47 protein-coding genes (2 of these 47 cut by a window edge) are annotated in these 57,671 nt (G+C 61.3%); 25 read left to right on the top strand and 22 right to left on the bottom strand.

Annotation, left to right across the window (positions count from 1 at the left end):
- Positions 1-1,216, bottom strand: the 5' portion of a protein-coding gene (locus A9995_RS07015; RefSeq protein ID WP_168157347.1) for a MobA/MobL family protein. Its footprint begins 164 nt before the window's first position; 1,216 of the gene's 1,380 nt are visible here — the first part of the coding sequence; the start codon lies at positions 1,214-1,216; the stop codon falls past the left edge of the window.
- Positions 1,217-1,597: 381 nt separating this feature from the next.
- Between A9995_RS07015 and A9995_RS07010 the strand changes: the two genes are divergently transcribed.
- From A9995_RS07010 to A9995_RS06980, 7 genes are all read left to right on the top strand, one after another.
- Positions 1,598-1,963, top strand: a complete 366-nt coding sequence (locus A9995_RS07010) for a hypothetical protein (protein WP_168157346.1) — start codon at positions 1,598-1,600, stop codon at positions 1,961-1,963.
- A gap of 48 nt (positions 1,964-2,011) precedes the next feature.
- Entirely contained in the window at positions 2,012-3,229 is a 1,218-nt protein-coding gene (locus A9995_RS07005; protein WP_145916843.1) for a TolC family protein, read from the top strand.
- Entirely contained in the window at positions 3,226-3,408 is a 183-nt protein-coding gene (locus A9995_RS07000) for a hypothetical protein (protein WP_067610736.1), read from the top strand. The genes A9995_RS07005 and A9995_RS07000 overlap by 4 nt, the downstream gene beginning before the upstream one ends.
- A gap of 25 nt (positions 3,409-3,433) precedes the next feature.
- Entirely contained in the window at positions 3,434-4,963 is a 1,530-nt protein-coding gene (locus tag A9995_RS06995; protein ID WP_082992544.1) for an efflux RND transporter periplasmic adaptor subunit, read from the top strand.
- Between the two features lie 13 nt (positions 4,964-4,976).
- Positions 4,977-8,132: an efflux RND transporter permease subunit gene (locus tag A9995_RS06990; protein WP_082992543.1), complete on the top strand. Its 3,156-nt coding sequence runs from the start codon at positions 4,977-4,979 to the stop codon at positions 8,130-8,132.
- 15 nt (positions 8,133-8,147) lie between these two features.
- Positions 8,148-8,498, top strand: coding sequence for a DUF3147 family protein (locus A9995_RS06985; protein WP_067610732.1), 351 nt, complete (start codon positions 8,148-8,150; stop codon positions 8,496-8,498).
- 367 nt (positions 8,499-8,865) lie between these two features.
- Positions 8,866-10,149: a hypothetical protein gene (locus A9995_RS06980; protein WP_067610730.1), complete on the top strand. Its 1,284-nt coding sequence runs from the start codon at positions 8,866-8,868 to the stop codon at positions 10,147-10,149.
- A gap of 102 nt (positions 10,150-10,251) precedes the next feature.
- On the opposite strand, the gene A9995_RS06975 is transcribed toward A9995_RS06980, so the two are convergent.
- From A9995_RS06975 to A9995_RS06940, 8 genes are all read right to left on the bottom strand, one after another.
- Positions 10,252-10,707 carry a hypothetical protein gene (locus A9995_RS06975; RefSeq protein ID WP_067610728.1) on the bottom strand — a complete coding sequence of 152 codons (456 nt, stop codon included), beginning with the start codon at positions 10,705-10,707 and terminating at the stop codon, positions 10,252-10,254.
- Between the two features lie 55 nt (positions 10,708-10,762).
- Positions 10,763-12,112 (bottom strand): APC family permease, encoded by a 1,350-nt coding sequence (locus A9995_RS06970; protein WP_067610726.1) that lies wholly within the window; start codon positions 12,110-12,112, stop codon positions 10,763-10,765.
- The gene (locus tag A9995_RS06965; protein WP_199797226.1) at positions 12,109-14,421 is read right to left on the bottom strand and encodes a copper-translocating P-type ATPase; all 2,313 of its coding nucleotides are present in this window, start codon (positions 14,419-14,421) and stop codon (positions 12,109-12,111) included. The genes A9995_RS06970 and A9995_RS06965 overlap by 4 nt, the downstream gene beginning before the upstream one ends.
- Positions 14,418-14,693, bottom strand: a complete 276-nt coding sequence (locus A9995_RS15980; RefSeq protein ID WP_082992541.1) for a DUF5676 family membrane protein — start codon at positions 14,691-14,693, stop codon at positions 14,418-14,420. The genes A9995_RS06965 and A9995_RS15980 overlap by 4 nt, the downstream gene beginning before the upstream one ends.
- An 80-nt stretch (positions 14,694-14,773) precedes the next feature.
- The gene (locus A9995_RS06955; protein ID WP_199797225.1) at positions 14,774-15,154 is read right to left on the bottom strand and encodes a hypothetical protein; all 381 of its coding nucleotides are present in this window, start codon (positions 15,152-15,154) and stop codon (positions 14,774-14,776) included.
- Positions 15,154-15,663 (bottom strand): DUF305 domain-containing protein, encoded by a 510-nt coding sequence (locus A9995_RS06950; protein WP_067610721.1) that lies wholly within the window; start codon positions 15,661-15,663, stop codon positions 15,154-15,156. Before A9995_RS06950 ends, A9995_RS06955 begins: the two co-directional genes overlap by 1 nt.
- Positions 15,660-16,415: a MauE/DoxX family redox-associated membrane protein gene (locus A9995_RS06945; protein ID WP_067610719.1), complete on the bottom strand. Its 756-nt coding sequence runs from the start codon at positions 16,413-16,415 to the stop codon at positions 15,660-15,662. Before A9995_RS06945 ends, A9995_RS06950 begins: the two co-directional genes overlap by 4 nt.
- A complete protein-coding gene (locus A9995_RS06940; protein ID WP_067610717.1) occupies positions 16,412-16,684 on the bottom strand; it encodes a metal-sensitive transcriptional regulator in 273 nt (90 codons plus the stop codon). Before A9995_RS06940 ends, A9995_RS06945 begins: the two co-directional genes overlap by 4 nt.
- Positions 16,685-16,754: 70 nt before the next feature.
- Here A9995_RS06940 and A9995_RS06935 point away from each other — a divergent pair, with 70 nt between their 5' ends.
- Genes A9995_RS06935 through copD form a run of 4 tightly spaced genes read left to right on the top strand, consistent with a single transcriptional unit; the run spans position 16,755 to position 21,025 of the window.
- On the top strand, positions 16,755-18,629 hold the full coding sequence (locus tag A9995_RS06935) for a copper resistance system multicopper oxidase (protein ID WP_067611040.1): 1,875 nt from the start codon (positions 16,755-16,757) through the stop codon (positions 18,627-18,629).
- A gap of 14 nt (positions 18,630-18,643) precedes the next feature.
- Positions 18,644-19,687: a copper resistance protein B gene (locus A9995_RS06930; RefSeq protein ID WP_082992540.1), complete on the top strand. Its 1,044-nt coding sequence runs from the start codon at positions 18,644-18,646 to the stop codon at positions 19,685-19,687.
- A 17-nt stretch (positions 19,688-19,704) separates the two neighbouring features.
- A complete protein-coding gene (gene copC, locus A9995_RS06925; RefSeq protein WP_067610715.1) occupies positions 19,705-20,094 on the top strand; it encodes a copper homeostasis periplasmic binding protein CopC in 390 nt (129 codons plus the stop codon).
- Between the two features lie 10 nt (positions 20,095-20,104).
- Complete coding sequence (copD, locus tag A9995_RS06920) at positions 20,105-21,025, top strand: copper homeostasis membrane protein CopD (protein WP_067610713.1); 921 nt, start codon at positions 20,105-20,107, stop codon at positions 21,023-21,025.
- A gap of 195 nt (positions 21,026-21,220) precedes the next feature.
- Here the strand turns inward: copD and A9995_RS06915 are convergent, their stop codons facing one another.
- The 3 genes from A9995_RS06915 to A9995_RS06905 form a co-directional block, all read right to left on the bottom strand.
- Positions 21,221-21,751 (bottom strand): AAA family ATPase, encoded by a 531-nt coding sequence (locus A9995_RS06915; protein WP_067610711.1) that lies wholly within the window; start codon positions 21,749-21,751, stop codon positions 21,221-21,223.
- 176 nt (positions 21,752-21,927) lie between these two features.
- Positions 21,928-22,161: a hypothetical protein gene (locus A9995_RS16575; RefSeq protein WP_145916842.1), complete on the bottom strand. Its 234-nt coding sequence runs from the start codon at positions 22,159-22,161 to the stop codon at positions 21,928-21,930.
- A 413-nt stretch (positions 22,162-22,574) separates the two neighbouring features.
- Positions 22,575-23,243: a PEPxxWA-CTERM sorting domain-containing protein gene (locus A9995_RS06905; protein WP_067610707.1), complete on the bottom strand. Its 669-nt coding sequence runs from the start codon at positions 23,241-23,243 to the stop codon at positions 22,575-22,577.
- A gap of 1,282 nt (positions 23,244-24,525) precedes the next feature.
- On the opposite strand from A9995_RS06905, the gene A9995_RS17355 reads away from it, so the two are divergent.
- From A9995_RS17355 to A9995_RS06875, 7 genes are all read left to right on the top strand, one after another.
- Entirely contained in the window at positions 24,526-24,945 is a 420-nt protein-coding gene (locus tag A9995_RS17355) for a PEPxxWA-CTERM sorting domain-containing protein (RefSeq protein ID WP_233998123.1), read from the top strand.
- 1,461 nt (positions 24,946-26,406) lie between these two features.
- Complete coding sequence (locus A9995_RS06900) at positions 26,407-27,702, top strand: acyl-CoA dehydrogenase family protein (protein ID WP_067610705.1); 1,296 nt, start codon at positions 26,407-26,409, stop codon at positions 27,700-27,702.
- 6 nt (positions 27,703-27,708) lie between these two features.
- Positions 27,709-29,184 (top strand): MFS transporter, encoded by a 1,476-nt coding sequence (locus tag A9995_RS06895; RefSeq protein ID WP_067610703.1) that lies wholly within the window; start codon positions 27,709-27,711, stop codon positions 29,182-29,184.
- A gap of 52 nt (positions 29,185-29,236) precedes the next feature.
- Entirely contained in the window at positions 29,237-30,667 is a 1,431-nt protein-coding gene (locus tag A9995_RS06890; RefSeq protein ID WP_233998122.1) for an MFS transporter, read from the top strand.
- 23 nt (positions 30,668-30,690) lie between these two features.
- The gene (locus tag A9995_RS06885) at positions 30,691-31,887 is read left to right on the top strand and encodes an acyl-CoA dehydrogenase family protein (protein ID WP_067610699.1); all 1,197 of its coding nucleotides are present in this window, start codon (positions 30,691-30,693) and stop codon (positions 31,885-31,887) included.
- A gap of 21 nt (positions 31,888-31,908) precedes the next feature.
- A complete protein-coding gene (locus tag A9995_RS06880) occupies positions 31,909-32,979 on the top strand; it encodes an acyl-CoA dehydrogenase family protein (protein WP_067610697.1) in 1,071 nt (356 codons plus the stop codon).
- Positions 32,980-33,010: 31 nt separating this feature from the next.
- Positions 33,011-34,297 carry an MFS transporter gene (locus A9995_RS06875; RefSeq protein WP_067610695.1) on the top strand — a complete coding sequence of 429 codons (1,287 nt, stop codon included), beginning with the start codon at positions 33,011-33,013 and terminating at the stop codon, positions 34,295-34,297.
- A 10-nt stretch (positions 34,298-34,307) separates the two neighbouring features.
- Here the strand turns inward: A9995_RS06875 and A9995_RS06870 are convergent, their stop codons facing one another.
- The 3 genes from A9995_RS06870 to A9995_RS06860 all read right to left on the bottom strand — a co-directional run bounded on the left by A9995_RS06870 (position 34,308) and on the right by A9995_RS06860 (position 38,562).
- Positions 34,308-35,543 carry a TetR/AcrR family transcriptional regulator gene (locus A9995_RS06870; RefSeq protein ID WP_067610693.1) on the bottom strand — a complete coding sequence of 412 codons (1,236 nt, stop codon included), beginning with the start codon at positions 35,541-35,543 and terminating at the stop codon, positions 34,308-34,310.
- An 89-nt stretch (positions 35,544-35,632) separates the two neighbouring features.
- Positions 35,633-37,384: a class I adenylate-forming enzyme family protein gene (locus A9995_RS06865; RefSeq protein WP_067611036.1), complete on the bottom strand. Its 1,752-nt coding sequence runs from the start codon at positions 37,382-37,384 to the stop codon at positions 35,633-35,635.
- Complete coding sequence (locus A9995_RS06860) at positions 37,384-38,562, bottom strand: acetyl-CoA C-acyltransferase (RefSeq protein WP_067610691.1); 1,179 nt, start codon at positions 38,560-38,562, stop codon at positions 37,384-37,386. The genes A9995_RS06865 and A9995_RS06860 overlap by 1 nt, the downstream gene beginning before the upstream one ends.
- Positions 38,563-38,824: 262 nt before the next feature.
- Between A9995_RS06860 and A9995_RS06855 the strand changes: the two genes are divergently transcribed.
- Entirely contained in the window at positions 38,825-40,861 is a 2,037-nt protein-coding gene (locus tag A9995_RS06855) for a 3-hydroxyacyl-CoA dehydrogenase NAD-binding domain-containing protein (RefSeq protein ID WP_067610689.1), read from the top strand.
- Positions 40,862-40,931: 70 nt separating this feature from the next.
- Here the strand turns inward: A9995_RS06855 and A9995_RS06850 are convergent, their stop codons facing one another.
- The 3 genes from A9995_RS06850 to A9995_RS06840 form a co-directional block, all read right to left on the bottom strand.
- Positions 40,932-42,539, bottom strand: coding sequence for a carboxylesterase/lipase family protein (locus A9995_RS06850; RefSeq protein ID WP_082992537.1), 1,608 nt, complete (start codon positions 42,537-42,539; stop codon positions 40,932-40,934).
- 91 nt (positions 42,540-42,630) lie between these two features.
- Positions 42,631-45,639 (bottom strand): TonB-dependent receptor domain-containing protein, encoded by a 3,009-nt coding sequence (locus A9995_RS06845; protein ID WP_067610685.1) that lies wholly within the window; start codon positions 45,637-45,639, stop codon positions 42,631-42,633.
- Between the two features lie 37 nt (positions 45,640-45,676).
- A complete protein-coding gene (locus A9995_RS06840) occupies positions 45,677-47,089 on the bottom strand; it encodes a carboxylesterase/lipase family protein (protein WP_233998121.1) in 1,413 nt (470 codons plus the stop codon).
- Positions 47,090-47,241: 152 nt separating this feature from the next.
- Here A9995_RS06840 and A9995_RS06835 point away from each other — a divergent pair, with 152 nt between their 5' ends.
- On the top strand, positions 47,242-48,093 hold the full coding sequence (locus A9995_RS06835; protein WP_067610683.1) for a TetR/AcrR family transcriptional regulator: 852 nt from the start codon (positions 47,242-47,244) through the stop codon (positions 48,091-48,093).
- Here the strand turns inward: A9995_RS06835 and A9995_RS06830 are convergent.
- A complete protein-coding gene (locus tag A9995_RS06830) occupies positions 48,090-48,680 on the bottom strand; it encodes a TetR/AcrR family transcriptional regulator (RefSeq protein ID WP_067610681.1) in 591 nt (196 codons plus the stop codon). The two genes, A9995_RS06835 and A9995_RS06830, sit on opposite strands and share 4 nt — an antisense overlap.
- A 165-nt stretch (positions 48,681-48,845) precedes the next feature.
- Here A9995_RS06830 and A9995_RS06825 point away from each other — a divergent pair, with 165 nt between their 5' ends.
- Positions 48,846-50,336 (top strand): MmgE/PrpD family protein, encoded by a 1,491-nt coding sequence (locus A9995_RS06825; RefSeq protein ID WP_233998120.1) that lies wholly within the window; start codon positions 48,846-48,848, stop codon positions 50,334-50,336.
- A gap of 56 nt (positions 50,337-50,392) precedes the next feature.
- Here A9995_RS06825 and A9995_RS06820 read toward each other — a convergent pair whose 3' ends face one another.
- Positions 50,393-51,571 carry an amidohydrolase family protein gene (locus tag A9995_RS06820; protein WP_067611032.1) on the bottom strand — a complete coding sequence of 393 codons (1,179 nt, stop codon included), beginning with the start codon at positions 51,569-51,571 and terminating at the stop codon, positions 50,393-50,395.
- A 213-nt stretch (positions 51,572-51,784) separates the two neighbouring features.
- Between A9995_RS06820 and A9995_RS06815 the strand changes: the two genes are divergently transcribed.
- The 3 genes from A9995_RS06815 to A9995_RS06805 all read left to right on the top strand — a co-directional run bounded on the left by A9995_RS06815 (position 51,785) and on the right by A9995_RS06805 (position 54,423).
- On the top strand, positions 51,785-52,627 hold the full coding sequence (locus A9995_RS06815; RefSeq protein ID WP_233998119.1) for an acyl-CoA thioesterase II: 843 nt from the start codon (positions 51,785-51,787) through the stop codon (positions 52,625-52,627).
- On the top strand, positions 52,624-53,661 hold the full coding sequence (locus A9995_RS06810) for a phosphotransferase family protein (protein WP_067610675.1): 1,038 nt from the start codon (positions 52,624-52,626) through the stop codon (positions 53,659-53,661). The genes A9995_RS06815 and A9995_RS06810 overlap by 4 nt, the downstream gene beginning before the upstream one ends.
- A 327-nt stretch (positions 53,662-53,988) precedes the next feature.
- The gene (locus A9995_RS06805; RefSeq protein WP_233998118.1) at positions 53,989-54,423 is read left to right on the top strand and encodes a VOC family protein; all 435 of its coding nucleotides are present in this window, start codon (positions 53,989-53,991) and stop codon (positions 54,421-54,423) included.
- 88 nt (positions 54,424-54,511) lie between these two features.
- Here A9995_RS06805 and A9995_RS06800 read toward each other — a convergent pair whose 3' ends face one another.
- Positions 54,512-56,143 carry a carboxylesterase/lipase family protein gene (locus tag A9995_RS06800; RefSeq protein WP_067611028.1) on the bottom strand — a complete coding sequence of 544 codons (1,632 nt, stop codon included), beginning with the start codon at positions 56,141-56,143 and terminating at the stop codon, positions 54,512-54,514.
- A gap of 17 nt (positions 56,144-56,160) precedes the next feature.
- A complete protein-coding gene (locus tag A9995_RS06795) occupies positions 56,161-57,306 on the bottom strand; it encodes a dihydrodipicolinate synthase family protein (RefSeq protein ID WP_067610673.1) in 1,146 nt (381 codons plus the stop codon).
- A gap of 227 nt (positions 57,307-57,533) precedes the next feature.
- On the opposite strand from A9995_RS06795, the gene A9995_RS06790 reads away from it, so the two are divergent.
- Positions 57,534-57,671: the 5' portion of a carboxylesterase/lipase family protein gene (locus A9995_RS06790; protein WP_067610671.1), read on the top strand. The gene runs 1,446 nt beyond the window's last position; 138 of the gene's 1,584 nt are visible here — the first part of the coding sequence; the start codon lies at positions 57,534-57,536; the stop codon falls past the right edge of the window.

Here is a 57,671-nt window from a genome sequence, read left to right as displayed (position 1 = left end):
AAATTATCGCCGATTGCCCCGGGTAGCGGACCTTCCTCTGGCGCAGGGGATAGGTGTTCTTGCCGTTCTTGCGGACGCAGTGCTCGAAGTCCCAGCAGTCGTGTTCTTCCAGCCATTGGGCTGGCCTGTCGTACGCATCGACGTGTATATGGAAATTGCGTTTGTCATTGGTCCTATCGGGCTGGTGGATCGCAGCGGCGACCATCATCCCATCTGCAGCAAGAGTCCCGCAGAACATTGTAAGGATTTGGTGGCGTTCGCTGGGTGAGAGACCCTGCGGTAATTCGCCGACAAACCTGATTTGTGAGCGCCCCGCCCGCCCCTGTTCCCATTCGACCTCGGCTTTAAGGTCCGGATACGCCTCGAGGTCGGAAAGCCAATCGTAAACCTGTTCAGCCGACCCGCTAGCGATCTGCGCGTGATAATCCCACTGCTCTTTTCTGCAGTTCCTCGCGGTCTCATCGGCGTCTTGCTTTGCCTTCCGCAATTGCTCCAGCATTGGAAAAAACCAATCGGGAGCATCCCGCTGGACAGCAAGCTGCTTAAGGTAAGCAAGCTTCGCAGTGGAAGCCTTGAGATAGAAGGTCTTCGGTTTGGCGTCAATCCTCTCGGCTGCTTCGAAAAGTGAGCGCTGCCGGGCTACGTCGCCTGGAATGTTCGTAAAATATGCCAGCGCGTTCTGCTCGGCGCGCACGACCTGTTCGTCCAACATATCGACATCGAGAGATTGTCCCGGGCTCTCGCAATCGTGTTGGCGTCGCAAATAATCCAAGTGCGAAGAGATGGTGAGATAAGCACCGCTACGCACATAATTGAAATGTTCGCTTCCGGTCATGCTGCCCTGCTTCGACCCGTGCTGCGTTCGGCCCGCCTTGCTGGGTTGTTCCTGAGCAGTTATCGTTTTGATGTCGAAGTGTGGAATGCGCTTGGCGCTGCTCTGGCGATCGCGCTTAATTAGCGGGCTCGGGATGCAGAGATCGAAGCCGGCGCGAGGTGTGGAGATAGGCTTACCTTTGCGCGAGGTGGACCCGCTTACGTCCGACTTCTGCAAACTGCGAAGTCCGCATCGGTGGAACGCGCCGATCGCTTCCTGATCGAGGAAGCGCCGGCGCGCGAGAATAGCCTCCAGCTGATGCTGGTAGAGAGGTAGGTCTCCATCGGTTTCTCTTTTCTGGACCATGAAACATATGGTGAACGTGCCGAAGCCGTAGCGCAAGATAGCTTTGTTCGATTCTTCGCCTTCCGGAAGCCTACTGGCTGGAGGACAATCCCGCCCAGATCGCCCCAAGCGATCGAAGGTAACGCACAGCAAATCGGCGGGACCGCCGCCGATTTGCGCTGTTGCGCCTCAGAATGGCCCGGAACCAGCCATTCATCTTTCCTCCTAGCTGGGCAAAGGAATCGCCAAAGCCCGACCATCACTCCACATTCTACATGCCGACCATCGACCGTGCAGATATCAACCATCGAACGCTCGCATGTGGGTCGGCTTTGCGCCCAATTCCAGACCTAACGACGGGCTCGCCTGCTCCCCAAAAGCGGCCACGCAACGATTGTCTTCCCGCGCACATGTGGTAACCACGTCGCTGTGCTCCGCTTGCTTTTCATCGCTCTCGTTTTCTCGCTGGTCATCCCGCGAGTGGCTTGGGGTGCGCATATCAGCGGGCATGAAGAGACGATCGCGACGGCAGAGTCACATGTTCATCATGGCGACCATTCGCACGAAGTGATCGATGACAAAATCGCCGAGCACGCGCACGACAGCTCCACTTCCGATGAGACCGAAGGTTTCGCGCACAATCACCTGCCGCTCGACGTGCTGTCGGTGATGGCGGATGTCGATGGTCCCGGATTCAGCATATCCGCTCCGTTTCCCGCGAGTTCGCACTCGCTTGACAGACGAGGCGAGGACCCTCCGACGAAAGCGCCCGGTTCCCTCTTGAGACCTCCACGCACCGCCTGACGTTCCTGCCGGGCTGTGGCCCGGTTGTCATGCTGTGTGGAGGATTTCATGCCCAAATTTCGGGTGCATCGCGCACCCTTTACGTCGAGCGTCGCGCTGTGCGCGTGCGTGTTTTTTGTTTCCATGCCGGTTACGGCACAGGATACCCCGCTGTCCGAAGATGTCGCGGTCGAGGGCGCCCTTGCCCGTGAAGGCTTAGCCGCGCGTGAGGACGCCGAGATCGCAGCATCCCTGGCCGAGATCGACAGGATCGGTCCGCGTGAAAACCCCACCGTCCAGCTTTCGCGCGAGAGCATGGGCGGCGATAGCGAGTGGGAACTGGGCATCGTCCAGCCGATCGACCTCAATGGCCGGCGGGGCACTCTGCGCGAAGCCGCGCGCGCGGAAGCGCGGGCGGTGGACGCTGACATCGAGCGCCGCCGCCAGCTTCTTGTTGGCGAAGTCCGGTCTGCTTATGTCCGTTGTGCCGCCTCGCGAGCCAGTCTCGATATCCAGCAGAGATATGTCACCGAACTGGAGGAGGCTGGACGGGTCTCGACAGCAAGAGCGCAGGCCGGTGACACTGCAGTTTACGATGTGCGCCGCGTCCGTGTCGAACAGCGCTCCGCTGACGCAAGGCTCGCCATGGCGCGAGGCGAAGTCGCCGGCGATTGCGCCGCGCTTTCCTCGCTCACCGGTATCGACGATCCCCAGCTCTCGATCGAAGCCATCACCAGCGTGGTGAGCGGCGGGGGAGAGGCTGACCGGGCGGATCTTGTCGCGCAGGAGCGCCGACTGACCGCCGCCACCCAGCTTGTCGAGGCGGCCAGACAGGCCCAACTGCCACAGATTGGTGTCGGAGCCGGTGTGAAGCGCGTCGATGACGGACTGGGGGTCTCGTATGGGCCGGTGGTCTCACTCGGCGTCAGCCTGCCGATCTGGAACGGCGGCGGCGCCGAGGTGCGCCGTTCCGAGGCTTTGCGCAACGCAAGAGAATCCGAGCTCCTGATAGCAAGACGCCGCGCCGAGGCGGAGCGAGCCGCTGCGGCGGCCCGCGCATCGGCAGCGCGCGAGGCCGCCGTGATGGCGGTTCAGGCCCGCGCGGATGCAGGTCGGCTCGGAACCATTGCGGACACCGCCTACCAATCCGGCGAAATCGGCGTCGTCGAGCTCCTCGACGCCTACCAAGCCGCGCGCGATGCCGATCTGTCGATTGTCGCGCTCGCACTCGATGCGGCCCTCGCGGCTGTGGCCTACGACCTAGCAAATGGAAGGACCTACCAATGAAGAAGATCATGCTTGCCGCCATTACCGCCACTCTGGCCCTCGCCGCCTGCGGCGAGACCGCCACCGAAGCACCGGAAGCGGCGGTGATGGAAGACGATAATGATGCTCCCGAACCGGTTGCGGAAGAAGCTCACGACGATGCCGAGCCGCACGACGAATCCGTTCCGCACGAACATTGATCGCGACAAGGCAGAGTAACCTTAGATGACCCGATTCCGTGTCCTCCCGGCCGCAATGGCCGCCGCCCTGTTACCCCTGACGCTCGCCGCTTGCGGTGACACCCCTGCTCCTGCCGAAGAAGCGCATGGGCATGGTGGAGGCGGAATCATCGTCACCGACCATACCGACACGACGGAGCTGTTCGTCGAGTTTCGACCGTTGGTGACCGGTGTCAGACGGCGGTTCGATGCGCATCTCACCTGGCTCGACAGCTATGAGCCGGTTACCGAAGGCACCCTGACCGCCGAACTGTCCTGGCCGGATGGCAGCGTCGATCGCGCCCCAGCCGAGCCGAGCGATGTCGAGGGAATATTCCGACCCCTGCTGACTGCGTCGAAGAGCGGTAACGCGCGTCTGCGTCTGGTGCTGTCGACGCCGCGAGGGGTGTCGGCGCATGATCTTGGGGAGGTGACCGTTCATGCAACCAGCGATGAAGGCGCCAAGGCCGTTCCTCCCCATACCGAAATTGCCGATGCGATCGCCTTCTCCAAGGAGGTTCAATGGCGAATTCCCTTCATGACGCAGGAGGCGGTCATGACTGAGCTGGCCGAAACCGTGCCGGTGATGATCGATGTGCAGATGCAGCCGCAGGCCGAGGCAATCGTTTCGGCGCCGGTAGACGGAATCGTCCGCGCCGCGCGAATCTACCCTTCGGGCAGCAACGTGAGCCGGGGCCAGACGCTCGCGAGCATTTCGTCTACGCTGGGCGGCGGCGAGGATGTGGCGACGCTCGACCTTGCGATCAGCGAAGCTTCCATCGCCCGCGACGCAGCGGCGCGCGAAGTTGCCCGCATGAACCAGCTGGTCGAGGGCGAAGCGGTGCCCGCTCGCCGGCTCGACGAGGCGCGAACTGGGCAAAGGCTGGCCGAAGCGCAGCTGCGCTCCGCACGCCAGCGCCGCAGTTCGGTCGCCGGGGGCGGAGCTGGCGTGCCCGTTGTCGCACCGATTTCGGGCGAGGTTATCGAAAGCACGCTCGTCCAGGGCCAAGGTGTTACGGGCGGCCAACAGCTTATGCGCCTTGGCAATCCAGCAGCGCTGTGGCTTGTCGCGCGCGTGCCTGAGAGCCTAGCGTCGCAGGTCGGCAATCCCTCGGGCATCGACCTTAGCCTGCCCGACCAGATCATCTCGCTGGGTCGCGGCGATGTGTCGCTTGTCCAGCGCGGCGCGGCGATCGACGCGCAGACCCGCACCCTTCCGGTGATCTTTGCCTGGAACAGCCGCGCGGTTCGCCCGGGGCAGCGACTGCAGGGTCAGCTGCGGACCGGCAATGCAACCGAGCGCCTTACCATTCCCGCCAGCGCCATCCTCAACGAAGGCGGGCAGGACGTCGTCTACGTCCAGATCGCCGGTGAGACCTTCCAGCGGCGGCCGGTGACGGTTCTGTCGCGCAGCGGCGATCTCGTGGCGATCGAGGGCCAACTTGAGGCCGGCGAACGCGTGGTGACACGCGGCGCCGCAGCGGTCCGGGCGGCGGCGGCAACGCCCGGTGCCTTCGGCCACGGTCACGCACATTGATGGATCCGCGATAATGTTAGAACGCCTCATTCGCTGGAGCCTCGACAACCGGGTAGTGATCTATGCAATCGCGATCCTGCTGACCGCATTCGGGGCCTGGATCGCGGCGCGCACGCCGGTCGACGTGCTTCCCGACCTTACAGCCCCGACCGTGACGGTGGTGGTCGATGCAAGCGGTTACACGCCGACCGAGGTCGAGCAGCGCATCACCATTCCGCTCGAAACCGCGCTCAACGGCGCGCCGGGCCTCAGACGAATCCGCTCCAACAGCACCACCGGGCTTTCGGTTGTGACGATGGAATACGACTGGGCGACCGATCCCGACCAGGCGCGGCTGGTCACCAACGAGCGGCTCCAGGTCGCGAGCGACGAACTTCCCGACGACGTCCCTCCGCCGCATATGACCCCGGCAAGCTCGGTCATGGGCGAGATCATGTTCGTCGCTCTGCGCTCCGATACGGCGGAGCCGATGGAGCTGAAGTCGATCGCGGATTGGGTGGTGCGACGACGGTTGATGTCGGTCCCCGGCATTGCCGAGGTCATGACCATCGGTGGCGACGAACGTCAGGTGCAGTTGCTAGTCGATCCGGCCCGCCTGTCGGCGCGTGGCATCGGTATGAACCAGGTCATCGAGGCCATGAGCCGCGCGAGCGCCAACCAGAGCGCCGGCGTGGTGGTGGAAAATGGCCAGGAGTTCCTGATCGAGAGCGTGGGTCGCGCCAGCGAGGCGGACGAGTTTGGCTCTGTGGTAGTCGGTCAAGCCGGCGGACTGCCGGTGCTCGCCCGCGAAATCGGCGAAATCCGTATAGGCGAAGGGCTCAAGCGCGGCACCGGGGCCTTCAACGGTAAGCCGGCGGTGATCCTGGCGATCCAGAAGCAACCTGGAGCCAACACTCTCGATCTCACGGATCGGCTGGACGACGTCTTTGTCGATCTCCAGCGCACCCTGCCCGATCGTATGGAGCTGGAGACGCAGGTTTTCCGCCAGGCGGATTTTATCGAGCGTTCGGTCAACAATGTAACCACGGCCCTGATCGAGGGCCTGGTGCTCGTCGCCGTCATCGTATTCATCTTCCTGATCAGCTGGCGCGCAACTGCGGTGGCATTGGCCGCAATCCCGGTATCGGTGGTCAGCGCGATCATCGTCATCAACTCGGGCGGCGGGTCGATCAACACGATGACGCTGGGCGGGCTGGCAATCGCCCTGGGCATGCTGGTCGACGATGCGATCATTGTGGTCGAGAACGTGGTGCGCCGATTGCGGCTCGAGCGGGAGAAGCCGGTTGAGGAGCAGCAGTCGGACATCGCCGTGGTCGCCTCGGCTACAAGCGAGGTGCAGGGCGCGATTATCTTCGCAACGCTGATCATTCTGCTTGTCTTCCTGCCCATCTTCGGCCTGACGGGTATCGAAGGGCGTCTGCTGCAACCGCTTGCCCTAGCCTATGGCGTGTCGCTGCTCGCCAGTCTGGCGGTTGCCCTGACGCTGACCCCCGCACTCAGCTATGATCTGTTGAGCCGCAAACCCGAAGCCGTCGGCAATGAACCCAAATGGGTCATCCGGATGAAGGGCTGGTATGGCGGCGTTCTCGACCGGTGGCTCATTCGCTGGAAGTCGCTGGCGATCGGCTCGGTGCTGCTGGTCGTTGTCGCCGGCATCGGTCTCGCGCTGGCAGGCCGCGCGTTCCTTCCAGAGTTTAACGAAGGGTCGCTGACCGTCAATGTCACGACCTTGCCGGGCACCAGCCTAGAGGACAGCGATCGTGCTGCCAGCGAGGTCGAGGCGGCGCTGCTGTCTCAGCCCGAGGTCGAGACCACCGCACGTCGGACCGGTCGCGCACCCGGCGACCCGCACGCCCAAGAGGTTTTCGCCTCGGAGATCGAGGCTACGCTCAGTGAGGATGCCCGCGACCGAGACGAACTGCTGACTGCCTTGCGCGAAGCGGTGGGCACAGTCCCCGGCGTCCAGGCGATCTTTGGCCAGCCGATCGGGCACCGGATCGACCACATCCTGTCTGGCGCTCGGGCGAATATCGCGATCAAGGTTTTCGCGCCCGACTCTGACACGCTCCAGCGCCTTTCGACCCAAGTCGAAAGCGCGGTGACGGCAATTCCGGGTGCGGTGGATGTCCAGAAGGACACCCAGAGCATGGTGCCCTACCTGCGGGTGCGGGTGCGGCGCGCGGATCTCGCCAACTACGGGCTGGCTGTCGAGGATGTCACCGGTGCGATCCAGGCGGCTATCGCCGGTGCCGAGGTCGGCCAGTTGGTCGAACAGCCGGTGATCACCGATGTCGTGGTGCGATACGACCCGTCGCAATACAACGATGCCGGGCAGATCGAGAACATGCTGCTCGCGGCACCGGGGGGGCAGCTGCTGCCGCTTGCAGCGGTGGCCGATGTCGTGCGCGATCAGGGACCCAACGCAATCACTCGTGAAAGTGTCGAGCGGGTCCAGCTGGTGATGGCCAATGTTCAGGGCCGCGATCTGGGCGCAGTGGTGACCGATATCGAATCCGCGCTCGATACCATCGATCTGCCGCAAGGCGCCCGGATAGAACTCGGCGGGCAGTTCGAGAGCGCCGCCAGCGCCACCCGAACCCTTCTGGCGTTGGGATTGATCGTGCTGGTGGGTATGTTCCTGCTGCTGCGCCAGGCTTTCCGTTCATCGAACGACGCCGCCTTGGTGATGGTCAACCTGCCGCTTGCGCTGGTGGGCGGGGTCGTCGGTCTCTGGCTGACCGGAGGAATTCTCTCCGTCGCCACGATCGTCGGCTTTATCACCCTGTTCGGTATTGCCACCCGCAACGGGGTAATGATGGTGACGCATATCAAGCATCTTCAGGTTCACGAGGGTGTAACCGATCTTGCGGAGGCGGTGCAACGCGGCGCCGAGGAACGGCTTGTGCCGATCCTGATGACCGCGATTTCGGCCGGTCTCGCCCTTGTGCCGCTCGCTATTGCAATGGGTGAGCCTGGCAGTGAGATTCAAGCGCCGATGGCGATCGTGATCCTGTGCGGCCTTACGAGCTCGACAGTGCTCAACATGCTGGTGCTGCCGGCGATCTACCTGAAGGTGACCCGCGACGGCTGGGGCGTGAACAATTTGCGCATAGCAGCCATGCGCAATCGCCGCGGACCGGACGAACGGTTGTCCGACGAACCGGCCTGACAGGAGGATGGTCTCATGGGTTATCTGCTGCTGAAAGCCGCGCTCTCGGGCCTGATCATTGCCATAGTCAGCGAGGTCGCTCGCTGTGCACCCGGTCTGGGTGCCCTCATCGCGTCGCTTCCCCTTATTTCGGTTCTGGGCATGATCTGGCTATGGCGCGACACCCAGGACACGACGCGCCTGGCTGAGCATTCGGCCGCCACGTTCTGGTTCGTGATCCCGAGCCTACCAATGTTTCTCGCGATCCCGTTGCTATTGAATCGAGGCGTCGCGTTCTGGCCCGCGCTTGCCATCGGCTGTGGCATGACCCTCGCTCTCTACATCGGGATGGTCTGGACGCTCGGTCAATTCGGCGTAAAGCTTTGAAGCTGAGGCTTCGATGGGCCCGACGGCAATTCGTTCATCAAAGTTCCGGTGTCACGCTTTGCTCGTCATATGTGGACTGTCCGCATACGGCCCACAATCGGCTGAAAAGCTCGGGCTGAGTAATCGGCAGGTTTCGGTAAGCAAGAGGGTGCCTCGCCATGGCCGCTGTTGGGTCGTTTCGCGACAGGCAGGTTTTCGTGAAAATCCTGCGATAGCAGCCTGATCGGTTTCGGGGTCATGACGAGCTACCAGGAACGGCGCTAAATGGGGTGGGAAGCTTCCGGTCCGCTATTAGGAGGCTAGAACGGGAAAGTGGAAGCAGGGCTGATCAGCCTGCTCAGCAGCGATCTCCGCAAAGGAATTGGACATGAGAAACAGATTAGAGACGGGCGATGCAGCGCTGCGAGCAAACGCAGAGTGTTTTTGCTTCACGCTCGATCGGGAATTGCTGGCACGAAAGCTCGAGACCGAAACCGGTTCAGAAGGTTTCGGCATCCGCCTCGCAGGCTCTCATCCTTACCTATTCGCAAACTCACCAGTCTTTCTGGCACCCGACAGCATGAACGCGATGAAAGCGGTCGTTGCGGCAGTTGAAATGGCTACCGCGCTGCCGCCGTTCCGGGCGGCAGTGCTCGAGTGGGCGCCTCAAATAGCTGCCGATGATTTTGGACCGGTCGGCGCATTGATGGGCTACGACTTCCACCTGACCGAAGCCGGGCCTGTTCTGATCGAGGTCAATACCAACGCAGGTGGCGCGTTCCTAAACGCCGCGCTCGCCCGCGCGCAGCGCGCTTGCTGTTTCGAGACGGCCAAGGCTGTTCGTCCAGATGAAACCGTGCTGGCTTTTGAGGAGCGCATCGGCTCCATGTTCGCAAGTGAGTGGAAACGTCAGGGGCGCAGCGGAAAACCGTCAGTTGTTGCGATTGTCGACGACGAGCCTGATGCGCAATTTCTTCATCCCGAATTTCTGCTCGCTAAAACGGCGCTCGAGCGCCAGGGCATTCAAGCACTGATTTTGGACCCTAGGGCACTGACAAGGTCAGCTTCCGGACTGTCGTTCGATGGGCTTCATATCGATTTGGTTTATAACCGGCTCGTCGACTTCGCGTTTAAGCACCCCGATCATGCAAGCCTGCGAAGCGCCTATCTGAAGGGGCTGGTCGTAGTCACACCAAACCCGCATGTGCACGCGCTATATGCCGACAAACGTAATTTGTCGCTTTTGTCTGACAGCCTGCTTCTTACCCAATGGGAACTTCCCTTAGACGCGGTAAACGTCCTTGATGCTGCTGTTCCACAAACAACAATCGTCACAGCCGAGAATGCAGAAACGCTCTGGGCGGATCGCCGCAATCTCTTTTTCAAGCCCGCCGGGGGCTACGGCAGCAAGGCTACCTACAGCGGCGCCAAGCTCACGCGGAAAGTTTGGACGCACGTCACTGCAGGGGGTTACATCGCGCAAACCTATGCGCCTCCGAGCATCCGCCGTGTAGAGCGCGATGGAGAGGTGCTGGAAATGAAGGTGGACGTCAGGCTCTACACCTACGATGGAACGGTTCTTTTGACAGCAGCAAGGCTGTATCGGGGACAGACAACCAATATGCGCACGCCGGGTGGCGGGTTTGCCCCCGTGCTCGAAATCGCACGCTGAAAGCAGGAGTTATACGAGATTGGATAGTCCATGCTCGTGAAAACCGCTCGCAAGGGCATCTTTGCCTGTCAACGAATTGCATCCGGACCTCGCTCGCTGCGATCATCGATCCTCGGCCGTAAGTTTCGAGCCGAACAACGATCGTTTTGCCAGCACCAACGTGAGGACCGGAACGATCAACCACATAAATATGGGCACCAGTCCGATGGTCGCTATCGTCGGCATCGTCTCGGAATAGGTCCAGCCCCAATTGCTCCTCAAAGCGAAATGTTCGACGACGACCGTTATGGCCATTCCGACGCTGAGGTAGATCGCCAGCGGACGAATGCGCCACTGTCGCAACCAGAGGCTATTGGGCGCAAACCTTGTCGCTACCCAATAGGCAAATACCATGATTCCTGCGTCTCCGAACGTGGCTAAAGCGCAGTTCCTGGTCGCCTGAGAAGTCGAGAGGCCGCCCATTTCGTAGAAGGGCATCTGCAGCATTTCCCACAAGAACGCCAAGAGGAAGCCATTTATGGCGATCCAGGCTTCCGGCTTCTCGAGACAGTTCCGCATATACCCCCCTGCTCAATCTAGGGCCCTGCCCACCCAAAGGCCAAAGCTGCGAAATTCACTCTCGCCCCTCGCGGGATTGCCGCGAAAGAAATATCCATTCGGCAGCGAATACCAGCAAGATCCCTCCGAAGGCGTAAGCGACAATCACCGGATCCGAACGAAGCTTGATCATGGTGAAAGCGGCGAGGATCACTCCATCGGCAGCCAAGGCTGACAGAAGGACCGTCGCCTTCGCGCCGATTTCGTGGCGCAGGTGACGAAAGACGCCCCAGTGGACCAGCATATCCATGACCAGGTAGAAAAATACACCCAGCGAAGCGGTCCGTGACAGGTCGAACAGAACGGCGAGCGCCCCTGCGACCACGACCGTATAGACCAGCATGTGGCTGCGGATGCTGCCGCTCATACCGAAATGGCTGTGCGGGATCATCTTCATCTTGGTCAGCATCGCGAGCATGCGCGACACGGCAAAAACACTTGCGATGACGCCGGAGGTTGTCGCCGCAAGGGCGATGATGACCGTGAAATAGAAACCAACCTGGCCAAGCGCCGGTCTGGCCGCCGCAGCCAGCGAGTAATCCCGTGCTTCCACGATCTGGCCAATAGTCAGGCTCGAACCGACGGCCAGAGCGACAAGCAGATAGGTAGCGATACAAATGATGATCGAATAGATTATCGTCCGACCGACGTTACGGTGTGGGTCGACAATTTCACCGCCGCTGTTGGTGATTGTGGTGAACCCTTTGAAGGCAAGGATGGAAAAGGCAACTGACGCCAGGAATGATCCTCCACTCGCCATCGACGCATCTTGGGTGAACGCGCCCGAGAACAGGCCGCTCGCCCAGATGGCGGTCACGGCGAAAATGGCGATGCCACCGATTTTGATTGCCGACATGACCAGCGAAAATCCGCTGACCGAGCGATTGCCCGCTGCGTTCACCAGATAGGCGAACACAATTAGAGCCAAGGCCAGCGTGGACAGAAGCAAGCTGTTCTGTTCCATGCCGAATGGACGCAGCGCGTATGTGGCAAAGGTTCGCGCGACCAGGCTCTCGTTGATGACCATCGAGAGCGCCATGAGGAGCGATGCGGAAGCTGCCACCACCCCTGGACCATAAGCCTTTTGCAGTATCATCGCGATCCCGCCGGAGGACGGCCAAGCGTTGGACATTTTTATGTAGCTGTATGCGGCTAGAGCCGTAACCAGCGCGCCGGCCACGAACGACAGGGGGAACAGGGGACCTGCAAGTTCGGCGATTTGTCCGGTCAGCGCGAAGATGCCCGCGCCGATCATCACGCCGGTGCCCATAGCGATGCCACCGTAAAGGCTTATCGTCCCCTTGCTCTCTTGATTATTATCGTGATCACCTCCTGCCGCATGACCCTCGTGCCCGGTCTCGGTCATACCTTGGTGCTCCGCAACCGCAGCGAGTTCAGCACCACCGAGATGGAGGATGCGCTCATTGCAAAGGCGGCGAACATCGGGCTGATGAGAATGCCGAAGAAGGGATACAGCACGCCTGCTGCGATCGGCACACCGGCCGTATTGTAGATTAGCGCGAAGAACAGGTTCTGCCGGATATTGCGCATGGTGGCACGGGCAAGTCGCCGCGCGCGCACGATGCCGTCGAGGTTTCCTTTGACCAAGGTAATCCCGGCGCTTTCGATGGCAACATCGGCTCCGGTGCCCATAGCGATACCGACATCGGCCTGGGCCAGTGCCGGGGCATCATTGACCCCGTCACCCGCCATTGCGACCTTGGCGCCCTTGGCCTGCAGCTCGCGAATAATTCGCGCCTTGTCCTCGGGGAGAACATCGGCACGGATCTCATCGATGCCGAGGCGCGCGGCTACGGCCTTGGCCGTTCGTTCATTGTCGCCGGTGGCCATGATGATCCGCAGGCCGAGCGCATGCAGTTCCTTGAGCGCAACAGGGGTGGTTTCCTTGACCAGATCGGCGACGCTGACCAGACCCGCAACCTTGCCGCCGACCATCACAAACATGACAGTCTCGCCTTCGTCACGCCGGGCATTTGCCTTACCCGTCAGCGCCCCTGCCTCTAGACCCAAATCGCGCACCATAGCGATATTGCCCAGCGCTACAGCCTGGCCCCCGACTGTGCCTTTGACGCCCTTGCCGGTGATAGCCTCGAACTCACTGGCTTCGTCTATCGCCACGCCGCGCTCTTCCGCACCGCGCACGATGGCTTCGGCCAGAGGATGCTCCGATCCACGTTCGAGCGATGCGGCCAGTCGCAGGACTTCGACTTCGTCAAAGCCCTCCTCGGGCATTACCGCGACCAGCCGCGGCTTGCCTTCGGTCAAGGTGCCGGTCTTGTCGACGATCAGCGTGTCGATGGTCTCGAACCGCTCGAGCGCCTCGGCATTCTTGATCAGAACGCCGACTTGCGCGCCGCGACCGGTCGCGGTCATGATCGACATCGGCGTCGCCAGGCCGAGCGCGCAGGGGCAAGCGATGATGAGCACCGCAACCGCGGCGATCAACGCATAGGAGAGCGCCGGTGCCGGGCCCCAGATTGCCCAGCCGATAAAGGCGAGAACAGCGATACCGATGACGGCAGGAACAAACAGGCCGGCCACCTTGTCGGCATATTTCTGGATCGGCGCGCGCGATCGCTGGGCCGCCGCCACCATGCCGACAATCTGCGCCAGCATGGTTTCCGACCCAACTCGGGTCGCTTCGATAATCAGGGTGCCAGTGCCGTTGATGGTCGCTCCGGTGACATCATCGCCGGCGACCTTTTCCACCGGAACCGGCTCGCCGCTGATCATGCTCTCGTCGACCGAAGAGCGTCCGTCGTGCACAAGGCCGTCGACGGGCACCTTGTCCCCGGGACGGACGCGCAGCCGATCTCCTACGGCAACATCCTCGAGCGCAACCTCTTCCTCGGTCCCATCGGCCCGGATGATCCGCGCGCTCTTTGCCGCAAGGTCAAGCAAGGCGCGGATAGCCTTGCCCGTGCCTTCGCGAGCACGCAGTTCCATGACTTGGCCAAGCAGGACCAGGGTCACGATCACCGCTGCCGCCTCGAAGTAGACGCCCACATTGCCTTCGGCATCGCGGAAACCGGATGGGAAGATACCGGGCGCAATAATTGCCACGACACTGAACAGCCAGGCGGCCATCACACCCATGCCGATCAGCGAAAACATGTTGAGGTTCATCGTCCGGAAGGAATTCCAACCGCGCAAAAGGAACGGCCAGCCGCACCAAAGGACCACGGGCGTGCCCAGAGCAAATTCGATCCAAAGCGTGGTGCGTTCGCCAATCGTATCGCGAATGCCAAGGCCGAGAAACGGCCCCATGGTGAGAATCAACAGCGGGATCGTAAGCACGGTCCCCACCCAGAACCGTCGGTTAAAATCGACCAGCTCGGGATTAAGGCCATCTTCGGCCATTCCAGCTGATTCCAGTTCCAAGCCCATTCCACAGATTGGGCACGATCCCATTTTGGTTTGGCGCATTTGTGGGTGCATCGGACACGTATAGACCGTGCCGGTGAATCCCTCTGGCACCTGATCGTAGAGGCCATCGCTCTGTTGGTGGTCCTTCTGGACATGCGAAGCGTGACCTTCGGTAGGCGCGCCGCTTTGATGGCCGCCGTCCGATACGAGATGCATTCCGCATTCCGGGCAATCGCCCGGCTCGTCCCGCCGGACTTCAGTATGCATAGGACAAATATAGCCGCTCATGACGGCCGTCCACGCCCGAAGAAGCGATAGAGCGGCACGATCAATACCGCGATATACCAGCCATACAGAAAGCTACCGACTGCGCCTGCGATGAAGCCGGACCAAGTCAGCCATTCAAACCCCGGCAGCAGCGGAGCCCACGCCTCATGCATATGGAATCGGCCGGGCAGCAGCAGGCCGAACGCAACACAAACAAGAAAGCTGAGGAGAATGAAGACGCTGAGCGTCCATCCCCAGTGGACAATTTGGCGGCCAAGTGTAGGATTTTGCATGTCTAACTCCCTTGGTGCAGCTGGTGTCTGGGTGCGACCACAGGGCTGCTCCTGCGGGGATGAGCACAGTCTCTGCGGCGTCAGTCCGTGCGAAACCGATCTGCGCGTTCAACCAGATCAGTTATGTGATCGGCGGCATGAATAGTCAGCTCATGCTGGGTGTATCCCGGTCGAGGTGTAATGAGAGCGGCCATCTCGCGTGCCATCCGGCGCTGCTGCTCTGACCCCTCTGCCAGAACAGCGATCATAAGATTTTCAAGCGCGATGACCCGGATACGCAGATGAACCAGTTCGGTGTTGGTCATATCAGGGACAGCACTGGCAGCAATCTGAGCCATAGAGGCGTTCGCACCCCCCTCATTGTCCCATCTCGCCAGCGCACGTTGGCGAATTTCGGATAATTCTTCGGGCGTATTCCGGTGTCGCCCATCCCCCTCTTGGCTTTTGATGCCGTTTGCCATCAATTCCCCGTTTCTGTGATTTGCACTGGCACCGCCTGCAAGATGGGGGCACCCGACGTAACTGGCTGTGCCTCGAGATCAGCGATCAGTCGTTTCATTTCCGAAATTTCCCTGACCTGCGCTTCGATGATGTCATCCGCCAAAGCACGAACGCGTGGATCGCGGATTTTCGCTCGCTCGCTGGTCATGATCGCGATCGAGTGATGCGGGATCATCGCGCGCATGTAGCTGACGTCATCGACAGTCTCTTGGCTACGCACGAGGTAGAGCGAGCCAGCAAAAACGAGGATCGATGCGCCGACAATTGTCAGCTTCGCGGACGTTCCGTCATACATCTTCCACATGAAGGCGAGCATGATAATCGCCATGACTGCGCCCATATAGACAGCCATCCAGGCGCGCGTCTGACTGTAGAAGATATGGTCGAGTGCGTAGGTATTGAGATACATCAGGCCGAACATCACGACAGTCGAAGTCGCTATCATCGCCAGAAAGCGGGTGTAGGTCATGGCATCTCTCCCATAGGTTCCAACAGCATCCACAGGGCCATGGCCACCATCATCACATTTTCCGTCAAAGAAATAACGCCCAGGGGAACCCGGCTGTCCCCACCGACGCAGGCGCACTTGATCTCGCGTTTCTGCACATAGACCGCGTAGAACACGGACGCCGCGCCGATACCGCCGATAAATAGCGCGACTGGAATCGACAGCCAATCGAGCGCGCGTGCCAGCATGAGCACGCCCGCCAGCCCTTCGGCAAAAGGGTAGATATAGGCATAGGGGAGCCAGCGCCGCGCGAGTAGATCATAGCCGAGGAACATCGTGGCGAAGGATTCGACGTCCTGCAGTTTTTGGATCGCTAAAACGCACATTGAAATCGCGATGAACCACTCGCCGCTGCGCACGGTAAGCAGCGCGCCTGTCGTCGCCCAACTTCCGGCCAACGCCATCAGCGCCGCTATGGCAAAGATTGCGATCACCGGGCGGTAGCTTACAGCGTCGGGATTGCGCACCGGTTTGCCAAGATGGCGGCGAAGATCGTCGTGACCACCGATGCGTTTGCCATCGATGAAGGTCTGCGGGGTCGTCTCTACACCATGCTCGGCCTTGAACGTGTCGGTCGCTTCACGCGTTGTCAGCCAGCGATCGTCAACAGCGTAGCCCGAGCTTTCAAGCAGGTATTTGCTTTTTAGCCCATAAGGACAGACATGCTTGTCCATCACCATGCGGTATAGGGTCGCCGTCCTGCTTGCGGTCATCGTTTGACCTTTTCAAACAGGTCGATCAGCTCATTAAATTTAACACGCTGTTCGAAAGCATCGCCCGATGCGATCGCTTCGGACACGCAGCACGCCGCGTGATCCTTCAGGATCTCGCTTTCCACCTTTAAGAGCGCAGCTTTTACCGCCTGCACCTGATGCAGGATGTCAATGCAGTAACGCTCGTCGGCGACCATTTGGCCCACGCCTCGAACCTGGCCTTCGATGCGCTTCAGCCGGTTGAGAATGGCAGTCTTGTCTTTTGTCATCGGCTCCCTCTTACCCCTTGCAATACCATAGGGGGGTATAGTATCACCTCGCCAAAGGATGAGCAAGACAATGACGAATCTAGTTTCGCGAAGGACTCTTCTGGGCGGTTTGGGTGTCGGTGCGTCCATGCTGGCGATCCCCGCATGGGCGCAGGGCCATAGCGTCCACGGCAGCAGTCACGGACGCGGGGGCCCATTGATCCCGGCAGGATTTGGCGAGCTTAGCGGCGACGTTATCGACCTGACTGTTGGCAGCGGCCACCGCATTGTCGAGGGTCGGCGAGGTCCCGGCATTGCCGTGAATGGCAGCGTTCCGGGTCCGCTCATCCGGCTGCGTGAGGGTCAGAATGTCCGCTTGAACGTCACCAACCATCTCGACGCGGACACCTCAATCCACTGGCATGGCCTGCTCTTGCCGTTCCACATGGATGGTGTGCCGGGGATCAGCTTCCCAGGCATCAAACCACACGAGACATTCGTGTATGAGTTTCCAGTCCGGCAGGCAGGCACCTATTGGTATCACAGCCATTCGGGGCTCCAGGAGCAGTCGGGTCATTATGGACCCATGATCATCGATCCAGCGGGCGCGGAGCCGGTCGCTTATGACCGCGACTACATCCTTCTTCTGAGCGACTTCACCACACTCGATCCGCATTTCATCATGAGCCGGTTGCGCACCGGAGAGGGCTACTTCAATCGGCAGCAGACGAGCTGGACTGACGATTATCCGCTGTCGGGCGAGGAGCGCCGGATGTGGGCCGAGATGCGTATGCCCGCGACCGACATCATGGACATCGGCGCACCAACCTATACCTTTCTTGCGAATGGCCGCGGCCCCGAGGAAGGCCTCGAATACCTGTTTCGTTCCGGCGAACGAGTGCGCCTGCGCATTATCAACGGTTCGGCGCAAAGCTTCTTTAACGTCCGAATCCCTGGCTTGCCGATGACCATCATTGCTGCAGACGGGCAAAACGTTCAGCCGGTCGAAGTCGATGAGTTTCAGATTGGCACCGCCGAGACATATGATGTCATCGTCGAGCCGGGCAAGGCTGAAGCGTATGCCATCGTGGGTGAGTCTATGGACCGGTCGGGCATGGCGCTGGCGATGCTGGCGAGCCGTCCCGGTGCTCGAGCTGCCGTGCCAGCCCTGCGCGATCCGCCACTGCTGACGATGGCCGACATGGGTATGAACCATGGCTCGAGCGATATGGACCATGGCGCGATGAACCACACGGCTGCGAACGAAGGCGCGATGACTGGTGTCGCGGCCGAGACCGGTTCAGACGCCATGGATCACACGGCCATGGGTCATGTGCCTCCGGCGGAGCCGAGTGTCGGTGCGATGGCTGGTATGGCAATGGGTGGTCACAGCATGGACGCCATGAGCATGCGGGACACCTCACTCTTGCCCCCAGACGTCAAGGTAGGGCCAGGCGTCGACATGGTGTCGATGTCGCCTGTCGATAAAACGGGTGATCCAGGCATCGGCTTGAGCGAGGTTCCACACCGGGTGCTCAACTACCGGATGCTTGCCGCCCTTGAACCAAACCGTGACACGCGGGAGCCCTCTCGCTTGCTGGAAATTCACCTGACCGGCAACATGGAACGCTATATGTGGTCGTTCGACGGCCAGATGTATTCGGCGATCAGTGACGTGCCAATCCGCTTCGCATGGAATGAGCGGGTGCGGGTGAAACTCGTCAACAATACAATGATGGGACACCCCATTCACTTGCACGGTATGTTCTTCGAGGTTGTGAACGGCCAAGCTCCAGCGCAACAGCCGCGCAAGAACGTGCTCGTTGTGCAGCCCGGAGCCAGCGCAACCTTCGACCTGACTGCCAACGAACCAGGTGATTGGGCTTTCCACTGCCACCTCCTATACCACATGCATGCCGGCATGATGCAGACGGTCACTGTGGTTGGGCCGGAGGGCGCAGCATGAGATCGCATGCTCTAATGCTGCCCTTGCTCGGCAGCGCCTTGCTCGCGACACCGACACTGGCGCAGGACCACGGCACCATAGATCATGGGCAGCATGCGGGTCACGCCACGCCCGAGCAGTCCGAAACAGCGGAACCCGAAGCAACCACCACGGATCCGCACGCCGGTCACGCCTCTTCAGCGACTGGTTCGGCCGAACTTCCGAACTCCATGGACCACAGCCCGATCGACCACAGCACGATGGACCATCGCACCATGGACCACAGCGCTATGAACCACGGACAGATGGAGACATCAATCTCTCCCGGACCGGAGTTTGAGACCCCACCTCCACCAGAGGCGGGTAGCGGGCCACCTCGCGCTGCAGATGCGATTTGGGGTGCCGACGCTATGAGGGACTCCCGGCGCGATTTGCGCGAAACGCATGGCGATTTCTCCGTGTTCTGGTTTCAGGGAGACCGGCTTGAAGTGCAAATGCGGGAGGGCGACGACGGTTATCTTTGGGATCTACAAGGCTACTATGGTGGCCCGACCAGCCGGTTCTGGTTCAAAAGCGAAGGCGAAGGCCCTTTTGGCGAGCGGGTGGAGGACGCCGAGGTGCAGGCGCTTTACTCGCGTGCCGTCGCGCCTTTCTGGGACATCCAGGCTGGGTTGCGGCAGGACGTGGCGGGGCCAGACACCACTTATGCGGTGCTCGGAATCCAGGGTCTCGCTCCCTATCTTTTCGAGGTCGACGCAGCGCTGTTCGTCTCTCATCGCGGCGATGTAACCGCCCGGATCGAGGCCGAGGTCGATCAACGGATCACCCAGCGGCTCATCCTGCAACCGCGCGCCGAAGTAAGCCTGTCAGCACAGGACGTCCCGATGCTGGGCATCGGTTCAGGCATCGACAAGGTCGAGGCTGGTCTAAGGCTACGCTACGAAATCACCCGCGAGTTCGCCCCCTATATCGGTGTTGAGCAAAGCTGGCGGGTGGGTGGCAGCGCTGATTACGCGCGCGGTGCCGGAGAAGACCCGAGCGTTACAAGTTACGTCGCCGGCATCCGGTTTTGGTTTTGACGAGAAGGATTACACCCATGCGTTTTCAAGCACTCATTGGCGGCGTCGCCTTAGCCGCCGCGGCCCTCGCCGCTCCTTCAATTGCTCTGGCTCACGCCAAGGTGGTGGCTTCCAGTCCGGCGCAGGGATCCACCGTCGCCAGACCGCGCTCAGTAACACTAACCTTCAGCGAAGCGCTGCTTCCGCCCACGGCTGCAGCCAGCGTCGTCATGACGGCGATGCCTGGCGTCAAAAACCATGGGGAGATGGCAATCCGCAACTTCACAACCGGCTGGTCCAACGACAACAAGACGATGACTGTGAAGCTGCGCCAGCCGCTGCGTCCGGGAACATACGACGTGCGCTGGCAGGCTGCGGGTGCGGACGGTCATCGGATGAAGGGTTCGGTTACCTTTACCGTAGGCTGAGCGCGGCGCGATGGATGATTGGCTGCACCCGCTACTGCGGTTTGCGCATTATGCCCTGCTACTTGGCCTGTTCGGACTGTTAGCCTTCCGCGAACTGTGTCTCGGGAGGCTTGCTGCGACCGGAAGCCTGCCGGAGTTGCGTGGCATCGTCTTCACAGGCGCCATCGTTGCGCCGGTGATCTCCGCTGCGTTAATCCTCGTGGCGATTGCCGAAATGATGGGGCAGCAGGTCGCGGCGCTGGAGTGGGCGACAATCGAGGTCATGGTCGCGTCGACCAACTTGGGCTGGGCTTTCGCTGCGCGGCTTGCGCTGCTGATCGCCGCAATCGGTGCGCTGGCGTTGCCGCCGAAACCCTGGAGCCGGGCAGCAGCCGCTATACTCCTAGGCTTGGCCATAGCGACCCTGCCCTGGAGTGGTCACGCGGCCGCCAACGAGGGCGTGTTGGGCCTGTTGCACCGGCTGAACGACGCGCTGCACCTGCTGGCATCGGGGTTGTGGCTAGGCGCGATCGGATGGTTCGCGTATCTGGTTTTGGCTGCGCATCGACAGCCAGACCGCCCAGTTACGGCCACCTTGCTGGAAACAATGCACCGCTTTGCTCCATTGGGTGCGACGCTAGTGGGCATCGTCGCCGTGACCGGCATTTTGAACGCGCACCTCGTGTTCGGACTCGAGATGAGCATCGCGGTTTTAGGAACGCCCTACGGCGTTCTGCTGGCAATCAAGATCGCCTTGGTTGGCGCGATGCTTCTGTTCGCCGCGCGCAATGCGCGGCTCGGTCCTCGCGCCGCGCGGGAGAGCTTGGATGGACGGCTGACTGCTGCGTCGTTGCTGCCGCAACTACGCAGCAGCTTGCTTACCGAGTTGAGCTTGGCGGCGTTAGTGATCGGCTGCGTCGCCCTTCTAGGCTTGATGTCGCCCATGGCGTGAGAGCGCCCAATGGCTGCTTTTGAGTCGCTTCGAGAAATTCCGCTTCTGGCAAAATGGAGGCGATAGCTGCCCGGCAGGTTTAAGGATCGAGCCGCTCCGCCCCGAATGACTGAAAGTGGGGTGGTTTTGCGACGGTCGGGTTCAACTACCGAGCCGGAAAAAGCAGACACTCGGTCTAAGCGCGTCGCAAAATGGTTAGGTGAGATGGCGGAGAACGAAATCTGCTCGTTCCTCGACGCTGATTCTTGGAACGATGATCGTTTCGTAGTCAAGCTCTTGGTAGGCGATAGTAAGGCGATCATATTCCGAGATAGCCTCGTTCAGACTATGTTGCCGCTCATCATCGTTCACGTAGATTTCAGGCCAAGGAGGCACCAAGAAAACCTTTTCGTGATAACGCTCGAAGAACGCTAGCACTTCGTGTATTGATCGCCCTGTAACCTGCTGTAGAGCCACAGCAGCGTCCACCAAACCACGGTCGAAGAATACCCAACCGGTTTCATCTGCAGAACGCTTTTTGTCGGCACCCGCAATGTCGATAGCTCGCTTCGCGAATGCGGTCAGGTCGATCCAAGGCAGTGCTGTACCATCACCGCGCAACTCTTCTTCTACAATCTTACGACCTGGTTCGGGCACACCCACAAATCCTCTACGGCTCAGTTCCGCGAGGAGAGTCGATTTCCCGCCACCCGAACATCCGGAAAGTATGACGTGAAATGATCCCAAAGTACCTCTCCTTCAATGTCGGTTTTCGGGCAATGGTAGGGCAGCGCGCAACGTCGCAAATTAGGGTCGTTTCGCGACAGGCAGCTTTTGGTAACAATCTGACGATAGCAGCCTGGCCGGTTTTAGGGTCGTGACGACCCACTGGGAACGACGTGAATTGGGTGGGGAGCGGACGTTTAGCTTGGGACCAGAAAGGCTTGCTCAAGGCTATCGACGAGACCGCCCAGTTCCGTATCAGAGAGACGAGCCGGGGACTGCTCTTTTTTAGCCAGATAGGCGAAGGCGAACCATTCCTCGTTAGCGCCGAGCAGCACCACGACTTCCGAACCCCGTCGCTTACCTCTGATCCCATAGCCCGTCGCCGAAGATGCTTTGCATTTGATGTCCGTCACTTCGAACTGGCTCTGCATGATTGCACTCGCCGTCGTGCAAAAGGCTGGAGGCTGCGCAGGCAGGGAGGGAGTAGCAAGCCAGTAAGGCTCGGGTGAGGCGGTGGTGTCGGAGTGTCTGCTGCCCGCCTCTGGGGGTTGGCAGGAGGAAACGAGAATAGCCCCCCACCCAATTGAGAGGTTCAATGCCCGCCTCGAAAAGCCGAAGTTCCCCATTCGCCAAGTCTGCTCCCGAACGCGAATGGCCGCAAGTGGGTCGTTTGCTGCCATGCCGCTTTCAGCAGAGATAGAGGGCAAGCTGCCGGTCCGCTCCTACGTGTGCGCGCTCACGCTGCGAACGTCCAAAATTGGGGTGGCAAGCTGACACTCCGCCACACAGCAAAACGCCGCCAGCCTTTCGACCAACGGCGCTTGAGCTGATCTGAAAAGTGTAATCAGGCGTAGGAGACCGTAACCTTCCGCCTCCGCTTTGCAGAACGCATCGCGCCACCGACGAAGCCAAAGCCAAGCAGCATCATCGCCCACGTCGATGGCTCGGGCACCGCGCCAGCGCTGCCGATGCCGACCTGAATACCGTGCCAGTATTCGTCGAACGTGTCGGTGTAGGTGAGGCTGGTGAACGTCCCCGAGAATTTCAGGATACCGTGCAACTCGCCATCGCCGAACACCGTCGTGTTACCGTTGCTGACGACCGCCGTGCCGCAACCCCAGTATCCGCACCCATCGGAATGGACGGTGAACGGCGCATTGAAAGTTGCCGTCTGACCGTTCCAGCTGTTGAGCGCGAGGTAGATGTCGGTGACAGCCGATCCAAACACGATCGTCTTCGTTCCGCTGGTGCTGGTGGCGATAATGTCCAGTGGATCGGGCCCCGTGAAAGGGCCATCGCCGCTGGGGAACGGGTTCCAGTATTGAATACCGGCCCCACTGACCCGCGTCGGAGCGACGACATCGCCCGTGTAGGTTATGCCAACACCGCCGACCGTGCCCACGACAGTGTTCCCACCGGCTTGCGTCCAATCGGTCCAGATGATCGCCGCCGATGCGGCCTGTGGTAGGGCGAGCGCGAGTGTGCTGCCGATAAGTAGAAGTCCGTGTTTCATGTGCGTGCTCCCTTCTCCTAGCCCCCGCGCGATTCTTCGCGTCGGCAACTCGTTTACGCCCGTGAGAGAGTATTAACATGACTTAACCATCATCGCGAGTCTTGGTTTTCGCTGCTCACTCCGGGTTGGAAGTTGCCAAGCAGCAAGGCACCCGCAGCAAATACTTCCACTTCTTCAACGACGGGGTTCGGAGCATTGGCAATGGAAACAAAATCCTACTCTGGTCCAGTGCTTGGGGTTAACAGGCGAGCAGCTGAGAACGGCGCATATCTCATCGTAAGCGTAGTTCGATTAAATAGCAGCTTTCGGGAAACCAACTGGCTGACCGAGTGTCCACACATGGGTCGGTTGCTGAAGGGCAGGTCTTGGCTGAACACCGGGTAAAGCCGAACGTCGGCTTTCGGGTGCGCTTAACTGGGTGCAGCGTGACCGATATTGGGGTGGTAAGCGGACCAGCGTATCGCGCCTAGCCGGGCTTTAGAATTCTCAAGCCGACGTAATGATACTGGAGAAAAACCAAAACCGCACTGATTGGAAGCATGAAGAGTAGCTCAACCAAATTACCTTTTATGGCCGAGTAAATTCCGTAGGAAATAAGCAAAAGGGCCAACTCGGTCCCCCAAGCGAATACGCCATAGAGCTTTAGCTTCGCCGAGCACGCCGGACATTTGATCGGGTCAGAAAAGCGAGGGTAAGCGAAGGTGAAAAAGCTAATCCGTGAATTGCAGTTAGGACATTGTCTCATTTGGTTCCCGGCTCCCGCCAACTTGGATGCGCTGAGGCCAAGCAATCATATCCCCGTAAGTCGAGTTCGGCAAATGGGTCGCTAGCTGAAGGGCGGCTTTTTCCAGATCGCCGAGATTTCCTGCCTGTCTGCAAGCGACCCAATTCCGGGCATTCAGAGGAGCTGGCCTCTGACCTGTTTTTTTCAAACAGCGTGGCGGGTGACGCCTCACCAGGGCCTGGAAGCTCAGAAGCGATCTCTCGCTCGACCCCTCGCCTGTTCCTGAATGGGACATCCACTTCTAAGGATTCGCGCCGCGCCCGATAAGTAATCAAACCTACTTTGACTCGAATTTGAGTCGGACCGGTGGTGGAGCGAGATATGCGCAAGGCAGTTCTGATGGCGTTCGGTGCGTCGATTTGTGCGTTCGGGCTTTCAGCTCCAGCATCTGCCGCGCTTGTTCTCGGGAGCACTGATTGTGCCCTAGCGGATGTGACTCCGTCTGCAAGCGCATGTGGCGGCTGGTATAGAGGCAACCTGAACGGAGGCAGCCCAAAGATGAAAGCGGACTCCGCAACCGCTTTGAATGCGCTCCTTGGAACGAGCTATACCGGCCAAACTTTGACTTGGCTGGAGAATTTGGACAGCCTGAGTGGCAACAGCGTGAACTTTATGACGCCCCTATTTGGCGATACTGTGGTCAGCTTTCACGTTGGGGCGGCTCGTGGAAATCCTGCGGGTGTCGGATACCAGTCGACGGCCTTCTATCGTTTTGACGCCGGAAATGTCGCAGGTGGGTTTGGCAGCATTGGCTTTAATCTTGCCGGCCTCTCCAATTCCAGACTCTATTCGACGGGCACTGCTCCGGCAGTCCCTGAGCCCACCACATGGGCTATGATGCTGCTTGGTTTTGGCTTTGTTGGCGGTGCTATGCGGGCTGCAAAACGGCGTCAGAAAGTTACCGTCTCCTACGCTTGATTGGAACTCCAAGCGTATTGCAGAGCGCCGCTGATCGAAAGACTGGCGGCGTTTTGCTGTCCAGCAGGAATGTCAGCGAACCACCCCAGAATACGCCATTCGCGCTGAGATTTGCGCTTCCCGAAAGCTGACGGACAATGGAGCAAACCTTTGCAGACGTTCGGCGAACCAACGAGCGCTGACCGCTCCCTCGATCAACATTTGTGATCGCGCCAATACCGATCCCAGCGTGCTGCCCAGCCTCCGCTGACCATAGCGCAAGACAGATCACCGCCACGAGTAGACACGCACCAGGCTGCCATTCTGTTTCCGCCACCACCACCAACCGACAGACAACGCATCGTTGGACCTTCGACGGTGATGTGTCCGTGTGATGATCGACCCGTCGGCACTCCCACCAGCGACACTAATGCGTCTCGCGCGTCCTCGGCTGTCGCATCGGGGCAAGGATGGCCTACGCTACAGGTGCCGTCCATCTCACGTGCCGCAATGCCGGAAAGGCGAATGCGCGGTCCTTCCTCGCACCAGACCGGACCATCGCCATCCCATACCGCGACGGGTGTGCAATCGAAGGACTGACCAGCTGGGATGATGGCGATAGCGGCTAGGAGTGCGAGCATCTTCGCGATCTCCATCAGCTGTGAATGATTGGCAATCACAGACTTCGGATTACCGGTGCCATTCGACTCTAACTGGGTTGCCTGCGAAAGGCCTGCGCAGCTGGTAAGGGCTGTGCATGCAACGGTTGAAGCGATCAGGCCAATTGCGCATATCGTTCGGTAAGGACCGTTGTGAACCGCCAACGAACGCGCATAATGTTATGGCAGAGATTATGGCTGAACTGAAAGCTTCGTAAAAAAACAAATAGTATCAATCGTAATTAGCGGCCTCCGTCTCCGCCACTACTTTTTTGTTCCAGGCGGCCCAAGACCGTCCAGACCTACACGCTAGCCTTCACGATTCCGACATTTCCGAGTCCTACTCCTTCCAAGACGATCCGCCCTTGGCCAGATGCAAGTGGGGGGTAAATCGGGGGTAAGAAAAATCCGGATTCGGGGTATTGGATGCTGCCCGACAAAGCCGGGCGCGCAGCTAGCGCGAGGGACAAGGCATCCAGCTGACCGATAGCGGCGACGTGCGCATGGCTGTTTTATGGCAAGGGCGGTGGAAGCGAACGCTTTGCCAGAAGTCGCGCTCCAGGTCCTGCCGCACGAGGCACGGATTTCTTCCGGCGACTCTTCCAGACCACGCTTCGCCCTGCCGCGGACTATGGGCGATGCCTCTCGCGGATCATTGCCAACTGCAGCAAGCCCCCTTGGCCCGAACCGATTAATCTGGCCCCGAGAGGGCGCAATTATCGTGTTCTTTTGCGCGCATCGATCATGGCCCTTGTTCCTTTCTGAAAATTCGGTATGTTTTCTTCAAGAGCGTGGACCACCGCGCCAAAGCGGAGAGCGAACGATGGCGTGGGATTTCGAAACCGATCCAGAATTTCAGGAAAAGCTCGACTGGATGGATGAATTCGTCCGCGAGAAAGTGGAGCCGCTCGGATTGCTCGGCATCCATCCCTACGATGTGAAGAACGCTCGCCGCAATGAACTCGTTCGCCCGCTTCAGGACGAGGTGAGAAACAAGGGACTATGGGCTTGCCATCTTGGCCCCGAACTTGGCGGGCAGGGATATGGCCAGGTCAAACTCGGTCTGATGAATGAAATTCTGGGTGGGGCGAGCTTCGCGCCGATCGTCTTCGGCTGCCAGGCCCCTGATACCGGCAATGCGGAGATAATTGCGCACTACGGTACACCCGAGCAGAAAACGCGGTATCTCAACCCGCTGCTCGCGAACGAGATCGTCTCGGCGTTCTCCATGACCGAGCCGCAGGGCGGGTCCGATCCCACCAACTTCATTACCAAGGCCGAGCTCGACGGCAATCACTGGAAAATCAACGGCGAGAAATGGTTCTCGACCAACGGGAAGTGGGCCGATTTCCTGATCGTCATGGCCGTCACCGATCCCGAAGCAGCGCGGCACGAACGAATGAGCATGTTCATCGTGCCGGTCGATACGCCCGGCGTCGAAATCGTCCGCAACGTCGGAGTCTATGGACAGGAGAACGGCTCGGAGAGCTACATTCGCTACACCGACGTCCGCGTTCCGGCCGATCACCTCCTCGGCGAACAGGGCGGAGCTTTCGCCATTTCGCAGACCCGCCTTGGTGGCGGACGTGTTCACCATGCCATGCGCACGGTCGGCAATTGTCGTCGCCTGCTCGATGCTATGAGCCGCAGGGCGGTCAGCCGTAAGACGCGCACCGGTACGATCGCCGATTACCAGGCAGTGCAGATGCAGATCGCCGACAGCTATATCGAGCTGGAACAGTTCAAACTGTTTGTGCTCAAGACCGCGTGGATGATCGACAAATACCAGGATTATCGCAAGGTTCGCAAGGACATCGCCGCGATCAAAGCGCTGATGCCTAAGGTCTATCACGACATCGCGCACCGCTGCATCCACATCCACGGCTCGCTGGGTGTGTCGAACGAAATGCCCTTCGTCGGCAGCCTCATCGGCTCGATCGTGATGGGCATCGCCGATGGCCCAACCGAGGTCCACAAGGTCACGGTCGCCAAGCAACACCTGCGCCAATATCGCGATGTCGCCGATCCGATGTTCCCGGACTATTCGCTGATCGAACGCCGCGCGCGGGCGCAGGACATGTACGACCCGGTCGAGGAAATCGTAGAGGCGGCGGAGTAGGCGACCATGACGATACCCCCCATCACGCGCGGCCAGCGAATGAGCTACGGTTTCGGCGCGGTCGCGAACGGCATCAAGAACGCCGCATTTTCGACCTATCTGCTGCTGTTCTACAACCAGGTTCTCGGTGTGCCGGCTTCGATCGTGTCGATTGCGGTCGCGCTGACCCTGCTGGTGGATGCGGTGGCCGATCCTTTTCTCGGACGATGGTCCGACCTGACCCGCTCGCGTATCGGGCGCCGGCATCCGTTCATCCTGGGCTCCGCCCTGCCGACTGCATTTTTCTTTATCCTGGCGTGGTTCCCCCCGGACGGCCTTACTGACTTCCAGATGGGGGTGTGGATCTTCACGATCGCGTCGCTCACCCGCATGTCGATCAGTGCCTTCGAGATCCCGTCGAGCGCCATGAACCCCGAACTGACCGACGATTACTCCGAGCGGACCAAGCTGTTCGGCCTGCGCTATTGGTTCGGGTATGTCGGCACCTTCGGTTTCACCGCATTCTCGCTGGCCGTATTTTTCGTGGCCACACCCGAATTCGAACTCGGACAGCTCAACCCCGAAGGCTATGTGAAATTCGCCTGGCTCGGTGGCGCACTTATCTTCATCGCCATTCTGGTCTGCGGCCTCGGAACGTTGCGGCGCGTCCCCTATTTGCGCCAGCGCGACGAATTGGGAGAAGGCGCTACGCCGCCTTCCCATTTCAAGGAGATGTTCAGCGCTTTCCGCAACCGCGGCTTCCTTGCGATATTCGGCTTCGGCGTTTTCAAATACACCGCCATCGGCCTGTATGCAGCGACGACGCTCTATTTTGGGACGTATGTTTTCAAGTTGCAGGCGGGCGAGCTCGCGCTGCTCACCTTCGACAGTCTTGTCGCCGCTACCCTCGCCGCCCCGCTCGCGCCGAAGTTCTCGGCCTGGTTCGGCAAGCGCAACACGTCGATGTTCATGGCAATCGTCGGGATCACTCTGGGCCTGTCACCCCTGATATTGACCTATTTTGATCTGTTCTTCCGCCCTGGTGACGCGAGGCTGGTGCCGACCCTTTTCGTCATCGGTGCCGTTTACGGGGCGATGATCGCGGTCTCGCTGATCAACACCTCTTCCATGCTGGCGGATGTGGTGGAGGATCATGCGGTTCGCACCGGGCAGCATACGGCAGGCGTGTTCTTCGCTGCGTCCAGCTTCATGCAGCAATGCTCCACCGGCCTTGGTATCCTGGTCGCCGGCATCGTGCTCGAACTGGCGCAATTCCCGACCCAGGTGGATGTGTCGCAGGTCACCGTCGCGATGGAGAAGAGCCTGTTGATCCATTACATCCCCGCCTCTGCCGGGCTGTGGATCATCGGTTCGCTGTTCCTCTTCTTCTACCCAATCACCGAAGCGTCGCATCGCGATAACGTCGATCGGCTGCGCTCTCGCGAGGCCGAGGCGCGCGAACAGACGATCCGCGACGGCGCCTTTGGCTCGCCCGTAAGGTAACCTGAAAATGGTCGCAGATCCCTCCGCTCCCAAACTCGGCCTCGCGACCAAGATGGTCTATGGCTTCGGGTCGATCGGCTATGGCGTCAAGGACGTCGCCTTCCGGTCGTTCCTGCTGCTCTACTACAACCAGGTTGTCGGAGTGCGCGCCGAGCTCGTTTCCTTCGCCATCCTGGTCGCGCTGTGCGTGGACGCGATTTCCGACCCCATCGTCGGACAATGGTCCGACACCGCCCGGACCCGCTGGGGCCGCCGCCACCCCTTCATGTTCCTGAGCGCCATTCCGGCGGCCGGCAGCCTGCTGTTCCTGTTCTTTCCGCCCGACGGGCTGAGCGACATGCAGATCTTCTGGTACATCCTGGTGGTCGGTTGCTGCGTGCGGACCTTCATCACTTTCTTCGAGATCCCGAGCAGCGCGCTCGCCCCCGAACTGACGAGCGACTACGACGAGCGCACCTCCATCGCGAGCTTCCGCTACTTCTTCGCCTATCTGGGCGGCGTCGGTATGGCGTTCCTGACGCTGCTCGTGTTCCTGGCGCCGACGGAAGAATATCCTGTCGGCCAGCTCAACCCCGAGGGCTACCACACCTTCGCCATCGTCGGCGCGGCGGTCATGTTTGCCGCGATCCTGATCTCGAGCCTCGGTACGATCCACAGGGTGAAATATTTCCGCATGCCGCCGACGCCCGAGAAGATCGGCCCGATCAAGACGCTGGTGCAGATGAAAAGCACGTTCGGGCACAAGGGCTTCCTTGCGATACTTGCGTTCGGCGTTCTGAAGTACACCTCGGTCGGGATGACCTCGGCGTTGAGCATCTATTTCGGGACCTACCTCTGGGGTCTGAATTCTGCCCAGCTCGCCGTCCTCACGATCGATTCCCTGATCGGCGCCTTCCTCGCGATGTTCATCGCCCCCATCGCGTCGCGTAAAGTCGGCAAGCGCAACGCCGCACTTGGACTGGCCATCGTCGCGGTAGTTTTCGGCAGCCTGCCCTACATCCTTCGTCTGAGCGGCATTTTCTTCGAAAACGGCGACCCGCTCCTCGTCCCGGCCATCTTCATATTTTCCGCGATGTTCCAGATGTGCGGTGTCTCGTCCGCCATCCTGATCCACGCCATGGTGGGCGATGTAGTGGAGGAGAGCCAGCTGGCGACCGGTCGCCGCAGCGAAGGTCTGTTCTATGCGGCGAACACGCTGATGCAGAAAAGCACATCGGGCCTTGGGGTGTTCGCGGCGGGAATGCTGGTCTCACTGGTCGGGATCGCTCCGGGAATGAGCCCTGCCACCATCGATCCCGAAGTCCCGCGCATGCTTGCCCTGGCGTATGTGCCGACCCTCATCGTTCTCTACATCGGCGGCGCGGGTTTTCTCTTCGGCTACCGCATCGACCGTTCCACGCACGAAGCAAGTCTGGCGGAACTGGAAAAACGCGATCGTTCCGCCGCCCGCGATGCTGACGAAATCCCTCAACCGGCTCAATGACCCCCCAAACGCAGGAGTAAGCCATGGCCTCCCAGCCAAAGATCGACAGAAAAGATGATGCCGAAGCATTCCGCCTCGAGGTCCGCCAGTTCATAGCCGATACCTTTCCGGAAGAGCTGAAGAACCGCAGCGCGGGCGCAGGCCTCGACCCAACCGCCGAAACCCCGGCGCAAAAAATCTGGCGTGAAGCTGTCGGCGCGCGCGGCTGGGGCACGCCGACTTGGCCCAGGGAGTACGGCGGTGGCGGTTTGAACCGCAAGCAGGCGGGCATCATCAACGAGGATCTGGCAAAGGCCGGCGCCTACAATCCGATCGCCGGGATGGGCGTGATGATGTTCGGCCCGACGCTGCTGGAATACGGCAGCGAAAAGCAGAAGCAAGAGCACATCCCACCGATCTGTCGCGGCGAAATTCGCTGGTGTCAGGGTTATTCCGAACCCAACGCCGGATCCGATCTCGCCAATCTGCAAACCACGGCAGAGGACAAGGGCGACCACTATTTGGTCAACGGCCAGAAGACCTGGACCAGCGGCGGCCAATGGGCGGACAAGTGCTTTGCCATCGTCCGCACAGACCGGTCGGACAAGCACAAGGGCATCAGCTTCATGCTGATCGACATGGATACGCCCGGCATCGAAGTTCGCCCGATCAATATGATCAGCGGGACCAGCCCGTTCTGCGAGACCTTCTTCACCGATGTGAAGGTGCCCAAGGAGAACCTTGTAGGCGAGGAAGGCCAGGGTTGGACGATCGGCAAACGCCTGCTCCAGCACGAGCGGACCAATCTGTCGGGCGGCGGTGGCCGCGCGAGCGCCGGCCTTGCGGACATCGCCAAGAAGTACGGCGAGGTGGATGCCGATGGCAGGTTGGCCGATCCGGTCATGCGCAACCGGATCGCCAATTTCGAAATTCGCTGGAACAGCTTCCTGCTGACGGCGCGGCGCGCGGTCGAGGAATCCAAGGCTCTGGGCGGCGTCTCCGAAATCAGTTCCGCCCTGAAGAAGCTCGGGACGACACTCGGGCAGGAACGCGCCGAACTCGCCATCCAGATCATGGGGCTGCAGGGCCTGGGCTGGGAAGGCGATGAGTTCAGCGCTGCCGAACTCGGCGGGGTACGTGCCTGGCTCTATGGCAAGGCGACGACGATCTACGGCGGTTCGACCGAAATCCAGAACAACATCATCGCCAAGCGTGTGCTCGGCATGCTGGATCATCAATAAGCGCGACGGGAAATACACGACATGGCAATTCTCAACGAAGAGCAGGAAATGCTGCGCGACATGGCGCGCGAATGGACGACCAACGAAAGCCCGGTTACCGAGTTTCGCAAGGTGCGCAGCCGAGGCGAGCCCGAGGCCTTCAGCCGCGATGCCTATGCGACGATGGCCGAAATGGGCTGGGCCGGGGTCGTTATACCCGAAGACCAAGGCGGCAGCGACTTCGGATATCTTTCCGCCGGCCTCGTAGTCGAGGAACTGGGCAAGACGCTCACCGCCAGTCCAATGGTGATGAACACGGTCGCAGCGTCGGCCATCATGTTTGGTGGTAGCGACGAACAGAAAGCCAGATGGCTGCCCCAACTCGCCAGCGGGGAAGCTATCGCCACGCTCGCCATCGATGAAGGCGCGAACCACAATCCGGCACGGATCGAGGCATCGGTCTCGGGCGGCAAGCTCACCGGCACCAAGGCGTTCGTCCCCGAGGCGCACGGTGCCAACCTGTTCGTGGTCGCGGCCAAAGACGGGCTCTATCTCGTCGAGAAGGGTGACGGCGTGTCGCTCACCACGCGCAAGCTCACCGACCAGCGCAGCCATGCGGATGTTACGTTCGACGGCGCGCCGGCAGATCGGCTGGCCAATGGGGGCGACAGCCTTCTCAACGATGTCCTCGACCGCGCGCGTATCCTCACTGCCGCCGAGATGCTCGGCATGGCCCAGGCGGTGTTCGACACCACGCTCGGCTATCTCAAGCAGCGCGTGCAGTTCAACCAGGTCCTGGCCAGCTTCCAGGCGTTGCAGCATCGCATGGCCAACCTGTTTGCGGATCTTGCCCAGATGCGCAGCGCAGTGGAAGCGGGGCTGCAGGCGGTCGATTCCGGCTTCGGTATCGCTCGAGCGGCAACCATTGCCAAGGCCGAGGCGAACCGGGTGCTCCACATCATGTCGAACGAGGGCATCCAGCTTCACGGCGGCATCGGCATGACCGACGAATACGATATCGGCCTCTATTTCAAGCGCGCCCGCGTGCTCGAAAATGCCTTCGGATCGTCGGGCTATCTCGAAGACCGGTTCGCCACGCTGGGCGGCTATTGAGGTCTTGGATCCGTTAGCGGATCCCGAAGGAATGAATGACGCGGCCGGCGCGCAGCAACGCGCGCTGGCCGAACATGCGCGTTTCGTCGACGAGAACCTGAAGCGCAATTACCTCGCCAACTTCATCCATGGCGTGCTGGGGATGACAGGGTTCCGGCTGATCTATGCGCCGACGATCATCCCCGCCTACCTGCTGCTTCTGACCGGCAGCACAGCGGCCGTTGGACTGGGCGCAGCGTTGCTGCAGCTGGGGGCCACAATCAGCCCGATCGCCAGCGGCTCGCGGATCGAGCATCGCAGCCACATCCTGTCCTACGCCATTCGCGTCGGATCGATGATGCGGCTGATGATCCTGGGCCTGGCGCTGACCGGCTATCTCCTTACCGGCAACGCGCTGCTGATCGGTACCTTCGCCTGCTTCCTGCTGCTCGGTTTCTTCACCGGTGCGCAGCGCGTGGCCTTCCAGATGCTGATGAGCAAGCTGATCCCGATCCGCAAGCGCGGGCGGTTGCAGGGATATCGCAATTTCGCGGGCGGACTGATCGCGGCCGTACTGGCATGGGCTGCGGGGAATTACCTGATCGCCGACGAGTGGCTGGGCAATGGCTACGCCACCACGTTCCTGTTCGCATTCCTGCTGACCAGCGCCGGACTGGTGGTCCTCAAGACCATGATCCGGGAACCCGCTGCGCCTGTGTCGCGCCCGCAGATGCCCATGCTGCAGCGGATCCGGCAATTTCCCGAACTCCTGCAGGACCGCGACTTCGCCTGGTTCCTGGTGGTGCAGTGCTTTTCCACCATGGCCCGGGTCGGCGCCCCATTCTGGACGGTTTACGCCGGGACGCAGCTTGGGCTGGACGGCGCGCTGATCGGCGGTTTGAGTTTCGTGTTTCTCGGCTCGGACACGCTCTCCAATGTCCTGTGGGGCCCGCTGGGCGATCGCTTCGGCTTCAAGATCATATATGTCCTGGCGCTGATAAGCTCGGTTGTGGGCGTGGCGCTCCTGATCATCGGTGACACGGCAGGGCCGATCTATGCCGCTTTCGCCTTCCTCGGCGTGGGGGGCTCGGGCTGGATGCTGGCTTCGACCACCATGGTGCTGGAATTCGGCAAGACCGAAGACACGCCAATGCGCCTGGCCTTTGTGACGACGCTGGAAGGCGCAATCGCCGCAGCCGGTCCCGTGTTCGCAGGCCTGCTGGTTGCCGCGAGCGGCTTTCTGCCGCTGTTCGCGATCGTGCTCGCGGCGCAGGTCACCGCGCTCGTTCTGCTTGTCGTTATGGTGAAGGAGCCGCGCAACCGACCCGTGGCCTGGTGATCGGCCAGGTCTAGGCTCGGACCTCGGCCAGCATGCCTTCGCTTAGCACCGAGAGATAAGTCGCGATGGCGCTCGAGGGATCATCGAACCGCCGAGCCCATCGCCGGGCTTCGTAAGCGCCGTTCAGTGTCGACATGATGATCTGACTGGCGACGAGCGGATCGATCGCCCGCACCGACCCATCTGCGAACCCATCGATCAGGAAGCCGGCGAACCGCCGCGCCAGCCGGTTGGAGCGCATCACGACATCCGTCTTGTGCTCGCTGTCCAGCGCCTGCAGCGCCGTGGTGCGCAGCAGCGGCATCGCGTCGAAGAACTGCAGCTCCATCAATTCGTTGAGGACGCTCGAGATCCGCGTCCAGTAAGAGCCCTCCACCTTGTGCCCCGCCATTTGGACCTTCGAAAGGCGATCGTAGCTGCGCTGGAAGCATTCCATCACCAGATCGTCCTTGGCGTCGTGGTGATGATAGAAGCTGCCCTTCGTGACGTTCAGCGCCTCGGCGATGCGGTTGACCGATGCGCCCCGATAACCGAGATCGTTGATCATTAGCGTCGCCGCTCTGAGAAATTCGTCGTTCTGCTGGACAGGTTGCTCGCCATTGCTGCGCCAACCGCCATCGGGCAGCGCTGAGGGATTCCATTCGCCGTGCTGCGCCGGAATTCCGTGGCAAAGGACCTCGACCATCTTCTTTTCCACGCGCGGGAAGTCGAGCACCGAATAGCGCAGCGACCATACCGGCCACCACAGCATCGCCTCTATCAAGATATGCGCCCGCGCCGAGTAAAGCGCCCGTGCCTGCTCGTTCGCCGGTTCGCCGAAGAACAGGCGCACGTCGTTCACGACTTCGCGGTAATCCTGCAGCAGCTTGTCCTGATGCTCCTGGTCCAGTGAGCGGATTTCAGACAGCGCCGTCATAAGACCACGCTCACCACGCCGGATCCGGTCGCGCAGGGCCACGTGCAGCTTGACGAAAGCAGCGATCCGTTCCGCTGCGGTCGGCTCGGCCAGTGCCTCCTGCGCCAGATTTTTCAACATGGCGATCGTCTCGGCATAGACCGTGATGATCAGCTCGTCCTTACGCGGGAAATAATAGGTAACGCTGGTCGCATTGAGCCCGATCGCTCGCGCGACTTTGGTCAGTGTGGTCGCCTGCACTCCCGTTTCGTTGATCAGTACGGATGCCGCATGCACGATCGCGCTGCGCTTCTCACTGTATTTGCTCGTCACATCGGGCTTCTTCGCCATGTGTTCCCCCAGTAGCGTTGACCTACATCACCTCCTCGCACTCTCCAATGGTGAGCGCGCGCGAATCGTGAGCGACCGGCGGCCTTCGCTCAGAAAAAACGCGCCAGCTCTTTCTTCAATATCTTTCCGTTGGCGTTGCGCGGCAGGGTTTCCGGATAGAAAGCGATTTTCACCGGCACCTTGAACTTCGCCAGCCGCTGCGCGACCCAATCCTGCAGCTCCGCCTCGCTCGCCTGCATCCCGGGCGCGAGATGGACGATCGCGGCTGGTTCTTCACCCAATTGCCGGTGCGGCAGGCCGATCAGCGCCGCGTCGGTCACCGCGGGATGGTCGTAAAGCGCGTTCTCGACTTCCGAGGAATAGATGTTTTCCCCACCGCGGATGATCATGTCCTTCGCGCGGTCGGCGATATAACACCAGCCTTCCTCGTCCAGACGGGCGAGGTCACCGGTCCGCACCCACCCATCGACGAAGGTTTCATCGGTGGCTTCGGGATTGTTCCAGTACCCCTTCACAACCATCGGCCCACGTGCCCACAATTCGCCGATTTCGCCGACTTCGAGCGTGCGCGCTCCATCCTCGCTCATGATCTTGAGGTCGGCGACGGCCACCGGTGGGCCGCAGCTGTCGGGACGGTTGAGATAGTCTTCGGACGAATGCCCGGTCACCGTCGCCATCGTCTCGGTCATGCCCCAGCCATTGCCCGGCAACGCGCCGAACACTTCGCGGATCTTGCGCACGAGTTCGGGCGCGGCGGGCGCGCCGCCATAGCCGATCGCCTCGATGCTCGAGAGATCGTAATTCTTGCGTTCCGGATGTTCGAGCAGTTGCCAGGCGATGGTCGGTACACCGCCCGTGGAAGACACCTTCTCACGCTCGATGATCTTGAAGGCCTCGACCGGGTCCCATTTGTACATGAAGACCATGGTGTTCCCCGCGGCGAGGTTCCCCATCAATCCGGCAGAACAGGCGGTCACATGGAACAGCGGAATGACCGTGAGGCCTTTCTTGGGCTGCGGCAAAGGCAATTCCTCGCCCCGGCGAAGCACTGCGCAGGCAGCGTTGTAGCCGCTCGACAGGATGTTGGTGCACAAATTGCGATGCGTGCCCAGCGCGCCCTTGGGCTTGCCGGTGGTGCCGCTGGTGTAAAAAATCGTGGCATCGTCTTCCGGACGGATCTCGACATGAGGCAGCGTCGCAGCGGGCAGATCCGCGTACTGCGCGGGCGTGCCGATGATCGACTCCAGCGTCTCGGCACCGGCGAGCGCGAGTTCCGCGCGGGTGACCAGTACGGTTTCGACATTGGCAAATTCGCCGCGATGGGACGCGACGCGTTCCCATCGCTCCTCGTCGCACACCAAAAGCTTGGTTCCGGAATCGGCGAGGCCGTAAGCCAGCTCGTCGCTCGTCCACCAGGCGTTGAGCGGCACGCAGATCGCTCCGATCGTCACGGCGGCGAAGAAGACCACCGGCCATTCGGGCAGATTGCGCATGGCCAGCGCGACGCGGTCACCTTTCTTAACGCCGCGCGCCTGAAATTCATGCGCCAGCGCCGCGACCGCGCGAAACCAGGCGTCGTAGGTCATGCGCTCGTCTTCGTAGATCACGAACTCGCGCGCGCCGTGCGATTGGCCGAGCAGCGCGATGGCGCGCAAATTCGGCGGAGCGTTCTTCCAGGTGCGGACGGTCACGCCGCGGATGTCGATCTCTTCCATCTCGAACCGCATGCCAGGCGCGGTAAGGATGGCCTTGCATTCCGCGCGGCTGCGCGCGGGCCAGCTCGCGGGCGGAACCCAGCCGATGGCCGAGGCGAGGTCTTGCTGTTTGCTCGCAGTCGCCATCATAGCACCTCGAACAGGCCGGCCGCGCCCATACCACCGCCGACACACATCGTTACGACGACGTATCTCGCGCCGCGCCGCTTGCCTTCGATAAGCGCGTGCCCGACGCAGCGGGCACCCGTCATGCCGAAGGGATGGCCGATGGAGATCGAGCCGCCGTTGACGTTGAGCCTGTCGTCCGGAATGCCGAGCCTGTCCCGGCAGTAGAGCACTTGCACCGCAAAGGCTTCGTTCAATTCCCACAACCCGATGTCGTCGACCTTCAACCCGAACCGCTCAAGCAGCTTCGGGATCGCGAAGACCGGACCGATGCCCATCTCGTCGGGCTTGGTCCCCGCGACCGCCATGCCGACATAACGTCCCATCGGCGTCAATCCGCGCGCTTTGGCGACCTCCGCCTCCATCAGCACGCTGGCAGCGGACCCATCGGCCAGCTGGCTGGCATTGCCGGCGGTGATCGTGTGCCCTTCGCCCATCACCGGGTCGAGTTTGGCGAGCCCTTCCGCAGTCGTATTGGGCCGGTTGCAGTCGTCCATCGCGATGGTGACATCCTGCTGTGATACCTCACCGGTCTCGCGGTTCTTGACGTCCATCACAGTGGTCACTTCGACGATTTCGTCCGCAAACTTGCCGGACTCCTGCGCCGCAGCAGTGCGCTGTTGCGACTGCAGCGCGTAGGCATCCTGATCCTCGCGGCTGATGCCGTATCGCTTGGCGACCACTTCTGCGGTGCCGATCATCGGCATGAAGATGTCGGGGTGCATCTTGAGGAGTTCTTCGTCGCGCGCAGGCTTGCCGGTGTTGTTCCGGATCGCGGTGATCGATTCGATCCCGCCAGCGACGCAGATGTCCATGCGATCGACGATGATCTGCTTTGCCGCCGTCGCGATGGCCATCAGCCCACTCGAACACTGGCGGTCGATGGTCATCCCGGCGACATCGACCGGTAGTCCTGCACGCAGCGCGATCTGGCGGCCCATGTTGAAACCCTGCGCCCCGCCCTGGCTGGCGGCACCGATCACGACGTCCTCGACCTCCCCGCCATCAAGGCTCGCACGCGCGATAGCAGCCTCCACGCTCAAGGCTCCGAGTTTTACCGGGTGGGTCGCGTTGAAGGCGCCGCGGATCGATTTGGCAAGCGGGGTACGGGCAGTGGAAACGATGACGGCATCACGCATTTCGGACAATCCTTCACAATTGCACCGACTCGCAGTCGGCTTCGAGCCGGAGTTAGCCACGCAAGGCTTGGCAAAGCAAGGGTCGCGACGTATTGTCTAAAATTAAGGTATGAGAGTTTTCGCTCTGTATGCGATGCAACTGCCTTAAGATTATAAATCTGAGGTATGGTCGTATCGAAGCGTTGAACAGAGGGGCAAAGGGCGCTCCACGAAGCCACAGAAACAATATCAGACACCGCGACATGCAAAGGAGTACACGCCCATGACATCCCCAATCCGCACCGAGCGCCACGACAATGTTCTGGTCATCATATCCGACAACCCCCCGGTCAACGCGCTGGGCCAGGCCGTCCGCGAGGGGCTTGCGGATGGTATCGCCGAGGCATTGGCGGACGATTCCGTAGAAGCCATCGTGGTTCGTTGCGACGGGCGCACTTTCTTCGCAGGCGCCGACATCACCGAATTCGGCAAGAAACCTCAGGGTCCAAACCTCCCCGAGGCGCTCGATAAGCTGGAAGCCAGCGACAAGCCGGTTGTCGCGGCGATTCACGGCACCGCGCTGGGCGGCGGGTGCGAAGTGGCGCTGGCGTGTCACTATCGGGTCGCCGTACCAAGCGCGAAGATCGGCCTGCCCGAGGTCAAGCTCGGCCTGATCCCCGGCGCTGCGGGTACGCAGCGCCTTCCCCGGCTGGTCGGGGCACAAGCCGCTCTTCCGCTCGTGGCTATCGGCGACCCCATCTCCGCCAAAGCCGCCAAGGCCATCGGCCTGCTCGACGCGGTCGTGGGCGAGGACACACTGGAAGCCGATGCAATCGCCTTTGCCAGATCCATGGTCGGCAAGCCGGTCCGGCGCAGCAGCGAAGGAACAGCAAATCAGGACGGGGTCAAGAACCCGGCCATCTTCGACGATTTCCGCGCCAAGTACGGCCGCAAGATGCGCGGATTCGATGCTCCCAACGCGGCGATCGAAGCGGTCAAGGCAGCGGGCGAAAGCTCCTACGCAGACGGTGTATCGAAAGAACGCGAACTGTTCGGCAAGCTCATGACCGGTTCGCAATCCAAAGCGATGCGGCACTATTTCTTCGCCGAGCGCGCCGCCAACAAGATCGACGATGTGCCCAAAGACACGCCGCTAATTGCGATCAACAGGGTCGGCATCATCGGCGCGGGCACGATGGGCGGCGGGATCGCGATGAACTTCCTTTCCGCCGGAATTCCGGTCACGATCCTGGAAATGAAACAGGAAGCGCTGGATCGCGGCACCGGGGTGATGCGCAAGAACTACGAGAACACCGCGAAGCGTGGCCGGATGACCGCCGAACAGGTCGAGCAGGCGATGGGCCTGCTCACGCCCACTCTGGAGTATGACGACCTGGCCGATTGCGACCTCGTGATCGAGGCGGTTTTCGAAAACATGGATGTCAAAAAACAGGTCTTCGGGAAGCTCGACGAGGTAGTGAAGCCCGGCGCGATCCTGGCGTCGAACACCAGCTATCTCGACATCGACGAAATCGCCGCATCGACGAGGCGTCCCGGCTATGTGGTGGGGCTGCACTTCTTCTCGCCGGCAAACGTCATGAAGCTGCTCGAAATCGTGCGCGGCGAAAAAACCCGCGACGACGTGCTCGCCTCCTCCATGAAGCTGGCGAAGAAGATCGGCAAGGTCGCCGCAGTGTCGGGGGTTTGCCCGGGTTTCATCGGCAACCGCATGCTGTCCAAGCGTCAGGAACAGGCCAACAAGCTGATTATGGAAGGCGCCAATCACTGGGACGTCGACGACGTCCTGCTGGATTTCGGCTTCCCGATGGGGCCGTTCCAGATGGGCGATCTGGCCGGGCTCGACATCGGCTGGCATCGCGATCCTTCGAAGGTCACGACCGTGCGCGAGGCGCTGTGCGCGGCGGGACGCTTCGGCCAGAAGGCGGGCAAGGGCTTCTACGACTACGACGAGGCGCGCCAGCGTACGCCATCGGACGAGGTGAAGCATATCATCGCGGATTTCGCCGAGAGCGCCGGCAACGAACAGCGCGAGATCTCCAAAGAGGAGATCCAAGAACGCCTCCTCTATCCCATGGTGAACGAAGGCGCGAAGATCCTCGATGAAGGGATGGCGCAGCGCGCCAGCGACATCGATGTCGTGTGGATCAACGGATACGGCTGGCCGCTGCATACCGGAGGTCCGATGTTCTGGGCGCAGGAAGTTGGCCTAGGCACGGTGATTTCCGGGCTCGAGAAGCACGATCTGCCGGTAAGTGACTACCTGCGGACCAAGGCCGGGGCCGGCAACGCCTTCGACTAGGCTGCCGGTTCAAGCATCTGCAGGGGCCGCCCGCAATGGCGGCCCCTGATTTTTTCGAATACGATCCTCGTCAATCCGCTGGTAGCGTGCGGATCGCGGCTTCGGGATCGTCCACTAGCCTTGGGTCGAGGTTCAGCTCCATGACGTTGCGCGTCTGCGTGGTGTAGGGTTCCCATTCGGGCAACAGCTCGCTGGATGGCGAACCCGTCCTGGCGAAGGCGATCCAGGCATCGCTCATCATCGCAGCCATCCGCTCCGGATCCGGACCCAATCCAACGAGCGCCGCGCTTTCCTTTGCATTGTTGAACATCAGCGGGATGTCGAGCGTGTGCGGCGTCCGCAGCATGCCCCCGCCGATCGGCGTTTCCCACGTCAGGCGATACACATAGACCGGCGCAGTCGCGGTGCGGCTCTGCTGATCGGCGAGCAGATAGGTGCCGCGGACGAAGCGCGTTCCCATGGCGATGCTCGCCAGATGCGTCGGCGAATAGTCCGGGTACTTCTCGCGATAGGCCGCGACTGCGGCGACCGCCTGCTCGCCCATGGCGCCGGTCATCGCTGCAAGCGTGCCCTCGGTCAGTCGCCCGAACCACGGCTGCGCTGCGACGAACAGCGTCATCTCGTCCTTGTTATAGCCGATCAGCACGGGAATGTCGCGGGACTGTTCGGGCGCACTGGGCAGAAAGGGATCGCGCGGCATGATCGTGCCATCCGCGATCGGTCCGAATTGCGGGCCACGCTCCGTCGCGGTCTCGCCCGAGCTCAGTTTGCGAACCGCCTCGACAAACACGTCGCTTCGGACAGCGCGCAAATCCTCCAATGTCTCGACACCGGCCTCGTCAAGGATCCTGCCAGCGTAATCCGCCGCTTCGGCTGGCTTGCCGCTGTACACACTTGGGCCGGACTGGATCACGGCCTTGTCGAACAATCCGTCGGCCGACGGCATCGCCATCAAATGGCTGACCTTGGACCCGCCGCCGGATTCGCCCATGATCGTGACATTGTCCGGATCGCCGCCGAAGGCAGCGATATTGTCACGCACCCATTCGAGCGAGCGAACCAGATCGAGATTGCCGACATTGCCCGACGACGCGAATGCCTCGCCGAAGCGATCGGCAAGATTGAGGTAGCCGAAGGTGTTAAGGCGGTGGTTGACCGTGACCACGACCACGTCGCCCTTGGACGCCAGATTGCGGCCGTTGTAGGCGGGCCAGTTTCCCGATCCGTAGTCGTAGCCGCCGCCGTGGAACCAGACCATCACCGGCCGCTTGCCGCCATCGCCCGCAGCGGGAGTCCAGACATTGAGGAACAGGCAGTCCTCGTTGTCGAGCTTGGCTTCGGTCGAGGTCGGGAAGATACCCTGGATCTGCCGCGTCATCTCGGTCGCGGTCGAACCGCTGGCCGAATACAATTGCATGCACGGCGCGCCGTGGCCGGTGGCATCGGCCACCCCGTTCCACGCTGCATGCTGTCGGGGTGGCTGGAAGCGCAGGTCGCCAAGCGGTGCCGCCGCATAGGGAATGCCAAGAAAGGCTTCGATACCGTTCTGTTCGAGACCTTGCACCGAGCCCTTGTCGGTTTCGACGACGGGCGTAGCGGGTTCCTGTGCGACGACCGAAACGGCGGCCTGAATCATCAGTGCTGCAGCCAGAGTTTTCGTAACGCGTGCTTTCTTCATCGTTTGCCCTCCGGTGGGTGGATTGAGAAAAAAGAGGGGCGGACGGCACTACGACCGGCCGCCCCTTTAAGGAATGCGCTCCTGGAAGAGGTCAGAAGCGAAGCTTGGTACCCAGCTTGAAGGTTCGTCCCTTGGCGGTGCCAATAAACGGATCGTAGCTGTATTCGAGACGCGCCGCCGACGGTTCGGTGTCGAAGACGTTTTCAATTCCGGCCCGAAGCTCGACAGCGAGCCCCCCCAAAGCGAGGTCGATTGACCCGAGCAAATCATGCGTGATGAAGGATCCCACGCGCCGACCGAAGTTCGTACCGCCGAATTCCGGTGTTGCCGTGCAGAATTCCAGACCCTCGCATCGATTGTCGTCGACACCGCCGATAAACGTGGTCGACCAGGTCACGCTGACCGGTTCGAACTGCAGGTTGGCATAGCCGCTCGCCCGCCATTTCGAGATCGTGCCTGGCGCGCGATCGTAGTTGGTAAGGCCAGCGGCATCATATCCCGGGCTGAACAGCAGCCCATTGAACTCGAAATCGCTGAACTCGTATTTCAGAGTGTGGGTGGCGTTGGCCCCTACTGCGAGCCTGACCCGCCCCAGATCGGCGCGGTAGTTCAGGCTGAAGTCCAGCCCGCTCGTGGTAACATCCGGACCGTTCACCGTCTGGGTCTGGATACGGCTGATGTCGTTGCCTATCGTCGTCCCCTGGGTGCAGACACCGCCGGCAAACACCACGAAGGATGCGAACGGGCTGGAACAATCAACAGCCTGGGTGCCGTCCGCGCCATTTGGTGCCACCAAGGCTGCAATGGCCTGAACCGGCAAGTCGGTAAAGCGACCCTCGAACTTGTAGGTCCAATAATCGACGCTGGCGGTCAGACCGCCAAATTCGACAATGGCGCCAAAATTGTAGGTCAACGCTGTCTCCGGCGCGAGAGCCGAGTTACCCAACGTGTCCGTCGCTTTGTAATTGCCACCGAGGACGTCGATCCCCGCCACCGCGCTGCCCCCCCTGCCGAGGTCGGCGGGCAGAGGTCCTCGGAACGTGTCGCCGATCGAGCCCCGCAGAGCGAGGAAATCGGTGACCTCGAAACGAGCCGACAGTTTGGGATTGATGGTCGATCCTACCTGCCCGCCATAATCTTCGTAACGCACCGCACCGGTCAGTTCGAAGCCGTCGAAGGGTTCGAACTGCGCTTCGGCAAAAACGGCGTAGACGCTCTGGGACAGCCGAGCGCGCGGGTACTGTCCCAGAAACGTGAAAGCGCCGACCGGGAAGTTGTTGTCGAACGGATCATCGAGGCACGAACGGTCTCCATCGATGGCGCATGGGTACGCCTCAGGATCACTGAATCGGTTAATCGGATCCGTCGCGAAGTCGGTTTTGCGCAATTGGCCGCCAAACGCGTAGCCCAGTTGGCGGCCGAACATCGTGGTCTGGCCGCTGAACACCAGATCGGCGATGTACTGCTCTTCCACGGCGTTGGTGCCATTCTTCTGGCGGATGTAGTCGATCACCTGCTGCCCGTTCTCGTTGCCCGGCACGTAAGCCGGATTGGAGAGGCCGAGCGCCGCATTCCCGGGCGAGGAATTGATGAACGGGTTAAAATAGAGACAGCCATCTGCGCCGGGCGTGGGGCCAGTGCAGCCGTCGCCCCCGAAGCCGTTGAGCGCACGTTGCAAACGGTCGCCGACGATATCGAACGAATAGGCCGTGCGGGCACTGCGAATATAGGTGCCGAAGGTCTGCAGGCTCAGATTGGATGTGATGTCGTAATCGAAGCCCGCCGACACACGCCACGCATCGTTGATGGCCTGACCAGTGCCCGCCCCACGCGGGTCCAGCGGATTGCCTCCAAGCGCGAACGGCCGAGCCAGGACGATCGACGCAAGCACCGGCCTGAAAAGACGCGGAGGAGTGCCCGGCGCGAATGACTGGCGCAGGAAATCCGCATAGCCCGGATTGCTCGCCGGGACCGTGAACGCGCTCGCGCTGCCGGGTCCCCTCGGTCCCTGCGTCGGCGGATAGCTCGGCGAATAGCCCAGATCTTTCAGCTCTGTATGCGAATAGAGGGCTTCTGCGGTAAATCGCAGGTCATCTGACAGATCGGCGGTGAGCTGGGCATAGACCTGATAGCGATCCTCCTCTTCGATCAGGTTGACGAAGGGGATATAACTGTACCGACACACCGGCAGTGGAGAGGCGGTTCCTCGCGGAAAAACTCCATCGATCCCGCCCAACGATTCGCAGGCGTCTAGCTGGTTACCATCGACCGCAAGGCCCAGTGTGGTTGCACCGACACCGGGAATTACCCCGACCGGTGCGTACAACCCCGGGTTGGACAGGAAGGACCAGCCGGTCGGATTGTCCGCATAGGGAACCTGCGTGAAGGATCGCTCGGTCGTCGGCAGTTCCGAACGGTGCTCCCAGCCGGCACCGATCATCAGATTGGCCGCGCCGAAGTTGAAACCTGCCAAGCCACTCAGGCGGTAATTGTCGTCGGAGCCATCAATGAACTCGTAATCGCCGGTGACTTCGAAGCCTTCGAAGTCCCTGCGGGTCACGAAATTGGCAACACCTGCGATGGCGTCCGAGCCATAGGTGGATGCTGCGCCGTCCTTGAGCACCTCGATCCGGTCGAGGGCGAAGAGCGGGATGAGGTTGGTATCGGCAGCGCCATCCCCCGGTTCGGTCGCGAAGCGGCGACCGTTGAACAGCACGAGGGTGCGTTCGCGCCCTAGGCTACGCAGGTTGATCGATCCGACGCCCTGACTTCCGCCCGCGCCATACTGATTGGAATCACCAAGCACCGGGCCCACGGATGGCAAGCTTTTGATGAACTCGAGCGGGCTGTCGAGGCCACGTGATTCCAGCTCTTCCTGGCCGAACACGTCTACCGGCTGAGCGCCGTCTTCGCGCTGCCCTCTGATATAGGAACCGGTAACGACGATCGTCCTGTCGGGATCCGATTCCACTTGCTCTGCAAGTACGGGCTGGTTGCCCTCGTCCGCGGACGGTGCGGTCTGGGCCTGAGAAGCCGTCGACAGCGCGAGCGCCGGGAAGGTGAGTGCACCCCCAAGCAGATAGCGTGTTTTCCTATTCATTCCTCTTCCCTCTCTCTTTTTTCTCTCTTTTTAGAGTTCAGCTTGCGGTCTTCTCCGGACCGTCAGGCATCGCATCCGCCGGAACCGCGCGCAGGCCGTTCGCCTCGATCAGCACAGCCGATCCACCGGGCTTGTAGGGCTGCCAATCGAAGCCTCCCGCGCATTCGAAGTTGCGGGCATTCGCGGGCATTTTCACAAAGGCGACCCAACAACCATTCACCTTCTCGGCGAGGTCGCGATCGTCACTGTCGGCTTTTGGCCCGCCGAAACTGGACTGGTCGATGGAGTCGAATGTAAACATGAGTTCGGCCGAGTGGATCGGCCCGCTGCGCCATTCCGCCGCGCGTAATGCGGGGGTGTGGTCGAAGCGATAGAGAAAGGCAGGCGCACCTTCGTCTCCTGCAAGGCCAGCGAAGGTCCGCGCAGCGCGAAAGCCCCCCTCCCCCTTGTTGGAACCCACCAGCAAGGGCACATCGACTTCCGTCCCTGCCTTCAGCGCATCGATCGTGGACACCGGCTTGAAAGCTTGGTCGTGGTTAAAGAAGAAACCGGCCCGCAACGCTTCGGATGCGGCAAAGGTCTGCGATGAGATGCTGCGCAACCCATCGGCCGTAGCCCCTCCGTCGACGCCAATGGTCGACAGCGCTTCTATCGCCATTTTCTCGGCATCCGCCTTGGGGCGGTCCGGCAGCAGCAGACTTCCGGATTGCACGATGGCCTTGTGAAAGAGCCCCTGTGCCGAGGGCAGCGAAAGCAGGTTGGTCACGATGCCTCCGCCTGCGGATTGGCCGGCCACGGTCACCGCTCCGGAATCGCCACCGAAATTGGCGATATTGTCACGCACCCATTCGAGCACCGCGACACTGTCCTGAAGAGCGTAGTTTCCCTGTGGTTGATCCAGGCTATCTGATTCCAGCGCGGGATGCACCAGGTTCGCCATCGCGCCGAGCCGGTAATTTACACTGACAGTGATAACGCCCTGCCGCGCGTTGGCCGTCCCATCATAGGATCCCAGACTGCCCGCTCCGAGGAAGAACGCCCCGCCATGAAACCAGACGAGCACGGGTGCATCGGCCGCTCCTTCGGGTGCGGTGATGGTCAGATAGAGGCAGTCTTCCGACTGCGCTCCGTTCACGCCGCCGAAATTCGCCACGGTGGTATCCAGATCGACCGGCTGCGTGCAGGCAGGCTCGTGGGCCGTGGCGGCCCTGACACCTTGCCACGGCTTCACAGGCTGAGGGGAACGCCAGCGGCTCTCACCGACAGGAGCCGCCGCATAAGGCACGCCTCGAAATACAATTACGGTATTCTCGCGGGAACCCTGCAAGGTGCCGGCGGCTGTTTGAACGTGGACCGGATCAATCGCCCCAGGCATCTGCGCCTGTGCAGCGAATGGGGGCCACACCGCAAAAGTCAGTGCGCCCAAGAGCGCCTTGGCGTCCCCCGTCATATCCCTCTCCCTTTAACTCCGACTCCTCCGTAGCGCGTTATTTACGATCTAACAATATGGCGTTTCGAATATGCGGTATGATCTCGGTTCGCTTGTCGGTAACAGGCCATTCTGGTGGACAAGCGCCCCGTCGAACGCCTATCTTCGGACCCATGGAGATCACGCGCTCCCAATTGTTCGACCAAATCTGGTCAGAGCCGATGGGTGCGATCGCCTCTCGGTATGGGCTGACCGGCAACGGCCTCGCCAAGATTTGCGACCGGCTGAATATTCCACGCCCGCCCCGCTCGCATTGGACGCGCAACCGGGATGCGCGGAGCCAGCGCCCCATCCTGCCGGCGGCGCCCATCGGCCTGAGCGAGTCTTTGGCGTTGGGCCCGCGACAACCGCGGCAATCGCCCGGCAGCCGCACCCGGATGTCGGCCGCGCAGAGGAAAGAGCAGCTGATGGACGCAGCCAGCAGAGTCGCTCTGGCGGACGGGGTGTCGGCAGTAACCGTGCGCGAAGTGGCGCAGCGGGCGGGCATCAGCGAGACGCAGGCGCATAACTGCTTTGGCGGCCGAACCGATTTGCTCGTTGCGCTGGCCAGGCGCGAAATCAAGGCGCAGGAAAGCCACCGGCGCAAACGCATCGCGCGCGGCTCAAGCCATCGTACGCGCGTGATGCTTTCGACGATCAGCTATCTGCACGAGGCCGCATCGCGCGGACCGCTGCTTCAGATGCTGCTGCGCTCTCCAGAAGTGCGCGAGGCCCTGAAGGATGAACGAGCCGAGAGGGGCGAAGTAGCCAGGGCACCCATCCTCAGGCAATTGGTCGCCCGTGGTGGCATGGATATGGCCAGCGCCCGCGCCTCGACCGTCGCGCTCACTGCCGTATCGCTCAAAGCCGGGGGAATCGTTGCAAGCCGTCGCGCCCCCTTCCGCCTGGTCGAGGAGATATGCCTCACCATCGTGATGGGGGGCGTCGACAGCGACGAGGCGGTCGCCGCAGGCGAACCAGGCTAGCCCGCTTCTGCCAACGCGAAAGATTCAAGTGACGCCTGGACAAGACGCCGGCAGGTAGCTTCCGCTGTTTCGCGATCGATGTCCTGGCTCTGCACCATTCGGGCAAGCGCCTCGGGAATGGCCGACGTCAGTTCCAGCCATACAAACGATTCTCGAGGAGCGAGATCCAGCGCACGCGCGGCCTGGCTTGCCAAAAAACGCAACAAACGGCGAAAGCGCAACTGGCTCTCGGCACCCAGTGGACTATCCTGATGCCGCTCACGCAGGATCAACAGCAGGACCGGGCCTGTCTCGATCAGATATCCGAGATACGCGGTGTACGTCGCGACCGCGCGGCTCGCAAACGACCGGCCCGCGTCGCCCATCGGCCGGACCACTTCGTCGAGACGTTCGAGGTGCGACAAGAAGATCGCGTCCAAAATCGCCGGGACGCCGTCATAGTAAACATAGAGCAGGCTCCGGCTCACGCCGATGCGGTCTGCGATGTCATTGAGCGACATGCTGAGGGAGCGGGTTTCCAGCATCAGCGCCTGGGTTGCAGTCAGCACCTGCTGCGCCCGATCCCGATCGTTTCCCAAGCTGTCCATCCTATGGGTCTGTAGCGCCTATGCCACTCTGACAAGCCCGAAACGCCGTATCGACCAGTCCCTTTAAGCTTATTGGTTTGACCGTCAACAGGGCTTCCGTCAAAGCTGCCCGCGAAACGATTGGAGAGGATCGGGATGAGGGTTAAAATGACAAGACGTGGCGTAATGAAGACCGGGTATGCGACTGCGGCGCTAGCCGCGACGCACGGCTCACTCGCCTTGGCGCAGTCAAATTCGGGATCCCGTGTCGAAGGCGCGGCGGATGGCGAGTGGCGCGAAATCACCCCCGCTCTGACCGCGTATATTGCGGGCGCTGCCAGCCACAGCATTCCAGCCGGAATCCGCGAGCGCGCACGCTTGCACATCCTCGACACCCTGGCTTCGATCATCGCCTGCAGTTCGCTGGAGGCTGCCGAACTCGGGCGCGCCTATGCTGCGGCGATGTCCCCGGGTGGCGGCAGCGATATCCTCGGTTCGCGGCAAACCGCATCGCCGGTCGATGCCGTGTTCGCTTCGGCGATGACGGCCCATGCGGCGGAGATCAACGATTTCATCCCCTCGGCCTACGTTCAACCCGGCCCCGCGATCGTGCCGGTGGCGATCGAAGCGGCGCGCACGAACGGGCGCACGGGCTCCGAGTTCGTCGGTGCGGTTACGGCAGGGTACGAGATTGCCGGTCGGCTTCCCAAGGCCATCGGAACGCGAAATTTGTATCTCGCCGGGCTGGCCAATCACGGCATCGCGCCGACTTTCGGTGCTGCGGCAGCCAGTGCGGCCATGATGGGGCTGACCGCCGAGCAGGTCGACCACATGCTCGCCTATTGTGCGCAGCAGGCCTCGGGATCGTGGCAATGGTTGCTGGACGTGCGGCATATAGAAAAGGCCTTTGTTTTCGGCGGCATGGGTGCGCGCAACGGAATGCAGGCTGCAACTATGGCGCGGCTCGGCTTCACCGGGGTGTCGGACAGCTTCGACAACGAAAACGCCTGGTTTCGCTGGCGCGCCTTTCAGGGCGAAGGCAAAAACCATGCCTCGCTGGTCGAGGGACTCCACCAACACTACGAGCTCTCGCTCGCGGCGATGAAGCGCTACCCAGTCGGCGGCCCCACGCAACCGGCGGTGCGCGCCTTGCTCGACCTGCGCAGCACGATCCGGCCCGAGCAGGTCGAGGCGATCGTAGTCGACATGCCCGGCGAGGCGGCGACCTTCGAGCGCGCCAACATGCCCGCGCTAAACATCCCCTACCTAGCGGCGATCATCATGCTCGACGGGAGGCTCGACTTCGTCGACGCGCAATCGCTCGAGCGGCAGAAAACCGACGAACGGGCGAAGGAATTTGCGCGCAGAGTGACCGTGGTTCGAGACGAGGCGCAGGAGACCGGTGAAGGCGAGGACCGTACCGAAAGTGCACGGGTAACCGTCCGGCTCGCCGATGGCACCGAACGGGAGCGCTTTGTGGCCTATGTGCCCGGCTTCCCGACCCACCCCCTCTCCAAACGCGAAGTCGAAGAAAAGGCTCGCGAACTCGTCGAGCCGGTGCTCGGCATGCCAACGGCCGATAGGCTGGTCACGCTGTGCGACGAACTCGACGACGCGCCGTCGATCGATCCCATCGTTGAACTGATGCGCTTCGAGGGCGGGACCTCACGGAGTTGACGCACGAAGGGGATCATCTCGCGATGCTCCCCTCCGATAGCGTCAGATTTTACGATCTACTCGGCTGCCTCGGCCATGGACTCGCCGGGGCGATACATCATGTGATCGTAGTTCGACCGGTAGAACATGTCCTTCACATCCTCGTCGAACGCCTCGAGCGAGGCCTCGAATTTGCCAAACGGGTCCTTACTCCCTTCCGGGTGCGGATAGTCGCTGGAAAACAGGTACAGCTCAGGCGCGCTATCCCGGATCATGCGCCCCACATCCTCGTTCGGGAAAGGCGTAAAGCGCACGGCGCGCTTGATATATTCGGATGGCTTGAGGTCCATCGCCTTGAGATACTGGTCCGTCCTGCTGAACGAATACCAACCATGATCCAGCATGCGGAGGAATTCCGGGACCCATCCCGCGCCGCTTTCGATGACCCCGCCACGCAGGTCGGGAAACCGCTGGAAGACGCCGTCATAGACCATCGCAGTCAGGAATTCCTGCGGCGCGTACCATAGGCACAGAAAGTCCGGGAAACGCAGGTTCTCGCCACCACCATGCAGATCGGACGAGCGTTCGCGGCCGTTGTTCTTGAACTTCGCTGGCTGGGTCTTCGTACCCGGTCCGATGTGTAGCATGAACGGGATTTGGGTCTCCTCGAGGAACTTCCAGAACGGATCCAGATCGGGGTGGCCGGGGCTCTTGTCACCAGCGGGTCCGGCGCTGATCATCACCGCCATGGCCCCTGCGGCAACCGCCCTCTGCGCTTCGGCGAGCGCGCGGTCCGCATCGTCGAGCGGAGCGAAAGCCACGCAGTCCAGACGCGGATCGGCGTTGCAGAAATCCTGTTGCGCCTTGTTGAGCGCCGTGGCGGCGGCATACCGCTGGTCGTCATCCGCCGCCTTGCTGATCGCGCCGAGACCGAAGGTCGGGAACACCAGCTGGCTGCTGAATCCCAGCCAGTCGAGCGCTTCGACCCGCTCGTCCTTGTCGAAACCGCCGTAGCCGAGCCAACCCTTCGCACCCTCGATCGGGTTTTCGAGCGCCTTGGCGCGCGCTTCCGGATCGGCTTTACGAGCCTTTGCGGCGTCGATCATCTTGACGATCCGTTCGCCGCCTTCGCGCTTGGAATACACTTCGGAATACATCTCCTTGTACTCGCCCTCCAGATAGGGGGCGAGCCAGTCCTGCGTCTCCATCGTGTGTGCGTCAGCGTCGTTCACGACGCGGCCTTTGGTGTAGGTCATCATGCTCTCCTGAATTCTCGCCACGCTTATTCCATACTATTTGTTAGGCCGTCAATCCATTTCAGAAGGGCTCTGTTCTATGGGCAAATGTGCGCAGATAGCCGTCAAGCCGCGCTTGAAATGTGCCAATCGTTCGAATATCGAGTATGGAAATGAAAAGGGAGAGGGACGATAATCGACCTACCGGCGATACTCGCGGTCAAGCCTATCGATGTGGAAGAATACGAAGGCGAGCCGGGGCCTGCGATGGGGCCGCGGCTGTTTGGCGGGCAGGCCGTCGCGCAAGCCTTGCTGGCCGCTGGCGCCGAAGAACGCGATGGTCGCCTCCCCCATTCCCTCCATTCCTATTTCCTGAGGGCGGGATCGAGCGCGGTCCCGGTCCAATATAAAGTTACGACGCTTTCCGAAGGGCGCAGCTTCGCCACACGCCGGGTGGAGGGCGTTCAGGGTGAGACGATCATCTTCTCCATGATCGCGTCTTTCCAATCGCCGGAAATCGGGTTCGCCCATGCGAGTGCGGCTCCTTTCGAATTGAACGTCGACGCGGCGCTGCAGAACCTTTGCAGTTGGCAAGAGCGCAACGCACACGCGGGCGATTCGCCGATCATCGACCGGCTGCAGAACCGCCCGATCGAGATCGTCCCGCTCGATCCGGGTTCCTTGTTCGGTACGAGTGCGCGTGAGCCAAAGACCGGCGTGTGGATGCGTATGCGCGATCCCGCCGGGCGCGATCCGCTGCTCCAGCGCGCGCTTCTGGCCTATGCCTCGGACATGATGTTCCTGCGCAATGCCATGTTGCCGCATTCCATCCGCCCGGGCAGCAGCAAGGTGCAGGCGGCCTCGCTCGACCATGCGATCTGGTTTCACGAGACGCCCAATTTCGATGACTGGCATCTGTTCGCCACCGAGAGCCCATGGGCCGGTCATGCCCGTGGCCTCAATCGCGGGCATTTCTATGACCAGGCCGGACGAATGGTCGCCACTGCCAGTCAGGAAAGCCTGATGAGACCGCAAGGCGAAACGCTGGATAACCTGCAGGGGCTCACGAACGGATGACTGACGAGCCAATCCACTCCGATCTCGACGCTGCCGCGCTACAAAGCTGGATCGACGGGGCGCTGGGCAGGTCTGAACGGATCGAACGGATCGCAAAATTCACCGGCGGCCAGTCCAATCCGACGTACCGCATCGAGACCGCCGCCGGCGCGATGGTCCTGCGCCGAAAACCGTTTGGCAGTTTGCTCCCTTCCGCCCATGCGGTGGAACGGGAATATCGCCTCATCGATGCGCTTCATGGAACCCCGGTTCCCGTCGCCGCCCCGCTGGCCCTGTGCGAGGATCCGGATGTCATCGGGTCGCCATTCTATCTGATGAAAATGGTCGCGGGGCGCACCTTCTGGAACGGAGCCCTTCCGGATTGCGCCCCCACCGAACGGCGCGCGATATACGATGCGGCGATCGATGCGCTTGCCGCGCTCCACGCGGTCGACCCCCAGGCTGTCGGGCTTGGCGATTTCGGCGCGCCCGGCAATTACTTCGTGCGGCAGGTAGGCCGCTGGACCAAGCAGTATCGCGCGGCGCAGACGGACGACATCCCCGAGATAGAGCGGCTGATAGAGTGGTTGCCTGAAACCCTGCCCCAGCAGGACCGTACATCGATCATCCATGGCGATTATCGCATCGACAATCTGATCTACGCCCCGGATGGCCCCCAAATCCTCGCCATCATCGACTGGGAACTCTCGACGTTGGGCGATCCGCTGGCCGATTTCGCCTATCTGGCGATGAACTGGGCCATGCCGCATGGCGAGCGCGGTGCGCAACTGGGCGGGCTGGACCTGCCCGCTCTGGGCATCCCTACACTGGAAGAAGCGACCGAGCGCTATTGCGCGGCCACGGGGCGTGACAGCGTCCCCGATCTCAACTGGTTTTTCGCCTACAATCTGTTCCGCCTGGTCGGCATTATCCAGGGCATCAAGAAACGCACGCTGGACGGCAACGCGTCGAGCGCCAATGCCGAAGCGGCCACATCGCGCATCGTGCCTCTTGCCAGACAGGCCTGGGCCTTCGCGCAAAAGGCGCAGATTTAAAGAACACCATGTCGCTATTCGATCTGACCGGTAAGGTTGCTATCATCCCCGGTTCGAGCCGCGGCATCGGCATGGCAATCGCGCAGCAGCTTGCTGCACACAGAGAGAGAAGGTTGCAATCTCCAGCCGCAACCAGGAAGACTGCGATGAGATTGCCGCCAGCATTTTCGGCAAAGCGCAGCTCAAATATCTGGTCGAGCGCAACAACGAGCGGCTAGGCCCGGTCGAAATCCTGGTCTGCAACGCGGCCTCCAACCCCCATTACGGCGGGCTATCGAGCTCGCTTCCTACCGACCTCCCGCCTGACGACCAAAATCGACCTACATCATGAAGGAACCCGCCATGACCGATCCATCTCCCGCCCTGTTCACCTTTTTCAAGCTGACCGTGTCCGACATAGAAAGTACTACGCGTTTCTTCGTCGATGGCTTCGGCATGACGCACGCCGACACCGTGGATACGCCCCAATTTCGCGAGCACATGATGACCGGCAAGAAGGGCTCGGCCACCATGGTCCTGTTTCAGTGGAAGGATGAACGCGGGCTCGAGAACGGCAATGGGTACGGGCCGGTCGGCATGATCACGCGTACCCTCGAGGCCGATCTTGCCCGCGCGATCGCAGCGGGGGCTCGCCAGAAAGGCGAGACGATAAGTTTCGGCCCTGCGCGAATAGCCTTCGTTCTTACGCCGGACGGGCACGAAATCGAAATGATGCAGATGAGCGCGGGCGCTACTGCAGCCGGCGAGGCCACCGCCCGCTAGGCGACCGCCTCGCAACCCCTACCCGTCGGCGCCCCTACCCGTCGGTGCCCCTACCCGTCGGTGAACGCGAGGTGCGCCCGAGCACGGATCATTCTTGAGCGGGACCTTCCGGCAGAAGAGGCTGGAGCAATTCGCGCTCTCTGCCATCCGGATCGCGCACGACAGCGGGATCGATGTCGAAGATCATCGTCGCGCGGTCCTTGGTGTCGTAGGTCGGCCAGCGCGGCAGCGCGGGCGTGTTCGGATTGCCGGTGCGGGCAAAGGCGATCCACGAATCCGCCATCAGATCGGCCATCCGTGCGGTCTCCCTGCTTTCAGGACCGGTGTAGCTGGTGGACCGCGCGACATTGTCGAACACGAATGCGATGTCGAGCGCGTGGGGCGTCTCGAGCCGCCCTCCTTCGACCGGGGTCTTCCAGTCGAGCCGATACATGTACACCGGCGCCTGCTGCGCGCTCTTGCGCTCGGCCTGCCGCAGCGCTGCGGCGCGATAATTGCGGAATGTGGCGACCTGGAAGAACACGTCGCTGGCATCGTAATCGGGATGCGCCGCGCGCATGCCCGCGATGATCGCGTTAACATCGGCCTCGCCCAAAAAGGGCGTGAGCTTGGCGGGCAATTGCTCCCAGGTAAGCGTGAAGTTCTCCGGATTTGCGAGCCCGCCCTGCAGGCGCATCTCGTTGTTGTTGGTACCGACCAGCAGGGGAATGTTCGCCGAAACCGGGTTGGCATCGGGCGCATAGGGCTGGCGCGTCAGCGATCGGCCGTCGACGACCGGACGATAATAGGCCGCCCTCGTCCGCGATTTCATCATCGCCACTACGAAATCGTCGATCGGCATCGCGGCCAGATCCGCGACGCTCGACACGCCCGCCGTTTTCATCAGGTCCTTGGCAAGCGGCGTCGCCAATCGGGGTGTGAAGCCCGATAGCGACATCGAGCCCGATTGCGCGATGGCACGATGGAAAAGTCCTCGGGCCTGCTCCATCGCCATCAGCGTCGATACCTTGGCAGCACCCCCGCTCTCGCCGAAGATCGTGACGTTGCCCGCGTCGCCGCCGATCTCCTCTGCGTGATCGCGCACCCATTCCAGCGCCTTGACGATATCGAGGCTGCCCAGATTGCCGCTGTCGGCATATTTCGGATCGTCGGTGATTTCGCCGAGATAGGAATAACCCAGACCGTTCAGCCGGTGGTTGATGGTCACGACCACCACATCCCCGCGTTCGGCAAGGCGCGAACCGTCGTAGCCATTGCTGGATCCGGAACCCGTTACATAGCCCCCACCATGGAGCCAGACCATGATCGGACGCTTCTTCCCGTCGTTCAGACCGCGGGTCCAGACATTGAGGAACAGGCAGTCCTCGCTGGTGCCGACCGTATTCGCCCATGACTGAAAGACCGGCACATCGCCCGACGGGCGCTGTGGGCATTCGCTGCCGAATTGCGTTGCGGGCAGGGGCTGGCTCCATGCCGCTGGATCGCCGGCAAGCTGAAAGCGGCGACCTTCGGTGGAGGCGGCATAGCGCACGCCGCGAAACACGTTCACCGCTTGCGTTGCCCCTTCACGCGATCCGACGACCGGACCGTGGCTCGTCTCGAGCCGCGGCGCGGTCTCGCTCGTCGCGATAGGTGCCTGCGTATCGAGCGTGGCACAGGCTGACAGGCCCATCATGGCGGTCACAGCAGCGACACCGGCGATCACATTTCGAATGGACATGTCCACGCTCCTTCTCATCAGCTTTCAGAGTAGTATGGCAAATCGGAAAGATCGCTTGCGCGGACACCCCGCGCCCAGGCGGACCGCCCGACGACGAACTGTTCTTCCGGGGCCACGACAGGCTCCAGACCGGACGCGACAAAGGCAGCGCGCATTCCCGCGCGCGCCTTCGCATCCAAGACGGGTATGGCCCCGTCCGGTGCATGCCTGTCGCGCGGGAGCAGCCCCCCGTTTCCACCGCTTAGCCATTGGTAATAGCGATTGTGCTGCCAGGGATGCGCACCCTTGCGGATCACAGGCGCCTGCACTCCGAAGAAGTGCGACAGGACCGGCTCGATCTGACGAGCGAGCGCATCCACCTGCGCGGCATCGCCCCCGGCACAGGCCTCGAGCAAGCGATTGCCAAGTTGCTGCTCCGGCGTCTGCACCGCCTCGGCATTCCATTGTCCGCTCCACGCGATCCGGAAATGCCGTGCGAGAAGCGGCAGGAAATCGAGATTGACCGGCCCCATCGACAGCCGGTCTCCGAGGCGCTGGCAAAGCTGCATGGTCGATGTGAGCGAGACGGGCTGCGAAATCTTTACCGCGACGACATTCTCGAGATTGCCGATCCGGTCGTAGACGTCGAGCGGTTGGCCTGCCGGGCCAAGCGACGGGAAGGCTCGCCGCCCGGTGGCCGCATAGAGCATGATCGGCAGCGACGTAGAAGTGATGCGCTGCGCCATGAGGTCGTAGAGCTGGTCCGCGCTGCTGTCGGACGGGTAGGTCGAGGCCAGCAGGACCAGCTTGGCACCGATATCCTCCAGCGCGCCGAGCACCGCGAGGTCGGAAGCGACCTCCCGGCCTGCCAGAATGCCGTGGACCGGCAGGTCGCTTCCCGCCTCGTCGATGACGATGCGGTATAGTTCGCGCCAGTTTGGATCGCCGGGCACCGTCCAATTGATCATCGGCATCGTACCGGAAAAGCCTTGCGCGATGGCATGTCGCACATCGTGGCGGATCGCCTCCTCGTCCAGCGTTCGCCCGTCCTCGCGGAATGTCGGCAAAAACAGGTTCATCAACCCACGCAGGTTTTTCTCGCCCCACACTCGCTGACTCGAATCGGCGGCGGGCTTCAGGCGCCGAACGGTCGGCAGGTGCGCTCCGGCTGTACTGGCCGTCATCAACGCTACGCTACCAGCCAGCGCGCCGCGGCGGTCGATGTGGAAACCCTCCAAATCCTCGTTCTCCCCTCATCCGTGCGCCCATCTTGTCACGAACCATATTTTCCAATTGTTCGTAACACCCTAGGCGATCAAGCCCTCAGGGAACATACCACAAACACGAAAAAGACTTAACACGGGTCAATAACTTGTTCTAGTGTCAAACGCAGGAAGAGGGAGATACCACGATGATGACCCGTCGACAGACACTGGGTTCGGCGCTGGCGCTTGGCGCCATGACCATGGCGAAACCCGCCGTGGGCGCGACCATGTTTCCGGTAGTGGAAACCGCATATGGCAAATTGCGCGGCCTTCATTCCGGCGGC

It is taken from the genome of Erythrobacter sp. QSSC1-22B (assembly GCF_001678665.1).
Lineage (GTDB): Bacteria > Pseudomonadota > Alphaproteobacteria > Sphingomonadales > Sphingomonadaceae > Qipengyuania.
Note: the sequence above shows the minus strand (reverse complement) of the source record. Positions and strands in the feature narration are given on the sequence as shown.

Excerpts from the sequence above, each read along its gene's own strand:
- A9995_RS06940 (WP_067610717.1), bottom strand. The coding sequence starts at position 16,684 with ATGACAAAAGACAAGACTGCCATTCTCAACCGGCTGAAGCGCATCGAA.
- A9995_RS17355 (WP_233998123.1), top strand. The coding sequence starts at position 24,526 with ATGAAAGCGGACTCCGCAACCGCTTTGAATGCGCTCCTTGGAACGAGC.
- A9995_RS06855 (WP_067610689.1), top strand. The coding sequence starts at position 38,825 with ATGACATCCCCAATCCGCACCGAGCGCCACGACAATGTTCTGGTCATC.
- A9995_RS06870 (WP_067610693.1), bottom strand. The coding sequence starts at position 35,543 with ATGGCGAAGAAGCCCGATGTGACGAGCAAATACAGTGAGAAGCGCAGC.
- A9995_RS07005 (WP_145916843.1), top strand. The coding sequence starts at position 2,012 with ATGCCCAAATTTCGGGTGCATCGCGCACCCTTTACGTCGAGCGTCGCG.
- A9995_RS06860 (WP_067610691.1), bottom strand. The coding sequence starts at position 38,562 with ATGCGTGATGCCGTCATCGTTTCCACTGCCCGTACCCCGCTTGCCAAA.
- A9995_RS07000 (WP_067610736.1), top strand. The coding sequence starts at position 3,226 with ATGAAGAAGATCATGCTTGCCGCCATTACCGCCACTCTGGCCCTCGCC.
- copD (WP_067610713.1), top strand. The coding sequence starts at position 20,105 with ATGGATGATTGGCTGCACCCGCTACTGCGGTTTGCGCATTATGCCCTG.
- A9995_RS06935 (WP_067611040.1), top strand. The coding sequence starts at position 16,755 with ATGACGAATCTAGTTTCGCGAAGGACTCTTCTGGGCGGTTTGGGTGTC.
- A9995_RS06845 (WP_067610685.1), bottom strand. The coding sequence starts at position 45,639 with ATGAATAGGAAAACACGCTATCTGCTTGGGGGTGCACTCACCTTCCCG.
- A9995_RS06945 (WP_067610719.1), bottom strand. The coding sequence starts at position 16,415 with ATGACCGCAAGCAGGACGGCGACCCTATACCGCATGGTGATGGACAAG.
- A9995_RS06805 (WP_233998118.1), top strand. The coding sequence starts at position 53,989 with ATGAAGGAACCCGCCATGACCGATCCATCTCCCGCCCTGTTCACCTTT.
- A9995_RS06985 (WP_067610732.1), top strand. The coding sequence starts at position 8,148 with ATGGGTTATCTGCTGCTGAAAGCCGCGCTCTCGGGCCTGATCATTGCC.
- A9995_RS15980 (WP_082992541.1), bottom strand. The coding sequence starts at position 14,693 with ATGCAAAATCCTACACTTGGCCGCCAAATTGTCCACTGGGGATGGACG.
- A9995_RS06930 (WP_082992540.1), top strand. The coding sequence starts at position 18,644 with ATGCTGCCCTTGCTCGGCAGCGCCTTGCTCGCGACACCGACACTGGCG.
- A9995_RS06825 (WP_233998120.1), top strand. The coding sequence starts at position 48,846 with ATGAAGACCGGGTATGCGACTGCGGCGCTAGCCGCGACGCACGGCTCA.
- A9995_RS06905 (WP_067610707.1), bottom strand. The coding sequence starts at position 23,243 with ATGAAACACGGACTTCTACTTATCGGCAGCACACTCGCGCTCGCCCTA.
- A9995_RS06895 (WP_067610703.1), top strand. The coding sequence starts at position 27,709 with ATGACGATACCCCCCATCACGCGCGGCCAGCGAATGAGCTACGGTTTC.
- A9995_RS06875 (WP_067610695.1), top strand. The coding sequence starts at position 33,011 with ATGAATGACGCGGCCGGCGCGCAGCAACGCGCGCTGGCCGAACATGCG.
- A9995_RS06840 (WP_233998121.1), bottom strand. The coding sequence starts at position 47,089 with ATGACGGGGGACGCCAAGGCGCTCTTGGGCGCACTGACTTTTGCGGTG.
- A9995_RS06890 (WP_233998122.1), top strand. The coding sequence starts at position 29,237 with ATGGTCTATGGCTTCGGGTCGATCGGCTATGGCGTCAAGGACGTCGCC.
- A9995_RS06830 (WP_067610681.1), bottom strand. The coding sequence starts at position 48,680 with ATGGACAGCTTGGGAAACGATCGGGATCGGGCGCAGCAGGTGCTGACT.
- A9995_RS16575 (WP_145916842.1), bottom strand. The coding sequence starts at position 22,161 with ATGCAGAGCCAGTTCGAAGTGACGGACATCAAATGCAAAGCATCTTCG.
- A9995_RS06975 (WP_067610728.1), bottom strand. The coding sequence starts at position 10,707 with ATGCGGAACTGTCTCGAGAAGCCGGAAGCCTGGATCGCCATAAATGGC.
- A9995_RS06900 (WP_067610705.1), top strand. The coding sequence starts at position 26,407 with ATGGCGTGGGATTTCGAAACCGATCCAGAATTTCAGGAAAAGCTCGAC.
- A9995_RS06820 (WP_067611032.1), bottom strand. The coding sequence starts at position 51,571 with ATGACCTACACCAAAGGCCGCGTCGTGAACGACGCTGACGCACACACG.
- copC (WP_067610715.1), top strand. The coding sequence starts at position 19,705 with ATGCGTTTTCAAGCACTCATTGGCGGCGTCGCCTTAGCCGCCGCGGCC.
- A9995_RS06850 (WP_082992537.1), bottom strand. The coding sequence starts at position 42,539 with ATGAAGAAAGCACGCGTTACGAAAACTCTGGCTGCAGCACTGATGATT.
- A9995_RS06810 (WP_067610675.1), top strand. The coding sequence starts at position 52,624 with ATGACTGACGAGCCAATCCACTCCGATCTCGACGCTGCCGCGCTACAA.
- A9995_RS06950 (WP_067610721.1), bottom strand. The coding sequence starts at position 15,663 with ATGACCTACACCCGCTTTCTGGCGATGATAGCGACTTCGACTGTCGTG.
- A9995_RS06970 (WP_067610726.1), bottom strand. The coding sequence starts at position 12,112 with ATGACCGAGACCGGGCACGAGGGTCATGCGGCAGGAGGTGATCACGAT.
- A9995_RS06990 (WP_082992543.1), top strand. The coding sequence starts at position 4,977 with ATGTTAGAACGCCTCATTCGCTGGAGCCTCGACAACCGGGTAGTGATC.
- A9995_RS06965 (WP_199797226.1), bottom strand. The coding sequence starts at position 14,421 with ATGAGCGGCTATATTTGTCCTATGCATACTGAAGTCCGGCGGGACGAG.
- A9995_RS06880 (WP_067610697.1), top strand. The coding sequence starts at position 31,909 with ATGGCAATTCTCAACGAAGAGCAGGAAATGCTGCGCGACATGGCGCGC.
- A9995_RS06995 (WP_082992544.1), top strand. The coding sequence starts at position 3,434 with ATGACCCGATTCCGTGTCCTCCCGGCCGCAATGGCCGCCGCCCTGTTA.
- A9995_RS06865 (WP_067611036.1), bottom strand. The coding sequence starts at position 37,384 with ATGGCGACTGCGAGCAAACAGCAAGACCTCGCCTCGGCCATCGGCTGG.
- A9995_RS06980 (WP_067610730.1), top strand. The coding sequence starts at position 8,866 with ATGAGAAACAGATTAGAGACGGGCGATGCAGCGCTGCGAGCAAACGCA.
- A9995_RS06835 (WP_067610683.1), top strand. The coding sequence starts at position 47,242 with ATGGAGATCACGCGCTCCCAATTGTTCGACCAAATCTGGTCAGAGCCG.
- A9995_RS06955 (WP_199797225.1), bottom strand. The coding sequence starts at position 15,154 with ATGGCAAACGGCATCAAAAGCCAAGAGGGGGATGGGCGACACCGGAAT.
- A9995_RS06795 (WP_067610673.1), bottom strand. The coding sequence starts at position 57,306 with ATGACGGCCAGTACAGCCGGAGCGCACCTGCCGACCGTTCGGCGCCTG.
- A9995_RS06885 (WP_067610699.1), top strand. The coding sequence starts at position 30,691 with ATGGCCTCCCAGCCAAAGATCGACAGAAAAGATGATGCCGAAGCATTC.
- A9995_RS06800 (WP_067611028.1), bottom strand. The coding sequence starts at position 56,143 with ATGTCCATTCGAAATGTGATCGCCGGTGTCGCTGCTGTGACCGCCATG.